This window comes from Ruegeria sp. CJ9 (genome assembly GCF_056536625.1).
Genome location: NZ_JBQFPY010000006.1, coordinates 1 through 56780 on the forward strand (window position 1 = coordinate 1; position 56780 = coordinate 56780).

At 54.4% G+C, this 56780-nt stretch carries 51 protein-coding genes, 1 tRNA gene and 2 pseudogenes; 25 read left to right on the forward strand and 29 right to left on the reverse strand.

Translation table 11 applies throughout. The features are described from left to right. Window positions 1-516 precede the first annotated feature (516 nt). Window positions 517-1197: a hypothetical protein gene (locus ACR0AJ_RS13180; RefSeq protein ID WP_480741057.1), complete on the forward strand. Its 681-nt coding sequence runs from the start codon at window positions 517-519 to the stop codon at window positions 1195-1197. A gap of 112 nt (window positions 1198-1309) precedes the next feature. Here the strand turns inward: ACR0AJ_RS13180 and ACR0AJ_RS13185 are convergent. From ACR0AJ_RS13185 to ACR0AJ_RS13210, 6 genes are all read right to left on the reverse strand, one after another. Beyond that, a tRNA-Met gene (locus ACR0AJ_RS13185) sits at window positions 1310-1386 on the reverse strand. 83 nt (window positions 1387-1469) lie between these two features. Next, on the reverse strand, window positions 1470-2444 hold the full coding sequence (locus ACR0AJ_RS13190; RefSeq protein ID WP_170377306.1) for an alpha/beta fold hydrolase: 975 nt from the start codon (window positions 2442-2444) through the stop codon (window positions 1470-1472). A 1-nt stretch (window position 2445) separates the two neighbouring features. After that, window positions 2446-3918 (reverse strand): flavin-containing monooxygenase, encoded by a 1473-nt coding sequence (locus tag ACR0AJ_RS13195; RefSeq protein ID WP_480647882.1) that lies wholly within the window; start codon window positions 3916-3918, stop codon window positions 2446-2448. 134 nt (window positions 3919-4052) lie between these two features. Beyond that, window positions 4053-4292: a hypothetical protein gene (locus ACR0AJ_RS13200; RefSeq protein WP_170359617.1), complete on the reverse strand. Its 240-nt coding sequence runs from the start codon at window positions 4290-4292 to the stop codon at window positions 4053-4055. A gap of 33 nt (window positions 4293-4325) precedes the next feature. Continuing rightward, window positions 4326-5480 (reverse strand): aromatic ring-hydroxylating oxygenase subunit alpha, encoded by a 1155-nt coding sequence (locus tag ACR0AJ_RS13205; protein WP_480741058.1) that lies wholly within the window; start codon window positions 5478-5480, stop codon window positions 4326-4328. A gap of 99 nt (window positions 5481-5579) precedes the next feature. Further along, the gene (locus tag ACR0AJ_RS13210) at window positions 5580-6485 is read right to left on the reverse strand and encodes a LysR substrate-binding domain-containing protein (RefSeq protein ID WP_170350230.1); all 906 of its coding nucleotides are present in this window, start codon (window positions 6483-6485) and stop codon (window positions 5580-5582) included. Between the two features lie 548 nt (window positions 6486-7033). Here ACR0AJ_RS13210 and ACR0AJ_RS13215 point away from each other — a divergent pair. The 3 genes from ACR0AJ_RS13215 to ACR0AJ_RS13225 all read left to right on the forward strand — a co-directional run bounded on the left by ACR0AJ_RS13215 (window position 7034) and on the right by ACR0AJ_RS13225 (window position 10990). After that, window positions 7034-7540, forward strand: a complete 507-nt coding sequence (locus ACR0AJ_RS13215) for a hypothetical protein (RefSeq protein WP_480663112.1) — start codon at window positions 7034-7036, stop codon at window positions 7538-7540. A 115-nt stretch (window positions 7541-7655) separates the two neighbouring features. Beyond that, the gene (locus tag ACR0AJ_RS13220) at window positions 7656-9287 is read left to right on the forward strand and encodes a bifunctional aspartate transaminase/aspartate 4-decarboxylase (RefSeq protein ID WP_480647885.1); all 1632 of its coding nucleotides are present in this window, start codon (window positions 7656-7658) and stop codon (window positions 9285-9287) included. A 29-nt stretch (window positions 9288-9316) separates the two neighbouring features. Further along, entirely contained in the window at window positions 9317-10990 is a 1674-nt protein-coding gene (locus tag ACR0AJ_RS13225; RefSeq protein ID WP_170350233.1) for an aspartate:alanine exchanger family transporter, read from the forward strand. Between the two features lies 1 nt (window position 10991). On the opposite strand, the gene aspT is transcribed toward ACR0AJ_RS13225, so the two are convergent. After that, window positions 10992-12692: an aspartate-alanine antiporter gene (gene aspT, locus ACR0AJ_RS13230; protein WP_170350234.1), complete on the reverse strand. Its 1701-nt coding sequence runs from the start codon at window positions 12690-12692 to the stop codon at window positions 10992-10994. Window positions 12693-13164: 472 nt separating this feature from the next. Between aspT and ACR0AJ_RS13235 the strand changes: the two genes are divergently transcribed. Continuing rightward, window positions 13165-14337, forward strand: a complete 1173-nt coding sequence (locus ACR0AJ_RS13235) for an SGNH/GDSL hydrolase family protein (RefSeq protein WP_170350235.1) — start codon at window positions 13165-13167, stop codon at window positions 14335-14337. 659 nt (window positions 14338-14996) lie between these two features. Here the strand turns inward: ACR0AJ_RS13235 and ACR0AJ_RS13240 are convergent. Continuing rightward, complete coding sequence (locus ACR0AJ_RS13240; protein ID WP_480647887.1) at window positions 14997-16007, reverse strand: LacI family DNA-binding transcriptional regulator; 1011 nt, start codon at window positions 16005-16007, stop codon at window positions 14997-14999. 211 nt (window positions 16008-16218) lie between these two features. On the opposite strand from ACR0AJ_RS13240, the gene ACR0AJ_RS13245 reads away from it, so the two are divergent. From ACR0AJ_RS13245 to ACR0AJ_RS13270, 6 genes and pseudogenes are all read left to right on the forward strand, one after another. Next, complete coding sequence (locus ACR0AJ_RS13245) at window positions 16219-17487, forward strand: ABC transporter substrate-binding protein (protein WP_480647889.1); 1269 nt, start codon at window positions 16219-16221, stop codon at window positions 17485-17487. Window positions 17488-17563: 76 nt separating this feature from the next. Continuing rightward, window positions 17564-18409 (forward strand): carbohydrate ABC transporter permease, encoded by an 846-nt coding sequence (locus tag ACR0AJ_RS13250; protein ID WP_170350238.1) that lies wholly within the window; start codon window positions 17564-17566, stop codon window positions 18407-18409. After that, complete coding sequence (locus ACR0AJ_RS13255) at window positions 18406-19242, forward strand: carbohydrate ABC transporter permease (RefSeq protein ID WP_117871523.1); 837 nt, start codon at window positions 18406-18408, stop codon at window positions 19240-19242. The genes ACR0AJ_RS13250 and ACR0AJ_RS13255 overlap by 4 nt, the downstream gene beginning before the upstream one ends. 23 nt (window positions 19243-19265) lie before the next feature. Continuing rightward, a complete protein-coding gene (locus tag ACR0AJ_RS13260; RefSeq protein ID WP_480741062.1) occupies window positions 19266-20306 on the forward strand; it encodes an ABC transporter ATP-binding protein in 1041 nt (346 codons plus the stop codon). A 12-nt stretch (window positions 20307-20318) separates the two neighbouring features. Further along, window positions 20319-21596 (forward strand): MGH1-like glycoside hydrolase domain-containing protein, encoded by a 1278-nt coding sequence (locus ACR0AJ_RS13265; RefSeq protein ID WP_170350240.1) that lies wholly within the window; start codon window positions 20319-20321, stop codon window positions 21594-21596. Next, window positions 21593-22278: pseudogene (locus ACR0AJ_RS13270) on the forward strand (D-lyxose/D-mannose family sugar isomerase). Before ACR0AJ_RS13265 ends, ACR0AJ_RS13270 begins: the two are co-directional and overlap by 4 nt. 391 nt (window positions 22279-22669) lie before the next feature. Here the strand turns inward: ACR0AJ_RS13270 and ACR0AJ_RS13275 are convergent. Next, window positions 22670-23569 carry a LysR family transcriptional regulator gene (locus tag ACR0AJ_RS13275; RefSeq protein WP_480663120.1) on the reverse strand — a complete coding sequence of 300 codons (900 nt, stop codon included), beginning with the start codon at window positions 23567-23569 and terminating at the stop codon, window positions 22670-22672. Window positions 23570-23665: 96 nt separating this feature from the next. On the opposite strand from ACR0AJ_RS13275, the gene ACR0AJ_RS13280 reads away from it, so the two are divergent. After that, a complete protein-coding gene (locus tag ACR0AJ_RS13280; RefSeq protein WP_170350242.1) occupies window positions 23666-24313 on the forward strand; it encodes a class I SAM-dependent methyltransferase in 648 nt (215 codons plus the stop codon). Between the two features lie 66 nt (window positions 24314-24379). Beyond that, window positions 24380-24853 carry a GNAT family N-acetyltransferase gene (locus ACR0AJ_RS13285; RefSeq protein WP_480648036.1) on the forward strand — a complete coding sequence of 158 codons (474 nt, stop codon included), beginning with the start codon at window positions 24380-24382 and terminating at the stop codon, window positions 24851-24853. On the opposite strand, the gene ACR0AJ_RS13290 is transcribed toward ACR0AJ_RS13285, so the two are convergent. Beyond that, window positions 24820-25953 (reverse strand): AraC family transcriptional regulator, encoded by a 1134-nt coding sequence (locus ACR0AJ_RS13290; protein ID WP_480741064.1) that lies wholly within the window; start codon window positions 25951-25953, stop codon window positions 24820-24822. The genes ACR0AJ_RS13285 and ACR0AJ_RS13290 overlap by 34 nt on opposite strands. 11 nt (window positions 25954-25964) lie before the next feature. On the opposite strand from ACR0AJ_RS13290, the gene ACR0AJ_RS13295 reads away from it, so the two are divergent. The 3 genes from ACR0AJ_RS13295 to ACR0AJ_RS13305 all read left to right on the forward strand — a co-directional run bounded on the left by ACR0AJ_RS13295 (window position 25965) and on the right by ACR0AJ_RS13305 (window position 27876). Then, window positions 25965-26792, forward strand: a complete 828-nt coding sequence (locus ACR0AJ_RS13295; RefSeq protein ID WP_480647899.1) for a Rossmann-fold NAD(P)-binding domain-containing protein — start codon at window positions 25965-25967, stop codon at window positions 26790-26792. Between the two features lie 28 nt (window positions 26793-26820). Then, a complete protein-coding gene (locus ACR0AJ_RS13300; protein WP_170350245.1) occupies window positions 26821-27225 on the forward strand; it encodes a DUF4345 domain-containing protein in 405 nt (134 codons plus the stop codon). 174 nt (window positions 27226-27399) lie between these two features. Then, window positions 27400-27876, forward strand: a complete 477-nt coding sequence (locus tag ACR0AJ_RS13305; RefSeq protein ID WP_480741066.1) for a (R)-mandelonitrile lyase — start codon at window positions 27400-27402, stop codon at window positions 27874-27876. A gap of 104 nt (window positions 27877-27980) precedes the next feature. Here the strand turns inward: ACR0AJ_RS13305 and ACR0AJ_RS13310 are convergent, their stop codons facing one another. From ACR0AJ_RS13310 to ACR0AJ_RS13320, 3 genes are all read right to left on the reverse strand, one after another. Then, on the reverse strand, window positions 27981-28193 hold the full coding sequence (locus ACR0AJ_RS13310) for a hypothetical protein (RefSeq protein WP_480741068.1): 213 nt from the start codon (window positions 28191-28193) through the stop codon (window positions 27981-27983). Between the two features lie 506 nt (window positions 28194-28699). Then, the gene (locus ACR0AJ_RS13315; RefSeq protein WP_170359650.1) at window positions 28700-29053 is read right to left on the reverse strand and encodes a putative quinol monooxygenase; all 354 of its coding nucleotides are present in this window, start codon (window positions 29051-29053) and stop codon (window positions 28700-28702) included. 96 nt (window positions 29054-29149) lie between these two features. Then, window positions 29150-29911 carry an IclR family transcriptional regulator gene (locus ACR0AJ_RS13320; protein ID WP_170411531.1) on the reverse strand — a complete coding sequence of 254 codons (762 nt, stop codon included), beginning with the start codon at window positions 29909-29911 and terminating at the stop codon, window positions 29150-29152. 70 nt (window positions 29912-29981) lie between these two features. On the opposite strand from ACR0AJ_RS13320, the gene ACR0AJ_RS13325 reads away from it, so the two are divergent. From ACR0AJ_RS13325 to ACR0AJ_RS13335, 3 genes are read left to right on the forward strand one after another with little or no spacing between them, the layout of a single operon-like run. After that, window positions 29982-31337, forward strand: coding sequence for a selenium-binding family protein (locus tag ACR0AJ_RS13325; protein WP_480741070.1), 1356 nt, complete (start codon window positions 29982-29984; stop codon window positions 31335-31337). 2 nt (window positions 31338-31339) lie between these two features. Then, window positions 31340-31699 carry a 2Fe-2S iron-sulfur cluster-binding protein gene (locus ACR0AJ_RS13330; protein ID WP_480640955.1) on the forward strand — a complete coding sequence of 120 codons (360 nt, stop codon included), beginning with the start codon at window positions 31340-31342 and terminating at the stop codon, window positions 31697-31699. Between the two features lie 3 nt (window positions 31700-31702). Beyond that, window positions 31703-32167, forward strand: coding sequence for a CoA-binding protein (locus ACR0AJ_RS13335; RefSeq protein WP_170350251.1), 465 nt, complete (start codon window positions 31703-31705; stop codon window positions 32165-32167). A gap of 417 nt (window positions 32168-32584) precedes the next feature. Here the strand turns inward: ACR0AJ_RS13335 and ACR0AJ_RS13340 are convergent, their stop codons facing one another. From ACR0AJ_RS13340 to ACR0AJ_RS13360, 5 genes are all read right to left on the reverse strand, one after another. Continuing rightward, window positions 32585-33451, reverse strand: coding sequence for an NAD(P)-dependent oxidoreductase (locus ACR0AJ_RS13340; protein WP_480741072.1), 867 nt, complete (start codon window positions 33449-33451; stop codon window positions 32585-32587). Between the two features lie 379 nt (window positions 33452-33830). Further along, window positions 33831-34868, reverse strand: a complete 1038-nt coding sequence (locus ACR0AJ_RS13345) for a TRAP transporter substrate-binding protein (protein ID WP_170350253.1) — start codon at window positions 34866-34868, stop codon at window positions 33831-33833. 67 nt (window positions 34869-34935) lie between these two features. After that, window positions 34936-36264: a TRAP transporter large permease gene (locus ACR0AJ_RS13350; protein WP_170350254.1), complete on the reverse strand. Its 1329-nt coding sequence runs from the start codon at window positions 36262-36264 to the stop codon at window positions 34936-34938. Next, window positions 36261-36833, reverse strand: a complete 573-nt coding sequence (locus ACR0AJ_RS13355; RefSeq protein ID WP_425082651.1) for a TRAP transporter small permease subunit — start codon at window positions 36831-36833, stop codon at window positions 36261-36263. The genes ACR0AJ_RS13350 and ACR0AJ_RS13355 overlap by 4 nt, the downstream gene beginning before the upstream one ends. A gap of 1272 nt (window positions 36834-38105) precedes the next feature. Continuing rightward, window positions 38106-39005 (reverse strand): LysR family transcriptional regulator, encoded by a 900-nt coding sequence (locus tag ACR0AJ_RS13360; RefSeq protein ID WP_480647909.1) that lies wholly within the window; start codon window positions 39003-39005, stop codon window positions 38106-38108. A 116-nt stretch (window positions 39006-39121) separates the two neighbouring features. Between ACR0AJ_RS13360 and ACR0AJ_RS13365 the strand changes: the two genes are divergently transcribed. The 4 genes and pseudogenes from ACR0AJ_RS13365 (at window position 39122) to ACR0AJ_RS13380 (ending at window position 41625) form a co-directional block, all read left to right on the forward strand. Continuing rightward, window positions 39122-39676 (forward strand): NAD(P)H-dependent oxidoreductase, encoded by a 555-nt coding sequence (locus tag ACR0AJ_RS13365; protein ID WP_170350256.1) that lies wholly within the window; start codon window positions 39122-39124, stop codon window positions 39674-39676. 34 nt (window positions 39677-39710) lie between these two features. Continuing rightward, on the forward strand, window positions 39711-40448 hold the full coding sequence (locus tag ACR0AJ_RS13370; RefSeq protein ID WP_170350257.1) for an SDR family NAD(P)-dependent oxidoreductase: 738 nt from the start codon (window positions 39711-39713) through the stop codon (window positions 40446-40448). A gap of 425 nt (window positions 40449-40873) precedes the next feature. After that, a pseudogene (locus tag ACR0AJ_RS13375) lies at window positions 40874-41077 on the forward strand (integrase); the annotation flags it as partial. Window positions 41078-41088: 11 nt separating this feature from the next. Further along, window positions 41089-41625 (forward strand): adenylate/guanylate cyclase domain-containing protein, encoded by a 537-nt coding sequence (locus ACR0AJ_RS13380; RefSeq protein ID WP_480647912.1) that lies wholly within the window; start codon window positions 41089-41091, stop codon window positions 41623-41625. A gap of 199 nt (window positions 41626-41824) precedes the next feature. Here ACR0AJ_RS13380 and ACR0AJ_RS13385 read toward each other — a convergent pair whose 3' ends face one another. The 3 genes from ACR0AJ_RS13385 to ACR0AJ_RS13395 all read right to left on the reverse strand — a co-directional run bounded on the left by ACR0AJ_RS13385 (window position 41825) and on the right by ACR0AJ_RS13395 (window position 43344). Further along, window positions 41825-42232, reverse strand: coding sequence for a universal stress protein (locus ACR0AJ_RS13385; RefSeq protein WP_480741075.1), 408 nt, complete (start codon window positions 42230-42232; stop codon window positions 41825-41827). A 60-nt stretch (window positions 42233-42292) separates the two neighbouring features. Further along, window positions 42293-42742, reverse strand: coding sequence for a phasin family protein (locus tag ACR0AJ_RS13390; RefSeq protein WP_480741077.1), 450 nt, complete (start codon window positions 42740-42742; stop codon window positions 42293-42295). Between the two features lie 131 nt (window positions 42743-42873). Next, on the reverse strand, window positions 42874-43344 hold the full coding sequence (locus ACR0AJ_RS13395; protein WP_480647917.1) for a c-type cytochrome: 471 nt from the start codon (window positions 43342-43344) through the stop codon (window positions 42874-42876). A gap of 263 nt (window positions 43345-43607) precedes the next feature. Here ACR0AJ_RS13395 and ACR0AJ_RS13400 point away from each other — a divergent pair, with 263 nt between their 5' ends. Further along, window positions 43608-44828: an APC family permease gene (locus ACR0AJ_RS13400; RefSeq protein WP_480647919.1), complete on the forward strand. Its 1221-nt coding sequence runs from the start codon at window positions 43608-43610 to the stop codon at window positions 44826-44828. 48 nt (window positions 44829-44876) lie between these two features. Next, window positions 44877-46493: an MFS transporter gene (locus tag ACR0AJ_RS13405; RefSeq protein ID WP_480741079.1), complete on the forward strand. Its 1617-nt coding sequence runs from the start codon at window positions 44877-44879 to the stop codon at window positions 46491-46493. Window positions 46494-46502: 9 nt separating this feature from the next. Here the strand turns inward: ACR0AJ_RS13405 and ACR0AJ_RS13410 are convergent, their stop codons facing one another. The 8 genes from ACR0AJ_RS13410 to ACR0AJ_RS13445 all read right to left on the reverse strand — a co-directional run bounded on the left by ACR0AJ_RS13410 (window position 46503) and on the right by ACR0AJ_RS13445 (window position 56499). Continuing rightward, window positions 46503-48077 (reverse strand): trypsin-like peptidase domain-containing protein, encoded by a 1575-nt coding sequence (locus tag ACR0AJ_RS13410; RefSeq protein WP_480741081.1) that lies wholly within the window; start codon window positions 48075-48077, stop codon window positions 46503-46505. A 150-nt stretch (window positions 48078-48227) separates the two neighbouring features. After that, entirely contained in the window at window positions 48228-48731 is a 504-nt protein-coding gene (locus ACR0AJ_RS13415) for an Hsp20/alpha crystallin family protein (protein WP_170359678.1), read from the reverse strand. A 196-nt stretch (window positions 48732-48927) separates the two neighbouring features. Next, window positions 48928-50046 (reverse strand): ABC transporter permease, encoded by a 1119-nt coding sequence (locus ACR0AJ_RS13420; RefSeq protein ID WP_480741082.1) that lies wholly within the window; start codon window positions 50044-50046, stop codon window positions 48928-48930. Then, complete coding sequence (gene rbbA / locus ACR0AJ_RS13425) at window positions 50047-52743, reverse strand: ribosome-associated ATPase/putative transporter RbbA (protein ID WP_480741083.1); 2697 nt, start codon at window positions 52741-52743, stop codon at window positions 50047-50049. After that, the gene (locus tag ACR0AJ_RS13430; protein WP_170359684.1) at window positions 52740-53735 is read right to left on the reverse strand and encodes an HlyD family secretion protein; all 996 of its coding nucleotides are present in this window, start codon (window positions 53733-53735) and stop codon (window positions 52740-52742) included. The genes rbbA and ACR0AJ_RS13430 overlap by 4 nt, the downstream gene beginning before the upstream one ends. Before the next feature lie 347 nt (window positions 53736-54082). Next, complete coding sequence (locus ACR0AJ_RS13435; RefSeq protein ID WP_480647929.1) at window positions 54083-54622, reverse strand: SnoaL-like domain-containing protein; 540 nt, start codon at window positions 54620-54622, stop codon at window positions 54083-54085. 296 nt (window positions 54623-54918) lie between these two features. Beyond that, the gene (locus tag ACR0AJ_RS13440; RefSeq protein WP_480647931.1) at window positions 54919-55704 is read right to left on the reverse strand and encodes a formate/nitrite transporter family protein; all 786 of its coding nucleotides are present in this window, start codon (window positions 55702-55704) and stop codon (window positions 54919-54921) included. Window positions 55705-56052: 348 nt separating this feature from the next. Continuing rightward, window positions 56053-56499, reverse strand: coding sequence for a universal stress protein (locus ACR0AJ_RS13445; protein WP_480741085.1), 447 nt, complete (start codon window positions 56497-56499; stop codon window positions 56053-56055). Window positions 56500-56780: the final 281 nt, after the last annotated feature.

Genomic DNA, 56780 nt, shown 5'->3' on the forward strand with positions numbered 1-56780 from the left:
ATGGTGCCTGTTGACAGCGACACAGCCCGTCGCATACCCCTTGTTTTGCTGGAGAGACCGGCTGAAGAAGTGCCTGTAACGGGAGCAGAACTTCCGCCCCCGGGCACCACTCTCAATTCACGAAAAATATTTCTTGGTAAATCAAATAGATGTGTAGTTATTGATTCCTCGATTCTTCTCGGGGAAGCAAAATTCGGCGTAATTGCTGCTCTTTCGTTGCTTATGCGAAGTCCAACGATTTCCAAACCTCGGCGGCAGATGAAGAGGAGAAGTCACCCTTCATCGTGCCGTTGCTTGGTTTCCGCAAGCAAGGCGAATTGCAGCTATTCAGCAAGGAGCATTTCCTTGACCTACCTTGACGGCTTGATGAATGCGACGCCTCGGATATCGCAAACCGTTTCAAGATCGTTGATGAAAGCCAGGCTGGTCAGATCGGCATATCCGAGAGTGGCAAGGTGGAGATCGACTTTGCACGCGCGTCCAAGGTGAGCTTGCTGCTGTCATCCAAGAGCCAGCATGGACTTTGCCCAGACTGGCCAACTGGATCGACGGGGTATAAAGCATCCTGACATTACCAAGCCGAGCGCGGTGGTGTTTTTTGGGAGCGCCCTGAACAAGCTGCTGGCCAGCGGCCATGACTTGGACACCTTGGCACGGAACAAATGCGATCTGCGCAATGTAGTAGCAGGTTTCATTTCCGATCTTCGATCCAATCGAGAAACCGACAACTACTCTGCCCTGTTTGCCGCTCACGCTGATCAGTTTGCCACCAGCGCAGAACTGTCCATGATCTTCGATGAGCAGAGTTACGCCTTCAACCAGCCCTATGCCGGGGCCACCAAGTTCAACAAGCATTACACCCCGTTGATTGGCGACTTGAAAGCCGAAGGCGAGGAGTTCGAGTGCGCCGTCTATCTGGACCGGTTGGATACGGTGAAATACTGGATTCGGAATATCGAGAACAAGAAAACCTCTTTCTGGCTCCAGCTACCACACGGAAAGTTCTATCCGGATTTTGTAGCGATGCTCGACGATGGGCGAATCTTGGTTGTCGAATACAAGGGCGCGCATCTTTTCGACTCGGAAGAAGCCAAGCGCCAGATTGGCGACGCATGGGCTGACGCCAGCGGTGGCCAATGCTTGTTCTGCATGCTGACTGACCGAGGATTCGATCTTATAGATAGGACAATCAGTTAGGTCCGCGTTAGAATCCCTTCCGCCGGGTTGCTGTCCCATTGCAGTCCCGGTGGATAACCTGCAGGGAGGATTTTGGCCACAGGACGTAATGTCTTTATCTTCAAGGGGATTTTGGTAGCGGAGGAGGGACTTGAACCCCCGACACGCGGATTATGATTCCGCTGCTCTAACCAACTGAGCTACTCCGCCATGAGTGAGTGGCGATTTAAGCGAGGGGCTGTGGCGGGTCAAGAGGGAAAACACGGTCAAAGCCGGATTCTTTTCTACGCCGTTCAAACCGTCTCGGGCGCCGCCTTGGTTTCGAAATACTTGGTTTCTGCGATCTGGCGGATGAATGCGGCGCATGTGTCCGGTGCCGTGATCAGGATCATATGACCTGCCCCGTCGATCCACTCGTTTGACAGGCCGAACTGGATCATTGGATCGCCGTGCGCGTGGGCTGCAAGTATAGCGTCCTGTGTGCCGTATAGAATGCCGCCGGGTACGGCTAACTCCTCATAGCGGGCGACCTGCGCCGCCATGCTGTCATCAATCCCCACGACGTCCTGCGATCCGGTGATGAAGGCCGACGGGCGCAGTCCAAGCGCACCGCCAGCACGATCCAGAAAGTCCGCAGGCGCAGGGTCGGGGGCGAAAACGACGTCCAGAGTGTGTGGTGCAGTTTTGGCGGCCACGGGTACAGCGATTGTGTTGCCGATCAGGCTGCGTAGCCATTCCGTGCGGATTTCCAGTGGTTTGAAAACCTGGGGTGTCGACGGCAAAACTTGCGTCAGAGGGGCTAGCAGAGCCAGGGCCTTGATCTTTTCTGGGTGGTCCAGCGCCATCGCCAACGACACCGCGCCGCCCAAGGAATGGCCTACAAGGACAGCGTCGGTGACGTCCTTGCTGTCCAGAAACTCTTGTATCATGCGCGCCTGTTCGGGCAGACGGCCCAGATCGGCACTGTCGCGGGTCGAATAGCCACAGCCGGGCCGGTCCACTGCGATGACGTGATAGTCATCGGCCAGCATGTCGACTAAGGCATAGGTGAAATGCTGCAACTGCCCAGCCAGCCCGTGGATCATGACAAGGGTCTGCTTCGACGGATCGCCCTTTTCCACATAATGGATGCTGCCGCCGTTCACGGGCGCGATGACCCCAAGCTGCGGAACTCGGATTTGGCCTTGGCGAGTCAGTTTGCGGGTCCACAGTTTCATGCCGACAAAAAATGCGACGATCAGCAGGGCGATGGTTAGAAGAGTGGTCATGTCAACGATCTCCGGCTGGGGGAGGGGCAGGGTGATATTGTTCCAGCCCGGATCGGGCCATGCGCTTTTCATACTCGGATACGGTGCCGGGCCAAAGCGTCGTGTTGCGGCCTTGGGCATCCTGATACCACGAGGTGCAGCCGCCCGCTTGCCAGACGCTGTCTGAGTGGCGGTCCTGCATTTCCTGCGTAAAGGCTTCTTGTTTCGCGGCGTCAGGTGTGATGGCCTGTAAGCCGTTGCGCTGCATCTGATCCAGCACCCGGCCTATATGGCGGACCTGTGCTTCGATCATCAGCACGACCGAGTTATGGCCCAATCCGGTATGTGGCCCCAACAGAATAAAGAAGTTCGGAAAACCTGCGATGGCAGTGCCCAGATTGGCCTGCATCCCATCGGTCCACGCTTGGCGCAGGGTCAGGCCATCGGTTCCGGTGATGTCCAGACGCTCGACCACGTCCGTCACATGAAAGCCTGTGCCCCAGATCAATACATCGGCTTGGGTCCGGCTGCCATCTGCGGCGATGATCTGATCTCCCTCGATTGTCGCCACCCCGTGCGGGATTACTGTCACGTTGTCCCGCGCAAGGGCCGTGTACCAGTCATTCGAACTGAGGATACGTTTGCATCCAATCCTGTAGCCAGGGGTCAGGCGTTCGCGTTGTTCGGGGTCAGTTATCGCTTTCTCCAGCCCGTTTCGCCACATCTTCATGGCAAAGTTGACCATCCGCTCTTCACCCCGAAACACACGGTGGCGATACTCAAAAATCCAGTAGATCAGTTTGCGGCGTATCCGGGGCAGGATGGGGATGCGCCTATAGAGGCTGCGAACCCACGGTGCAATTGGCCCGTCGGGGCGGGGCAGGACGTAGGGCGCGGTCCGTTGGAAGATGGTGATTTGGGCTGCCGTTTTCGCAATTTCAGGCACAAACTGAACGGCTGAGGCACCGGTGCCGACCACCGCGATGCGTTTACCCACAAGTTCCACGTCGTGATCCCATTCGGCAGAATGGAACTTAGGCCCGGGAAAGCTGTCAGCACCGGGTATGTCGGGCACATCCGGTAGATGCAGTGCTCCTATGGCCGAGACCAAAAAGCGCGCCGTCCAGTGCTGCCCGCCCTCGGTTTCCACCTGCCATTGGTCGCCGTCCCAGCGCGCGGATTTCAGTTGCTGGTGGAAATGGCACAGATCGTACAGGCCCTCATCCCAGCAGATCTTTTGCAGATACGCCTGAATCTCGGCCCCACCGGCATAGGCGCGGCTCCAGTCCGGGTTCAGGTGCGTGGCCATCGAATACAGATGCGAGGGAATATCGCATGCCACGCCGGGATAGGTGTTTTCGCGCCATGTACCGCCGATATCGCCCGCTTTTTCAAGGATGGCGATATCGCTGATTCCACGTTTGCGTGCCTCGATTGCCATGGTCAGCCCCGAGAACCCGGCACCAATGATCAGCATTTCCGCACTGTGCGCCATGCACCTGCCCCTCCCAAAGCAACCGTGACGGTTTCATTTGACTATAGGGGACCTAAGACGTCTGAACAGCTTCCCGTGGGGTCACATGGAGTTTGGATAGCCTGGTGCGCATTCGCCCTGACGTGACACCAATCTTAAAATTCGAGACGATGTGCCCGACCATGCGCGACAAGGCGTGCATTAAGTGTCTCGGCCTCGGGCGCACCGGATTCTAGCGCGAAGACAAAGGCGTGGGTTAGGTAAAAACACGCGGCATCAATGTCCTGTGCCGCCTCGCGCTCATCCGCAGCCATTGTGTAATAGTGGATCAGGGCAGCATGATCGTCCTGCTCATGGGCCTTTAACAGCAGGCGATCCAATTCGTCTTTTTCCATTGGACCTCCTGCCAAAAGGGGCCGGCCGAGAGGTTACTCCGCCCGTCCGTTTTCGATCTGCGTTGCGACCCAGTGATGGAAGTTATGGGTCGGCCCGTCCATTGCGGGTGAAAACCGTCCGCCATCGAACAGCACCCCATGGCGACCCTTTTGCATACCTTCGACAACAAAGACATCTTCTTCGAAAATGGCCCGCCACTGTTGTGCGTTTGTGGTGCGAAGCCCGTCCAGATGCGGCGTGTCCTCAACGCTTTTGGCATAGTACAGCCGGATATGTTCGACGGTGTTTTCGTGGTCGACCGGCTCAAGCAAGATTGCAAAGGCATGGTCGCGCTGCACCCCCAACAGGACGTTCGGGTATAAGGCTACATATTCCGCGCCTTCATCCCACTTGTCACTCAGGTCTTCAAAATCGGGAAAGGTGGTGCCGTCCTGATCCTTTAGCTGCCGGTAGACCAGCGTGCCCTGACCGGAGTAATGCCCGCGGACTTCGATGTTATAGTGATCTTCCAACCGGGAATAGCTGTTCAGGCCGGGATGCACCCAAGGCAGGTGATAGCTTTCGCAATAGTTCTCGACCGCCAGTTTCCAATTGGTTTTGACCTCCAGCTTGAACGAGGCCATCTCGCCGCCGTCATGCAGGGGTTGTTCGAATTCCTTCCACCGATCCAGCAGGGCACTATGGGCATCCTGAAACTCGGGTGCGTTGCCGTCTACGTTCACAAAGATCACATCGCGCCAGACATACGACCGGACACGCACCAGCCCCAGATCCTTGTGATCGACGTTTTCGTGCTTGTTCTGACCGGGGCCGCCCACATGCGGGGTAGCGCGCAGCTCACCTTTCAGGCTGTAGCACCAGCTGTGATAGGGGCAGCGGATCGCGCCTTCGATCTTGCGGGGCGTATCCACAAGGATCATGCCGCGGTGGCGGCAGGTGTTCTGGAAAACCCCGATCTCTCCGTCGCGATCACGGACGATCAGTAGTGGCATACCCAGAAAGTCGACGGGTTTTGCATCGCCTACCTCGGGGACATCCAGACCAAACCCGATCCCGGACCAATTGGCAAAGAGGACCGAACGCTTTTCTTCGGCAAAAACAACCGGGTCGATATAGTGTTCATTCGGCAGGCCATTTGCGATGGTCACATCGTTCAGAACGGATGACAGCGCGCTGTGCTTGTTCATCGGGCTCTCCTGTGGGTTGCTAGATGCGTTCTTTTCCGTATTGGCGGATGGTGTGACCCTTTCTCAATATCAGAAAACCTCACCACTGGGTGATCTGATCTAAACTGAACCGTCCTGAACCTCTTGAATGATCCATGATTTTAAGGCGCGGGCGCTGTCCGAGAGGTCTTCGTCCGGGCGGCCAACAATGTAGAATTGGTTGGGCGCAGTCAGATAGTGCGGGCCAATGGCGACCAGCTTTCCCGATTGCAGCATCGGCTGGATCAGCCGTTGCCAACCCAGCGTCAGCCCAGCCCCCTTGCGCGCCAGTTGCAGGGCAACCGAATAGCTGTTCACCCTGGAGTCAATCTGGATCGTGCCCACATATCCCAGTTGTTTGAACCATTCCGGCCAGGTGGTCCAAGTGCGGTCTTCCGAGGCCATGTGGATCAAGCGTTCGGCTGCCAGCGCGTCGAGGTCAGCACCAGCCAATCGGTCCGCGACCTCGGGGCTGGCGACGGGGATCAGGTGATCGCGGAACAGGGGGGTATGCGTCAAGTTCGGGTCGGGGTCGCGCCCGTAGCGAATAAAGAAGTCCACATCCGGTCGGTCCCGAAAAGGGCGATCCTGCGACAGCTGGTCCACGTTGACGTCTGGCATTTCGCGCCAAAATCGGATCACGGCGGGTGACAACCACAACGCCGCCACTGCCGTGGTCGATCCGACCGTGACTTTGCCGCCAGATTTGCGGTCACGGATCGTTGCCAGAACTTTCGAGATACGCCCGAATGACGACGACAGCGCCTCGTAAAGCGCGTTGCCGTCTTCGGTCAGATCGACGCCGCGATGCTTGCGCTGGAACAGCGTGGTTTCCAGATCGCCCTCCAACGCTTTGATCTGGTGGCTGACCGCGCCCGGCGTGACCGACAGTTCCTCGGCTGCATTCTTAAAGCTCAGATGCCGCGCGGCGGCCTCGAAGGCGGACAAGGTGGTCAGGGGCGGTAGGTTATAGTGGCGTCTGGACATAACGATTTGGGAAGTATTGCCTGATTTCAGATGAGCTCTCTTCATCCGAGTATTGGGCTTTTTATCGATGAAGGCCAGAACCACGTGCGTAGCAGTATTGTGTGCCGGTCAATTTGCTGGATAGGCGCGGTGAAATGTGGCCGTAAGCGGCGGGGGGAGCTGCTCTGCCTATAGGCGAGTCCGGTTGGTCAGGCGCTCACCCCCTGGTCCCGCTCGTACCCCCTCGTTAAATTCAAACTCGTAAACTGATCAGCAGGATTAGGTATTCATAGATGCGGAAATGGGCATAACTATTACAAGATCGTGTCAGTTCTATGTATCTTTCGGTCGAAACCGCGCAAATTGCCCCAATCTTAATGTGCATGTTTTCAACATACCTGCTGGTAATTACATCCTTTCCGCTAGTTATGTTTGTGTTAAATAGCTGGTCGTGACTTTTTTATTTCGCCAACAAAGGGATGTTTTCTGCAAAAAATGGCGTTAAATCGCATTCGGATTTCCTTTAGAATTTCCATGTCCTCATTAGACTTTGATGCTGGAGGACATCTATGAATTTGGAATCCCACGAAGCCGCAACAGAGATTGCACCGCGTGTCATCTCGATCGCAAAGCGCGAGCGCGAGATATTCCGGGCATCCAAAGCCGCCGAGGCCGCGTTTGAACAGGTCGCCTGCGCAGCCAAAGATGGCGCCGCAGTACATGGTGAGTTGCAGGACCGTGTCTTTTCCATTTTTCGCTGGTATTTCCTGTCAGCCTTTTGCACCCGTATGCTGACGGGCGCTGCGCATCGTCTTGAGCATCAGACCTTGCAGGTTTCGATGGATATTTTCAGTGCCGTCAAAATGGTGCTGACCGAAAGTGAGATTGAGCGGTCGATGGCTTTGGTCAGCGTCGAGCACACGTCGCCGACGATAGTTCGGGCGAATGACATTGGTAGCCGGGGGCATACTGTGGGCTGGGTTGCTGCAGGGCTGCATGAAATGGGGCGGGAATTCCCTGGCGAGATTCAGAATGCGCTGGCCGGTGCGCTGGCGGCGTCGACCCGGATCAACTGACCGCTGCGCAGTTATCCCAACGTCAGCGATTGGCTACACAGTTTACACACATGCGAATCCTTGCGTACGATCCGATAGAATTTTTCCGATTGTTTTAACGCAAGGGTTTGATGCCATGTCAGAAACACTGGACCTGCATAAGTTCGAAAACCTAAGTCCTTTTCAAATCAAAGACGAACTGATCAAGCTGGCGCAGAAAGAGTCACGCCAGATGGCGCTGCCTTATCTGAACGCAGGGCGTGGCAATCCAAACTGGATCGCCTCCAAAGCGCGCGAGGCGTTTTTCCTGCTGGGTCAGTTCGCCATGACCGAAGCACAGCGCCATCGCAACGAAGCGCTGGTCGGTCTGGCAGGGATGCCGCAGGGGCCGGGTTGCTATGATCGGCTCAACGCCTATTGCGCGGACTCGATCGCGAAGAACGGCCCTCCGGGCGCAGATACTCTGGCCGCTGTGGTGGATTTCGCGATTGAGAAATTCGGTTTTACCCCAGACGATTTCGTGCTGGAACTCACCGATGGCATCGTCGGTGATCATTATCCAATGCCGGACCGGTGCATGGCGCATAACGAAGCCATCGTCCATGAATACGTGATGTGGGCGATGTGCGCGGGGCACCGGCCCGATGCCAAGTTTGACATTTACGCGGTCGAAGGCGGCACTGCCGCGATGTGTTATATTTTCAAGGCGCTCAAAAACCAACGGTTGCTGAGTGCGGGCGATACCATTGCGCTGGGCACGCCGATTTTCACGCCCTACCTGGAAATGCCGGTGCTTGAAGATTACGGGCTGAATGTGGTGGACGTGTCCTCGGAAGAAGAGGACCATTTCCAGCTGACCGATGACGATCTTGAGCAATTGTCCGACCCAAAAGTAAAAGCGTTGTTCCTGGTCAACCCGGGCAACCCGTCCTCGGTCGCCATCAGCCCCGAGGTCATGGCTCGACTGGTCGAATTCGTCAAAACCCGGCGGCCTGACCTGATCATCCTGACTGATGACGTCTATGGCACCTTCGTTCCAAACTTTCAGTCCGTTATGGGTCATCTGCCCGAGAACACCATCGGGGTTTATTCTTACTCTAAATATTTTGGCTGCACGGGGTGGCGTCTGGGGGCCATTCTGGTGGCCGAAAACAACATCTTCGACAAGATGATTGCCGAGGCTCCGGAGGAAACCAAGACCGTCGTCAATGCGCGATACGAGACGCTGACCCCCGATCCGTCGTCGTTCAAGTTCATCGACCGGATCGTCGCCGACAGCCGCGATGTTGCACTGAACCACACGGCAGGCCTGTCCCTGCCGCAGCAGGTGATGATGACGCTGTTTTCGCTGGTCGAGTTGATGGACGAAGATAAGGGATATCAGAAGTTCTGCTGGGGTATCCTGAAACACCGTTTCGATGAACTGGTCGAGGGGATGGGTATCGACGTGCCCGACAACCCATTGTTCGACAAATATTACGGCATCATTGATTTCGAATTCTGGCTGCGAAAATATGTTGGCGAAGAGGTGGTGGTGTGGATCAAGGAAAACGTCCACCCGCTGGATATCTCGTTCAAGCTGGCGCAGGACCATGGGATCGTGCTGTTGAACGGATCGGGCTTTGATGCACCGAACTGGTCGGCACGTGTTTCTTTCGCCAATCTGGACGATAGCGCCTATCGCCAAATTGGGCGTGCCGTGCGGGCGGTGGCTGTGGGCTATGTACAGGCCTATCGGGCCTCGAAAGGATTGCCGCTACACGGCTGAGGCAGAGCCGCAGGGAAGGGGAGCTTATCATGGAGTTGATCGGGTCGATCCTGGGCCCTCATCCTGCGCTGGCCTTGTTCTGCAGCCTTGCCCTTGGCTATGCGCTAGGCAAGATCACCATCGGCTCGTTTACCGTTGGATCGGTGGCGGGCTGTCTTCTGGCCGGTGTTCTGGTCGGCCAGACCGGTGTGGTCGTTTCAGATGACCTGAAACAGGCGTTCTTTTTACTGTTTCTGTTCTCCATTGGGTACCGAACCGGGCCACAATTTTTTCGGTCTTTGAACTTTAGTGCGTTGCCGCAGATTGCCATCACAGTGTTGCTTTGTGTTGTGGCGCTGTTGGTCGCGGTGCTGTTAGCTCCGCTTATGGGGCTGTCCGTTGGAATTGCTGCGGGGCTTTTAGCGGGCGGTGTCACGGAAAGCGCGACCTTGGGTGTTGCCATTGACGCCTTTGCCAAAGCTGGCGCCGACGAGACCGCGCAAGCCATTTTCGACGGTGAGATTGCCACCGGTTTTGCTGTGGCTTACTTCGTCGGGGTCATTGCGACCATCATTTTCCACACGCAGCTGGCGCCCAGGCTCTATGGCAGGTCGCTGAAAGAGGCCTGCGCAGAATACGAGGCCGGGTTGAACAGCAACGACGCCCCGATGGTGTCCGAACACCGCGATTTCGAAGCCCGCGCTTATCGTATCAATCCCGAATTCGTCGGCCACAGGATTTCCGAGCTTGAGGCCCGCGTGCCCGAACATGTCCGCGCGTTTTTCGATCGTATCCGCCGGGGGAATAAGATCCTGCCCACCACACGCGATATGGTGCTGCAAGAGGGTGACATAGCCGCCATCGCCGGCGTGCGATCCTATCTGATCGAACACACCGCCTTATTGGGGGAAGAGGTTGAAGATCCTGAACTTCTGGACTTGCCGGTTCAAACCAACGACATCGTTGTGACCAACAACGAGGTGGTCAACAAGACCCTGGCTGAACTGTCCGCCCGTCCCGAAGCGCGCACCATCTACCTGCGCGGCATCATGCGCAGCGGCGAGCGTTTGCCAATCTTTCGCGGCGTGACCCTGCACAAGGGTGACGTGCTGACCGTTTCGGGCACTCGCAGTCATATCGAGGATGCCGCTGCACGCCTTGGTTATCTGGACCGTGAAACCAGCAAGACCGATATGGTTTTTGTGGCCTTTTTCATCCTGATGGGCGGGTTGATCGGTATCCCCGCGTTGAAGTACGGCGCGATAGAACTGGGGCTTGGGACGTCGGTCGGCGTGCTGCTTGGCGGTCTGGTGGCGGGGTGGTTGCGCTCGGTCCACCGCACATTCGGCTTTGTGCCTGAGGCAACGCTGTGGATTTTCGACTCGCTTGGTTTGTGCGTGTTTGTGGCCTGCGTGGGCATCACCTCGGGGCCGAGCTTTGTGACCGGGGTGATCGAAAGCGGGCCATCTTTGATCTTCGGGTCGGTGGCCATCGTGTTGTTGGCCCATGGGTCGGCGGTCATTGTTGGGTGCAAGGTCTTTGGCATAAACGAGGGCGTTCTGGCGGGCACCTGCTGCGGGGCAGGGACCTCGGCCCCCGGTCTGGCTGCCGTGCAGGAAGCGGCGCAGAGCCAGGTTCCAACCCTGGGCTATGGTCTTGGCTATGCCGTGGGCAACGTCTTGCTGGCCCTGTGGGGCTCGGTCATCGTGATCGTTTTGATGTAGCTTACGGCACGAATGCCACAACCAACGGACCCCAGAGTGTCAGGAATATGTTCGCCACCGCATAAGTCATCGTAAACGCGGGCGTCGGGGTTGCATTCCCGGCTTTTTCCAAAAGCGTTGCAAAACCGGGATTACCCGACCGCGACCCTGTCACCACTGCACAAGCCTCGACCGGGTTTTTGATACGCAAGACGAAATAATTGATCGGGAACTGCACGATCATCGGCATCAGTGTGACCACGACGCCCAACAACAGCAAGGTGATCCCGTATTGCTGAATGGCTTCAAGCGCAGGCTTACCCGCGTTCAGGCCAACAACCCCAACGAACACGGCCAGGCCAAAGCTTTGTAGGAAATTCGCAGCCCCACGATTGATCCCACCGATCTTGGGCCGCCGGATGCGCAGGTATCCGATGATTAGCCCGGTTACCAAGCAACCAAGACCGGACCCAAGCGCCACTTTCGTACCGGCAATGACAAAACTGATCTCACCGATCAGATAACCAACAGCCACGCCGATCCCCAGTGCAATGAAGTTGGTGACCGAGGCTGCGGGCGGCACATAGCCCGCCATTTTAGCAACCCGGTTCAGATCATCCTTGTGACCGACAATGCTGACTTCGTCACCCGCGTGGATTTCGGTGTTGTGCAGCACTGGCACTTCATGGCCCATGCGGATGATTTTTGAGATGTGGACGCCCCGCCGCTGATCCGCCGTCAACGCCTCGCGCAATTCCACTAGCGTCTTGCCGGTCAGTTTGCGGTTGGTGACCACGACATTGCGGCGCTCTTCCACAACGGTCAGTTCGGGCGGGTATTCTCCGATTTCACCGCTAGCTGTACCTTCGAATTGTGTCAGCGTTCCGACCAGGCCAGAAACCACGATCACGTCCCCTGCGCTGATCAAAGTACCCGGCGTCGGATCCACCGGGACGCCGTCCTGCAGCAGCTTTTCGACGACCAGATCACCGTCATAGCTGCCCTCGATGGATTTGACCGATTGGCCTGCAATCGCGGCGTCTGCATTCACCTGATAGGCGCGGGCATCAAAACGGTTCATCGGAAGGAACTCACCTTCCTCCAGCTTGCGACCGCCACCGCTGAGCTTCTGAGCCAGCTTGATTGCCTCTTGGCGCAGGTCGACACGCATGATGATCGGGATAACGCTGACCGCTAGGATCGGACCGATTGAGCCAAAGATATAAGTGACCGAATACCCCACCGCGATATTGGTTTTCAGCTTTTCTGCCTCATCCGCTGCCAGCCCCAGCAAGTCGATGGCATTGCCGGCGGTGCCGATGATCGCTGACTGCGTCAACCCTCCGGCGGCCAACCCGGCGGCCAGCCCTTTGTCCAACCCCGCCAATCGAGCCACGACGATGACGAAGAACAGCCCCCATAGCGTCATCATGAACGCGGCCAGCAGCTTGGTCAGGGCGGTTCGGTTCAGAGCCGCAAAAAACTGCGGGCCGCCATTGTAGCCGACCATGAAAATGAACAGCGAGAAAAAGACGTTCTGAACATCCGTACTCAGGTTGATACCGCCGATCTGACCCACGAAAACGGCCACCAGCAAGGTTCCGGCGATGCCACCCAGTTCGAACTTGCCGACCCGGAACTTGCCGACGCCGTATCCCAGGCCAAGACAGAGAAAAAGCGCCATGATCGGAAAGGCTCGGAGCTGTTCAGTGATCAATTCCATCTTAAATTCTCCAGGGTTCAAGTCTGGCTTTAACGGCGCCACGAATGGTGCTTCAGAACGCTGATAATGCTTGGAAATTTAGATTATCTGTTTTGCGTCGCGCTCAGGTAAGCATCGGTTTTGTGATCTGTCAAATTGCCTGGCGAAATTAGTTTCTGTAATTGGGTCGAACGTGATGCGCGGGAACATGGTTCACAGAAATATTTGCCTACGACAACAGCTAAGACTTTAGGTCGCAATGCTTGAGGGGATAACCTCCCTGAATGCTCCGCCCAAGAAAGGCTCAGTTTGAATGGAACTTGAAATTTATCGCCAAGTTTTGGTCCCACGTCCCATGTGCAGAAATTAAATTGTAAGAAATCGCACATGAGCTAATGTGATGTGGTCGGAAAACAGCATTCCTAGGCGGTACATTGGCTATAATTTTCAGACTAGTGTCAGCGATCACTGGAGATTTAGGGGCGTTTTGATAATGTCAGTGTTGAGAATTTTATTGATCAATTTTCTGGTTGCGGTGGGGCTCTATGGCATATGTGAAATTACCGTCTCTACATATGTGTACTTCTCAAGCGGGCAATCAATCTGGGTTGCGGAAGAGGCAGGCAAAACTGTCCAGTTTGATCCTGTAATGGGATATAAACTTACGGAAACCCCGTCGCGATACCTTAAGATCAGTTACGGTGTGCTAAGCTCTTTGGGCACGATAGAGGGAAACGCGCAGGGATTTCCTGACAGGGACGATTTTCCAACCGAAAAAAAGTCGCCGGATCAGCGCGTATTAGCTGTTCTAGGCGATTCATTCACTGCGGGAAATTATCTTTCGCACAATTGGCCTGACAGGGCCGAAGATTTGCTGAAAATGAAGGGCGAGGATGTCGCCTTATTGAACCTTTCAGGTGACGGTTGGGGGCTTGGAAACTGGGCCAGTATCATTGATGGCATTCTTCAACAGGATCCATATGAGCTCGATGGGTTGATTTTTGCGGTCTGGAAATGGGATCTCGGGCGCCGGTTCAGATATGCTGACTACCGAGATCAGAATCGCCGCGCTGCCATGCAGGTGTCAGGTTGGAGCCGGGACGACCACCCAAAAGACCTTGCAGAGGCAATGGAAACACTGGATGGTGCGGGTCCTGAGAATTCATGGATCGTTTCTTCCGAAGAGTTTGATGCAGTTCTTCGCGGAAAACAAATGTCTCACCCAGTCTGGCGCTTCGTGGTTTTCGATCGAGTCAAATCGTTGCTTACACCGGTCGTCCATCAGTTTCGCCGGGGGCGGAATGACGAGGACTGGGCGGAACGGACAGCTTGTGTGGGGGAAAGCGACCCAGACAGGATTGCACTTTTCGATTCCATTAAGAGCTATGCACAGGACCGTGACCTCCCGATCCTTGTTGTCTACATCTGGAGCCGTGAGGGGTTGATCAATGGCGCCGTCAACGCCGATCTGTGTCGGAGGGAAAACGCGCGTGCATTTGCCGAACATATTGGCGCAGAGTTCGTCGATGGGGGCGCGGCCTTTACGGGCGTTCCTCGTAGCCAGCTAAAGCAGCTCTGGCTTCCCCATGACGGTCACTGGGGGCAGGGCGGCTCTGACGTTTTTGCTGCCTTTATGACTAATATCTTGGTTCGTCCGTGGCCGTAACGGGCCCCGTGCTACGCTCATAGCACGAAACCGGACACTTCCCTTTAGTGGCGCAGCATAAGGTACTTGTCATGGGGCAACAACAGCCGTGCATGCCATATCTCGATTGTTAGAGATATGCTTCCACGGTAATTTTATGCAGCAGCTGTCTTACACCGCTCAAATGCAAACAGTTTTATTTGGCTCGACCCTCAAAGGTTTTCCTTTTTCGCCCGAAAAAGCACAATGAAATCAATGCGCGGTAACTCGATTGCTGCACCCAACATTCCTTTTTTGCAGCAAAGTTTTTCCTTCCAATGGCAAAGAAAAAGCCAGCGATACGCTGGCTTGCAAGAACATTTATGATCCAAGAGTAGATCGCGTCGGCGAAAAACTATGCGGTTTCTTCCGTTTATTGCCCAACTGACCCGCCACAGGAGTGCCTTGGGCGAACCGGATTTCCGCTTCGCCGTCGGTTGGGACGTTCGCGCATCCTAGCCGTGTGCGCGCAATTTGCCGGAGTCGTAGACCGGGCAGGCGGTAATGTCGGCCGTAGTTTCTGCTAAGGGCTCTCACTGCCAATTCGGACTTGGTGCAGAGAAGGTCCGTAGCGAGCCCAAAATGTCAAACATCGCATGGTACTGCAATGAACGCCTGCGACAGCAACTGAGATATACACTTTAGTGGTCAGGGGCTGTTCCCGATGTTCCTCGAATTGTCAGAGTCGCAGAATACTCGAAATGACGGACTGGCAGATCGGGTGTTCGCATTCGGTCCAGAAGGACCTCGGCCAACCGCTTGCCTAACTTCTTCGGGTCGATCGCCATGGTCGTGAGGCCGGGCGTCGAGACGGCCGCATCCTCGATGTCATCGAAGCCTACTACCGAAAAGTCATACCCTGGTTTCAATCCGGACTGGATCAAGCCGAAGCAAGCGCCAAGCGCCACAACGTCTCCGTTGCAAACAATACTCGTCACCTCGGGGTGTTGGTGACGGAGTGCGGCAATAGCGTCAACGCCAGCACTCTTATTCTCATCGCATGGCCAGACAATTGGCTGCACGTCATCCATCTGCTTTAAAGTGCCAAGGTAACCGGCAATGCGTTCTTCACGCACGGACGATTGCTCGGTGCCGCCAAAATAAGCGATGTGCTTGTGCCCTAAGTCTATCAAGTGCTGCGTGGCTTGTGCGAGGGCTTCGGTATTTAGAATGCCGACATGGTCGAAAGACTGCGACACCTTTCGCATGAATGTCACAGCGGGAACACCGTGAGCATTCAGAAGCTCTATAGATACTTCGCTTGTGTCGAGCGCCGGAACCCAGATCAAACCACGTCGGCCAAATCTGATGCAGGCTTCCAGAAGGCGGTCTTGACGTTGAAGATCGCCTTGCGCATCGAGGATCGACACCATGAACCCTTCGGATTCGAGCAAGTCGACGGCGCCACTCACAACCTCTGCGTTAAACGGGTTTGCCAATTTGTTTAGGATAAAGCCGATCTCGCGATTGTCCCCTGATCTCATTGTAGCCGCCGCTTGATTTGGGACGTAGCGCAGACGCTTGGCTGCGCTCAGGACTTTCTGACGTGTCTTCTCTGAAATTCGGCCGGTGTCACGCATAACTTGGCTAACGGTTGGAACCGATACGCCCGCTTCTTTGGCAACGCTGGATAGGGTGGGTTTTTTCTTCATGGGTCACAGTTTAGATATATCGTTTGCCTAAAGTCGCAAGTGGGTATGCAATTGGCAAGCAAATTATGGCGAAAGCTTGGCGGCAACAGGCTTGACTCAAGATACAACGATATATCATATTAACTGCATTCGCCCGCAGACTGACCCAAAGGTGTCGGCGAGGGAGAGAGGTTGTCGGGTTTCGGTCAGCCTCAGACATAGGGAGGAAATTATGTCGATTCATCTGAAACTGTCGGGTGCCGTGTCCGGTGTTGCGATGCTTGTTGGCGCAGCTGCCGTGCAAGCTGAAACTCTGTTCTGGTCGACCCAGGCCCGGCCCGCCGAAGAAGCGCAGGCTATGCGGACTGAGGTTCTTGGTGGCTTCGAGGGTGGGGTGGACTACCAACCGAACGAAGATGGCCCCTGGCTCACTCGCTTGCAAGCCGAGCTGCAAGCCGACTCAGGCAGCATTGACTTGCTGGGTTCCTTGCATGGCAACTTCTCGGCGATGAACCCTGATGACCTGATGGACCTTTCCGATCTTGGCGTCATGTCGGCGTCGGGCACTTTCAATGATCTGGCTAAGCTGGGAACCGACAGTCTGCAATATATGCCGTGGATGCAGGCGAGCTATATCATGGCCGCCAATACGGAAGCGCTGCAATACCTGCCTGAAGGTGCGGACATCAATGCACTGACCTATGACCAGTTGATCGCGTGGGCGGCGAACGTTGAAGAAGCGACGGGTCAGAAGAAGTTCGGCTTTCCAGCGGGACCCAAGGGTCTGAAACACCGCTTTTTCCAAGGTTATCTTTACCCGTCCTACACCAACGGTGTTGTGCGGACCTTTGCTTCGCCCGAGGCTGTGACGGCATGGGAAAAGTTCAAAGAACTTTGGAGCCATACGAACCCCGCATCAACCAACTTCTCATTCATGCAGGAGCAGCTGTTGAACGGCGATGCCTGGATTGTCTTTGATCATACTTCGCGCCTTGCGCAGGCTTTCAATGAGCGTCCCGACGATTTCGTCGCCTTCCCGGCGCCTGCTGGACCGACTGGTCGTGGCTTCATGCCTGTTTTGGCAGGTGTTGCCATCCCACGCACCGCGCCGGATGCCGAAGGTGCCAAAGCTTTGGTGACTTATCTGATGCAGCCCGAGACACAGATCGCAACCCTTAAAGCCACTAACTTCTTCCCTGTGGTTGATGTTGAGCTACCAGACGACCTACCTCCTTCGGTCAAAGCTGCCGGCGAAGCGGTTGCTAAGATGAGCAGCTCGGCGGATGCTAATCCCGGCCTTTTACCCGCTGGTCTGGGTAGCATGGGCGGCGACTTCAACCGTGTATACGTGGATGCATTCGAACGCATTGTTTTGGCTGGTCAACCCATTGAGCAGGTTCTGGAAGATCAAAAGAAACAGCTGGAAAAGATCATGGCCGAAACCGGCGCGCCTTGCTGGGCACCAGATGCGCCTTCGGAAGGTGCCTGCCCGGTCGAGTAAGACCTTCCATGACTGCCGGGCCGCGGAAGCTGTGGCCCGGCTCCCCAGCAAATCCCCAACTTAAAGGAGCGGTCCGATGGAAGCGCGGCTATTGCCTTACTTTCTGATCCTCCCGGTGACCCTGTTTCTCTGCCTGTTTTTCCTATACCCGTTTGCGCTAGTGGCGCAGCAGGCGTTTGGAACTGAGAACGGATTCTCACTGGATAACTTTCGCGAGGTTGTGAGCTACTGGAAGTTCCCGATTTCGATGAAGAACACTTTTCTTCTGGCCGCAGCCGTGGTGCCAATTCAGCTGGCGCTGTCACTTCTAATGGCCACGATGGTCACCAAGATGCAAAAGGGCCGTGATCTGGTTCTGTATATTTGGACAATTCCCTTGGGAATTTCTGACCTTGCTGCAGGTATCATCTGGTTGGCGATCTTCGAGCAGTCGGGCTTTCTGAACTCGATGATGGTAGGGCTTGGTGTCACTGACCAACCTGTAAGTTTGCTGAGTTATCAAACACCCTGGGTTGTGTTCCTGGCGATTATGCTTGCCGAGATTTGGCGTGCGACCGCGATTATGCTTGTGATCCTTGTGGCGGGCATCGGTCTGATCCCCAAGGAATACTACGAGGCTGCGGATGTGTTTGGCGCCTCGCGCTGGAAACAGTTCACCCGGATCACTTTGCCGCTTCTGCGCCCATCGCTGCAAACTGCCCTGGTCCTGCGTGTCATTCTGGCCTTTGAAGTCTTCGCTGTGGTCGCAGCCCTTGGGGGAACGATATTCCCGGTGCTTATGGGCGAAATCTACGCCTATCAGTTTGACTTGCAGAATGGCGGAGCAGCAGCAGCGCTGGCGATCATCGTTCTGATCATCTCGATCGTCTTCACTCTGATCATCATGCGCGCTCTGCGCGTCCCGAAAGGAGCCACGATATGACGGCAGTTGCAGACGTTGTGGCCCCTGACGCCCGCAAAGCGGGAAGGGGGCTCTATCGGGCTGGGGTTATCCTGCTGTGCGCTTGGGTGATTATTCCGCTCTACCTACTGTTCGTGAACACGATGTCTTCACCGGATACGGTGAACAGTTTTCCCAAGAGCTTCATTCCGGAGTTCAATATGGGATCCTTGGAGTTCTTTATGGGGTTCCAGGGGATGCTGAGGGCGCTTTGGAACTCGGTTGTGGTGGCTTTGATGACGATGGTGATGTCCATCGCCATAGGCGCCCCCGCGGGCTACGCGCTATCGCGGTTCGACTTCCGAGGGAAAGAACTGTTCCGACTGCTGATCCTGCTGACACGGGCCTTCCCGCTTCCGCTTTTGGCACTACCCTTGGCAGTTCTCTTCATCCGTACGGGCTTGGATGATACGGCTTTTGGTCTGGCGCTGGTTCATACAACGTTGGCGATCCCCTTCGCGGTGCTCATCACCTTTTCGCTCTTCTCGGGTATCCCGCTGGAGCTCGAAGAAGCAGCCTGGACATTGGGTTGCACACGGCTGACCGCATTCACCAAGGTGATCCTGCCTTTGGTGCTACCAGGGATCACAGCTTCGGCGATTTTCGCCTTTGTGATCTCGTGGAACGAAGTGTTCGCTGCCGCCGTTCTGACCATCGAGAACCGGACGCTTCCCGCGTTCCTGTTGCAGACCCTGGGCGAGGCCCCTTTGCACCTGAAATTTGCAGGCGGCTTTATCCTCGTGGTGCCTGCGCTGATCTTCATCTTCGCCGTGCGCAAATATCTCTTTGCGATGTGGGGCATCGCCAACCGCTGAGCGGTGGCTGAAAGGAAACTGTTATGGCTGAAATACAGATCAAGAACGTCGCCAAGAACTTTGGATCTTACCAGGCTCTTCACGACATCAACCTGACCATCGCAGACCAGGAATTTATGGTCCTTTTGGGCGCCTCGGGCTGTGGTAAATCTACGCTTTTACGCATTATCGCAGGGTTGGAAACGGCTACGACCGGTGAAATCTGGATCGGTGGCCGCCGGGTAGATCACCTGTCGCCCAAAGATCGCGGCATCTCGATGGTGTTCCAGAACTATGCGGTGTTCCCACACCTGACTGTGTTCGAGAACATTGGCTTTGGTCTTCGGATGCAAAAGCTGCCCGATGATGAAGTCAAACGCCGGGTCGAGAGAACTGCTGGGCTGATGCATATCGAACAGCTTCTAAAGCGCTATTCGGGAGAATTGTCCGGCGGCCAACGTCAACGGGTCGCTGTTGCCCGTGCGTTGGCAATGGAGCCGGACGTGATCCTGATGGATGAGCCGCTGTCGAACCTTGACGCGCTCCTACGCATGGAGATGCGTGCCGAGTTGAAAGGCGTTCTGGCCGAAAGCAAAACCACCGCCATCTATGTGACACACGATCAGGTCGAAGCTATGTCCATGGCTGACCGGATCAGCGTTATGCATCAGGGCAAAATTGTTCAGGCAGCCTCACCCATCGAAGTGTACAGGGATCCAGCGGCCGAGTTTGTGGCCAGTTTTATCGGCAACCCTCCGATGAATTTCCTCCCCGCTGAAGCTGCGGGCTCTGGTCGCTGGACAGTGTTGGGACAGAGCTTTGACGGGCCGGCAAATGGAAAAGATCTTAAATGGGCCATCCGTCCAGAAGATCTGCGCATTGCGGATCAGGGTTTTGGAGCGCGAGCCAAAGTAGTGGAGCCTCTGGGAGCACATTTGCTCGTGACTTGTGAAGTGGACGGACACCAGTTCCGCGCCGTCCTGGACAGTGAGCTCAGCGTGAAACCTGGTGACGTACTTACGCTGGCGCCGCAAGAAGGCCGGGGTCGCTGGTTTGACCCCGAAACCACTTTGGCTGTCGCGTAAAGGAGAAGATATATGAGCCAAGCGCTGATTGATCAGGCTCGTGAAGTAATGGAAGGAAATGACCGGGGTAGCTATACAGTTCCCACCCATGGCCTCTATCCCTTTCAGTGGAATTGGGACAGCGCATTGTCCGCGCTTGGCTTCTCACATTTTGACATGAATCGGGCATGGGTCGAGGTCGAGACTCTTATGGCTCATCAATGGGACGATGGTATGGTGCCCCATATCATCTTTCATGAACCCGATGACGGATATTTCCCAGGCCCTGAAGTCTGGAAAACCGGTCAAGTTATACCCACGACTGGCATCACCCAGCCAGCGGTCGCGGGCTTTGCTGTGCGGAAGCTCTACGATCGGTCCAACGACAAGGCTGTTGCGCGCGAACGGTTGGCTGAGCTCCTACCAAAGGTTCATGCGTGGCACCAATGGTTCTATCGCGACCGCGATCCCGACGGTACGGGGTTGGTCGCAATCATTCACCCTTGGGAGTCTGGCCGAGACAACTCGGTGGATTGGGATGAAGCGCTGGAAGCCATGCCGATCGAGGGCGTCGCGCCATTTACGCGGCGCGATACGACACACGCCAATCCTGATCACCGCCCGTCGGACGAGCAATACAAGTGTTACATCTGGCTGCTTGAACATTTCCGAGGGCTTGGTTGGGACAATGCGAAGCTCCACGATGCCTCACCCTTCCGGCTGGTTGATCCGGGCTTCAACGGTATCCTGATACGGTCCTGCGACGATGTAGCGGATTTGGCCGAAGTCCTGGGCGATACCTCAATGGCTTCGGAGGCACGAACAATGGCCGTGAAGGGTCGTGCGGCATTGGAAAGCCTTTGGAATCGGACACTTGGACAATACACGTGTTACAACCGCGCTGCTGGTCATCTGCAGAGCACGCCCACGGTAGCAGGGCTACTCGCAGCAATTGCCGATGTCCCTCATGGCCGCGCTGAGGAGTTGGTACGCAGGATCGCCTTGTTGGGCCAGCGATGCGGCTATCTGGTGCCCAGTCACGATCCGGCAGATGGCGCTTTTGACAGCCTGCGCTACTGGCGCGGGCCGACATGGTTAATCGTAAATTATTTGATTGCTGAAGGTCTAGGTCAGTCCGGGCAGGGGGAAATGGCACAACGCATCCTCGCCGACAGCCTAAAGCTTATTCAGAAAAGCGGCTTTGCAGAATATTATGACCCGATGAGTGGTGAACCTTGTGGCGGCGGCAGCTTTACGTGGACCGCAGCCATGGTAATCGAAATCCTCAAAACCAAAAGAGTGCCGGCATGAAGCGTTCGCGCATCAATGAAATCATGGCCCAAGCAGATGAGATGATCCGCACTCACGGGTTCACGTTGCCGCCCTTTGCCTTTTGGACACCCAAGGAGTTTAAGGCCCGTGAAAGTGATGCCCGTCACGTGATTGATGCAAGGTGCGGTTGGGACATCACCGATTATGGTGACGGTGATTTTGACAAGATGGGCCTGTTCCTCTTTACCCTACGCAACGGTTACAGAGTGATTTGGCCAAGGGCGGCGGCATGTGCTACGCCGAGAAGCTGTTGATTTCAAGGCAGGACCAGCTGTCGCCCATGCACACGCATGTTCTGAAAGCTGAGGATATCATCAACCGCGGTGGCGCAACTCTGATTGTTGAGCTTTTCGGCTCAGGCAACGCGGGTGGTTTTGCAGAGGATCGCGGCGGTGTGGTATGGCTGGACGGCTTCCGACATCATTATCAACCGGGCGAGAAGCCGCGCCTGGCACCGGGTGAAAACGTTACCCTGCGTCCTGGTGATTGGCACGCGTTCTGGGGCGAAGGCGGGGATGTGCTGATAGGCGAGGTCTCGACCGTCAATGACGACGAGACCGACAATATTTTTCGTGACCCAATTGGCCGATTTGCCGAGATTCAGGAGGATGTCGCTCCGACACATCTGTTGGTCAGCGACTATTCCAAATGGCTGGGTTGATCGATGAAAACAGTGGCGGATTCTCGGCAGACCTTTCGCAAACTTTGATCCCCATAGCCGCGTTTAGGCAGTCATCCTGCATTGAATAATTTGGCAATGTTGTGTGGACCTCATCCGGCCGTCCTCTACATTGTGCTTCCACTCCCAGAGTTAACCAAAGCGGACCTTCACCCAGCATCTCGCAGCGGCGGCTTCGTCCCGCATTTCTGCCGTTCAGCAGATTTCAGCGAACGTCCGCTGCGCGTTCAATGCAGACCTTCAGGCGAAATTCCTCGGAATGACCACCAACAATGACCGCTATCCGTTCCTAAGCCGTTATCTGACAGAAAGACTCAGATGACTGCCTTGAGCCCGAAGCAGGTTCCAGTTCACACACCAGACCAACTCACGTTCAATAATTTGTCCGCGAGCCGAGATGGTCTGCGAGCTGATCGAATACCAACCTGATCCTTCGCGCTGTTTGTAACTCAGAGTGTGTGGCCAACCAGATAGGAAACTTGAACGGCTCGCGTTCGGGCAGAACACGCTCCACACCGGGCGTAAGGGCCGCCACATCGTCTGACATAACACTAATGCCGAAGCCTTGGCGCACAAGCTCCCATGACACTATCCCGCTCTGCGATCCAATCCGGAAATTCTTGCGGGTTACTTCGATGCCAGCCGGATTGAGAAATCCAATCATCGTGTCAATGTCTCCAAAACCGACGAAATCCAACTTGGCAATTTCTTCTTCATTTCTTGGTCGTCCAACCTGTTCGAGGTACGAAGGGGCGGCGTAAAAATGTGCCGTCGCTTCTGCCACCAGTTTTGCAATCAGGTCCGGCTGTGTTGGGCGAACATGCCGAATTGCAATATCTGCTTCACGCCGCTGTATGTCTCGTATATCGTTTGCCGCAACGACGTCGATCTCAAGCCGCGGTGCCGCGAGCCTGATCTGCTTAAGAATAGGCGGAAGCTGATAGGCTGACATCACGTCGGACGCAGTGATCCTGACTTGCCCTTCAATGGCTTGTGACTGGCTTGTTGCAGTCAGAGAAATCCTATTCGCAACATTTGCCATTTCACTGACATGTACCAACAGCTCAGCACCAGCGGTTGTCAGATTAAGCGACTTGCCAACCCTTTCAAACAAGGTGACGCCGAGCGCCTGTTCCAGCGCGGCGACTTGCCGACCCACAGTTGGCTGGGTCTGCCCAAGCACGCGCGCCGCCGCGGAAAACGAACCTTCTTCTGCCGTTGCAAGAAAGGACCGTGCCTGGTTCCAATCGAAATTGATAGCGTTCCAATTCATGCATTAATGCATAACAGTTCTGCAATATCTGGCAATTCCATAAAATCGTGTTTTAATTTACTGGCTGCTGTGAAAAGTTTGAAAGAGAGATAAAAGATGGCTGCATTGTCCAAAGATGCCGAGTTCTGGAGCAAGATTTCGCGCAAATATGCGGCTGATCCTATCCGGAACATGGAAGGGTATCTGAACACGCTCGAACGTACAAAATCCTACCTGCAAGCCGAAGACAGTGTGTTGGAAATCGGGTGTGGGACGGGGTCAACCGCGTTGCTATTGGCACCGCATGTGGCTCAAGTCACTGCCTCCGATCTCGCACCGGGGATGATCGAAATCGCCAACGAGAAACTCGCCGAAGAAGAGCTGGAGAATGTCACGTTCAAAGTGGCCGAGGTTCTGCAGCACGATCCTGACGACGGTTCTTACGACGCTGTCCTCGCGCATAATCTACTGCACCTTGTACCCGACATGGGTCATGCACTCGAACACATTGCGACCCTTACAAAACCCGGTGGGGTATTCATTTCCAAGACCGTCTGCGCTCCAGAGAGTGGAGGGTTCAAATATGGCATAATCAGCCGAATAGCGATCCCGATTATGCAGGTGCTCGGGAAAGCTCCGTTCGTAAATTTTGTGTCCGTAGCTGAACTCCAGCACGCTATTGAACGTGCGGGCTTCGATATCGTTGAGACAGCGGATCAAGCCGGGTTATTGCCGAGCCGGTACATTGTCGCGAGAAAGCTGTGAAACAGTATTCGCGCCATAATTACTTTGCATGCAAGGGACAGCTCGGGCCATCAAGTGAGTACAATGATGAAAGATGGGATTTCATTTGCACGCCTTTCGGAAATCGATCCGAATGACATTGCGGTTCATATGTCCGACCCCCGGGTAGCAGAGCATATGCCGCTTTTGACGTTCAAATGGAATGTTGAGGTCGCAAGAGAATTTATCGCCAAAAAGGAAGGCTACTGGGCGCGGGACGGTCTTGGACATTGGGCGTTTTTGTCAGGCGGTCGGTATGTTGGTTGGGGGGGCTTTCAAAAAGAAGGTGACGAGTGGGATTTTGGGTTGGTTTTGCGGCCCGACGCCTTTGGACTTGGGAAACGGATTGCCAAAATGGCAATCGACTTTGCGATCGCTGACAAACGTATCCCCTTTGTCACGTTTCTGCTGCCACCAAGTAGAAATAATCTGGGTGCACTCCGGAAACTCGGTGCCAAACGCATCGGCGAGATCGAATACGAAGATGCTCAGTTTCTCAAGTTTCGCCTGGATACGGAGTGAATTCCGTTCTTCCTGATTTTTCCCGGTGGCACGCCAAATACCCGTTTGAAGGCTTTGTTGAACGCAGGCTCTGACAAGTATCCGATGTCAGCGGCAATCTGCGAGATTGGTTGATCGGTGGACACCAACCTTTCGCTGGCCAGGTGCATACGCCACGTTGCAAGATACTGGATTGCTGGAACGCCTACCAACCCAGTAAACCGCGCCGCGAACGCGGATCTGGACATACCAGCAACCTCCGCGAGAGACTCGACTGTCCAAGCCGCAGCAGGCGTACGGTGAATGGCGACTATCGTGCGCCCGATCTGCGGGTCTCGTGCCGCTTTCAACCAGCCGCGGTTTGCGTCTGGTGCGCTGTTCAGCCAACGACGAATGGCCTCGATGACAACGACATCTGCCAGGCGCGTAATCACGGTTTCGCCACCCGGTCTCAATTCCCGCGCCTCTTTTGCGATGAATTGCAAAGTCGCCTGTAGCCAGCTTCCGGCATCCTCTTCCCACGGGTCGATTTTGAGCACATCCGGAAGCAAGCCCATCAACATACCACTGGCGGCGTGATCGATCCGGACGAGGCCGTACATGATGCCCGTCTCCGCTCCACCACCACCGTATTCCAGTGTTTCATAGAGCTCGGTCACCTTGCGAATGGGCAACTCTTCCAGCGTCAAAAGCGGCGTGTCTTCCGAGCTGAAAAAACCGATGGGCGCACCGTTGGTCATCAAGACCAGGTCGCCTTTTTCGACCTCAAAGGGGTCATCTTGTCCGACCTTCATGAAGCAACGCCCGTGCGTAATGACCGCAAAGCTCAGTATGTCGGGAAAGCCTGGTATGGACACGCCCCAAGGAGCGGACATGCGCGACTGGCAGTAGAATGTGCCGGTGAGCTTCAGAAGATGAAGGATTTCCCCCAGCGGATCGCCAATCGGCTGCGCCAGCGCATCGGGGTCGGGGACATGAGGGTCAAACTGGTTCATGTCATGAGATTGGACGAAATTCACCTGTTCGTCTATTCGGTTTGGACGATTGGATAAGAATGCGGGATTTTGAAGAATAGAACATCTCTTATGATTGCTTAATTTCGGGCCATCAACTGAACTCAAGGAGATGACCAATGACACAGCAATCCATTCTCGTACTTGGCGCAACAGGTAAAACCGGATCGCGGATCGCGACACGTCTGGAAGAAAAAGAGCAGACAGTCCGGCGCGGATCGCGGAACAGTGAAACGCCATTTGACTGGGAACAACCGCAGACCTGGCCCGCAATCCTGGAAGGCGTTTCGGCTGCCTATATTTCTTACTTTCCTGACATCGCTTTTCCTGGCGCGGTTGAGCAAGTCGAAGCCTTCACAGCATTGGCTCGTGAAAAGGGATTACAGCGTCTTGTTCTGCTAACCGGGCGTGGCGAGTTTCATGCGGAACGAGCGGAAGCAGTCGTACGCAATTCCGGAGTTCCGTTCACTATCGTTCGTGCAGCATGGTTTGCACAAAACTTCTCTGAAGGGGCATTGCTTGGTCCGGTCATGGCAGGTGTCTTGCCGATGCCCGCCGGCGAAGTACGCGAACCGATCATCGACGTGGACGACATCGCCGATGTTGCCGTAGCTGCTTTGACAGAAGAAGGACACGACGGCGAACTGTACGAGGTCACGGGACCACGTCTCATGACGTTTGCCGACATGGCCGCAGAGCTTTCGCGCGCCATGGGCAGGACTGTGCAATACCTGCCAATTTCATTCGAAGACTTCCACGCGGAAATCGCGCACGCGAATGGCGAGATGATTGCTGATGTGATCACGGACATCGCGCGTGAAACGCTGGACGGGCGCAATGCGAACCTGGCGGACGGTGTCCAGCGTGCGCTTGGACGCGCGCCACGCGACTTCGCCGACTTCGCAAACAAAGCTGAAATGTCTGGCGCGTGGACCAAAGCCGCTTGAGCCAGGCCAAAGGAAATTGGAGACAAACATGAAACTTGAACTTAGAGGCAGGCTTATCTTGGGCATGTCCGGATTAACTGCATTCGCCATCGGTCTAGCCATCACTCTGGACCCACAGTCTTTCTACGCCAACTACGGCATCGTACTCTCGCCGCAGCCAAACCTGATGAGTGAGTTGCGTGCACCTGCTGCCAATCTCGCGGTACTTGGCCTGATCATTTTGTGCGGAGCCTTTTACCAAAAGTTGGTCCAGGCCTCAGCCTTGCTTGGGGCTACGGTTTTCTCAGCTTTCGCCGTGGGCAGGACAATCAGTTTCGTCCTCGATGGTTGGCCATCCGAAAACATTCTTGCCGCATTTGCGATAGAGGTTTTGCTTGCGGTGTTGTGTTTGTGGGTTGTCGGTGGAAAAGCGAAATCTGCAGCGCCAGCCTGAGACGGCTTTGTCTGCAACTTGGCCGTAGGTCCTGTTCAAACCGATGACCGGTTCCAGTCGCATTCTGGGCATTCGACAATGGCGCTCTGATGGCCGCGTCGACCCGGCGCGCCTCTGGGTTTGAAATCGGAACTCTGCTAAGTCGCCAAGAGCAGCACATCGAAGGAGCACATCATGGAGATTCACCGCGCCGGGGACCGGCCCTCTCAATTTCCCGGCAATGAGTATTTCACCGGTACGGTCCGCTTTGATCCCGTTGTAACGGGGAATGATCCCTCGCCGGTCAAGATCCTTACGGTGACTTTTGAGCCCGGCGCACGGACAGCTTGGCACACGCACCCTGCCGGTCAAACGCTGCATGTTTTGTCGGGCTTGGGCCTGGCTGGGTCTGAGGGGCAGCCAGTGCAGGTGTTGCGCCCTGGCGATACGGTGTGGTTCGCGCCAGGAGAGCGGCATTGGCACGGCGCGTCGCCTGACTGTGCGATGACCCATCTGGCTGTGCAGACCTCTGTTGAAGGCAAGACTGCGGATTGGATGGAGCATGTCTCAGACGAGGATTACAGCGCAGCCCGCGCAGAACGAAGCGTTGGAGCCCTACCGAGCAAGTCGCAGCAGAGTAACCCCTTCTACGCCCATTCAAAGAGGGGTTAACGGATTTTTTCATCTCGTGACAGGCGCGGCCCTCGTTTCGTCCCTGAGAGGCCCGCACAGCGCGTTTTCACTTTTCTGGATTTCTGGTTCCCTCAGCCACCCATTTACCCTGCAAAATCCCATCGCTGCAGAACGTCTCTCGCCCGTGCCATTTTCTGCGCGTTGGCCACAACCTCATGCGATCCGTCGCGCACCGCCTCATCGAACAGAAAAGGCTCCTCGTACCCACATGCATTGCAGGCAGCCTTCTCACCCGTAACCAGCGTATCCGGCGATCCGCATTCCGGGCATCGTGCCTGGACGTCATCGTTGAACATATCACGACCTTTCCTTCCTTTACCGATTGCCAGAACCGGGTCCCCCCGCCAGCATCGCTGATTGGCGCATCCGCTTGAACTCGTCTGGGGTGACGGTTCCGCTGCTGACATCGATACCTTTTGGGATCCGCGCTCTCTTGTGTCCGATCGCGCGAACGCTGCCTCTTGTGATCTCCAGACAGGTCGACTCGTAGCATGTCAGCCCGCTTGTGTTGATTTGGATGGCAGTCTGACCGTTCGCGTCAGTGACCAATGGAGCCTGTGTAGGTGGGCTGCACGCTGAAACCAGCAACGCGAACCCAAAATAAATCCATCTGTTCATACGAAATTCCCTTTTTCTCTGAAATAGGCTGGCAGCTGATCAGTCAAATCTGTCGGGTGTCAGCTTCGAGCGCATCGAAGACGTTCTCGAAATATCATCGCATGATCGCATCGTGTCCAAAGCGGACCAGCACCAAAACCCGTAATGTTCTCGCACGGACGAAAATTTCAAACGTTGGTCAATTTTACCATAGTAGCAGGCTTGCTTTTTGCGCCTCGAAACCTTTTGGCGTCGGAAAAAGCGAGCGCATCCTGGCAACAAGTTCGATCTCACCATCCAGCATTTTTCGGACAGTGTTTAACCAGTTATTGAAGGTTTCAGATTCCCAATGATCTTGGACCGCGGCTTCGTTCCTGAACACTTCGTAGAAATAGAAACGATTTGGGTTTGTTTCATCCACCAAAATATGAAACTGGAAAACTTCGGGTTCTTCACTGACAACATTTTGCGCTTGGAAGATGCTGGCGTCCAAAAAGGGCTGCCGATACTCAGGTTTTACGTTGATCACGAAGAACCCACCAAACATTGCATCGTCCATATTTGTCTCCTTCATTGACCTAAAAGCGGCGAAGGTCGCAAAACACACCCGTCCTGCTGGATGGCGTTAACCTACAGCACTGCGATACCCATGAACCTAAGCGGGTATCCTTTCTTTATCTGCTTCACCCCATCCTAGCGCGCGTGCAAGTTCGTGTGACATTGTGGTAAGTGTATGGCCAATCTTTTCTCGCTTCGAAGGTGTAAACACCCGAAGAGACGCGGTAGCGCCGATTGAAAGCGTCGCACCAACACCTGTCTTAGTCAGCGTTGTTGCGACAGAACTGATCCCGCGCTCGAGCTCTTCAACACATACGGCATACCCTTTGGCTCGAATGACATCGAGTTCCGCGGCCAGATCCTTAGGGTCTGTGATCGTGCGATCTGTGTACCGCTTAAGCTGCCCATCCAATCGGTCTTGAGACAGCAGCTCAGGCGACACGGCGGCGATTGCCTTGGCGCAAGAGCACGCGTGCATTGGTCGTTTGCCCATACCTGGATGAAGAAAAGACACGCCCGTCTGCGGTGTCTCCACATGAATAATCTCAACCCAATGGCCCCGTAGCCGAGACAAGAAGAACGCAGCGCCATAGTCATTCGCGGCGCCAGAGAGGACAGGCGCAATCACCTGTAAAAGAGCGGGATCAGAGTGATCGCTCAACGTGATACGCTTTAGCCTAATCCCAATCGCGAACTCACCGCGGGTTGGTGATTCAAGGAGGCCGGACAAAACAAGGTCTTGAACCAGTCTGTAGGCCGTCGGTTTAGGTATATCGGACTGGGCACAGATATCCGCTACGGACGCACGTCCTTTTTGACCCACGATTTCCAAAATCAGCGCTAATCGTTCGAGATGCATTTTTCTCACTTTATGATAACTAAGTTTTCGATATACGATACAATTTAGGGAATCAAGGGAGGAGCACACGATGGATGGACAATGCTGTGGACCGGGCTTCAAGAGTCCGCAAGAAGCCATCAAAGCCCCCCGAGAAAAGCTACTCTACACGATCGCCATCTACACCGGGACAGGGATCCAGAAACCTGATTACCTTGCTACTGTGGATGTCGACCCTGACAGCGCGACCTATTCTCAGGTAATCAATAGGCTGGAAATGCCGGGGATTGGGGACGAGCTTCACCACATGGGGTGGAACGCCTGTTCGTCCTGTCACGACGACGGCTCGATGTCCCGCAAATACCTGATCCTGCCAGGCGTACGCTCTAACAACCTTCACATCGTTGATACAGCCACTGACCCGCGTGCACCGCGGTTGCATAAGGTCATCGACGGGGCCGAGATCAAGGCCAAGGCAGATTTATCGGGCCCGCATACGGTGCATTGTTTGGGATCGGAAATCATCATTTCCTTCCTTGGAAATGCCAAGGGTGAAGCTCCTGGAGGCTATCTGCATCTCGACAAAGAGTTCAACATCGTCGGTCGCTGGGAAACCTCGATGGGCGATATCAAGTTTGGCTACGATTTCTGGTACCAACCGCGCCACAACGTGATGGTCAGTTCCGAATGGGCTGCGCCCAATACCTTCATGCCGGGCTTCGATCTGGAAGAAGTGGGCCATCTGAAATATGGGCGGGAGCTGCATTTTTGGGATTTCGAAAAGCGCGAACCGGTCGAAAGCTTCTATTTGGGTGAAGACGGGCTGTTGCCACTGGAAGTCAAGTTCCACCATGACCCCGACAGCACGCATGGGTTCTGTGGCGCAGCTCTTTCGACCAATGTGATCCATTGGTGGCAAGACGATGCTAAAAAGTGGCGGTGGGAAAAGATCATCGACGTGGAAAACGAGATGCACCCCGAATGGCCGATCCCGTTGCCGGGGGTTATGTCGGCGATCCTGATCTCGATGGACGACAAATACTTGTACCTGAACAATTGGCTGCATGGAGATATGCGCCAGTATGACATCACCGACCCGCATAATCCCAAGCTGACCGGCCAAGTGTTTATGGGGGGCCTTTTGGGTAAAGCTCCGATCGTTAACGGGGTCGAGGTCGCGGGTGGTCCGCAAATGTTCCAGCTCTCTCTCGACGGACGAAGGCTTTATGTCACGACCTCGCTGTTTTCGACTTGGGATAACCAGTTCTATCCCGAGATCCGCGAAAAGGGCGGGGTTATGGTGATGATCGATTGCGACCCTGAAAACGGTGGTATGAAGATCAACGAGGATTTCATTGTGGACTTTGGCAAAGAACCGAATGGTCCGTCGCGCTGTCACGAGAGCCGGTATCCGGGCGGTGATTGCACAAGCGACATCTGGCTATGACTATGTATACCGTGACGATCGCGAACAGAGATGGCGCGCAATACTGTGTGGATGCGCGGCGTCCACTTCTGGAAACGCTGAGAGAACAGGGCGTCGACTTGCCTTTTGGGTGCAAGTATGGCGGCTGCATTACCTGCGCGGCAAAACTAAAGACTGGCGCGATCGATCAACGCCGACAGGTTGCGCTGAATAACCGGCAAATCGCGAACGGCTATGTGATCCTTTGCGTGGCACGTCCAACATCCGACATCACGCTTGAGATAGGGGTCGAGAGCCATGACGAGCTGTACCGCAATCCGTTTCTCGACCCACTCAAACCCCACGAACTCAAGGCTGATATTGCGACGCCGAAGGAAGGTTAACCGATGCCCGAAGCAGATATTGATCGCATCTACGATTACGACCCCAAGTACCTAGCCGACATCCTGCAGTCGGTCAAAACCATTGCAATGGTGGGGGCTAGCGCGGACAAAACAAAATTCAGTTATGGCGTTCTGCGACAGCTCAGTGAAATCGGCTATGATATTGTACCGGTGAATCCTAACCCGAATGTTTCGGAAATTAGAGGACTCAAGGTCTACCACTCGCTAGAAGAGATCGACAAACATGTTGATATGGTTGACGTCTTCCGCCCAAAGGAAGAGTTATATGGCTTTGCCGAGAAGGCTATCGCAATCGGGGCAAAAGTTCTTTGGGGTCAAATCGGTGTGTACGACGACCAAGCAGCGCAACTCGCCGAAGCGGCGGGCCTTAAAGTCGTGATGAACCGATGCCCCAAGATTGAACTCTTTCGCCCTTTTTGGAAGCCGCGCCTGGACCTAAAGATATGATGGAAATTCGATTGGTAGCGGCCTCCTCAGCATCCAATCAGGGTGCCAATTGAGATATTGTGCTTACGGAAGAGAAGACAAGTAATCTTGTCACTCTACACAACCGCCTAGTCTAAAACCAAAAATGTCCGATTAGTTTGGAGAACCAAAGGCCGCTTTGTCCGCAGTGCGGTTTACCCAGACGTGCTTTGGTTTCAATTGTCGCTTCTGGCCGACGATCCGGCCGTTGTTCCAGGCCGGGCAAAGAGCGCGAATGGCAGGTAAGTCTGGGTTTCCATAACTGATCCTCCGCTCCGCTATACACGCCCACAACGACAACCCGACGATGACGAGGGACGATAACAGGATGCTGCACCGCCTCCAAGATCGGCTTGGAGCCCAAAGCAGAAATCGCGGTTTGCTCTATCGTTGTGATAATTAATGCTTTTGCGCAAGGACGTCTATTATCGCAGTGAGAGCCTTGTCTTCAAGCCCTTGATCTATACCCAATTGCGCCATCTCAACAAACAGTCGGGGCAATTCATCCCGGGCGCCAAGAGCCTCAAAACTAGCGAGAACATCTTCCAAAGCTGCGGCGTAAGTACTCATCGAGGCTGGTGGGTTGTCATAGGTGGCTTGAGGCGCTGTCGCGGCAAAGTAGTCGTAATAAGGTTTCATCATTCCCATAGATATGGGCACAAGATCTGAGAAGGTTTGCATGGGGATACCTGCCTTCTTCGCTGCCAGCGCTCCGTAAATCATTCCCCACATGAAACCTTGGCGAACTGTAAAAAGTCCCGCAAAGAGTGCAGCCAGCATTCCAGCTTGGTCACCCACATGGACAGAGCTTCCGCCCAAATTTCTAATGATTGGACCGTGGATCTTCCACTGTTCTTCGGTTCCAACGACCGACAGTACGGTATCCTTATCTCCGATCATATGCGGATAAGCATTGATGATGCCAACCATCCACGAGGCGCCAGCGTTTTCCACGAGTTGCGCTACGTCTTCAGCATCCTCTGCGCCTCCAGTTGAGAGTTCGATTATGGTCTTGTTGGGCAGCGAATTAGCCGCATTGGACAAGATTTCTATTGTCTGCGGGTGCGATTTTACGCAGGTAATCGTTACAGGACTGGCAGATATCGCCTCAGAAACAGTGGCCGCCACAGTTGCTCCTTCGGAACCAAGAGCGGTCGCTTTCTCAGGTGTCCTATTCCAAACAGTTACAGATCGGCCTGCTTTCATTTGAGCTCGGGCAAGCGCTGTACCCATGGACCCAAGACCTATTACTGAAATGTCCGTCATGCTGAACTCCTCCCTAATAACCAATTGCAAACAACGGCGCGGTTTTGTCTCGCCGAAATGCCAACGGGGCGACCAATCAGATCACCGTACTTGGAAAACGGCTCGCTATACTAAGGTTTTCTGAACAGGTCTTTTGGGAAACGGGTGCTTCACAGTCGCATCACCATTGACCGATGGTCAGGCACTAACTACCGCACTCTCGCCGAGTGGTGAAAACTCGGCGCGGCATTTTAGGCAATTCTACTGGCCTGACTGACACTGATTGCAACTTGCCTGGCAACGCCTTCAGTTAGAAAATGCTCCGATATTTAATCTGGCTGCCACAATACTAAAAAAAGGAATTTGAAGTGGCCCCTGTCAGAGGCCACTTCTTAGCGTATCACTCAAAGTTGTACGGCGCACCGGCTTGGTTGATCACACTGTTGTATTCTCGGAAAATTCCAACGATTTTCTCATGCACTTCGCCTTCCTGGGCAATTTCTTCCCAGAACTCTTTGGCTGCATTCTCGACCTCGGCCCATTCGGACGCTGGCACTGATCGCAATTCCAGCTTATCGCCATTTGCGCGCAGTGCCGCTTCTCCGCCCCAATACCATTGATTGCGATAGGTGTGACCTGCTTCGATACCCGCCATCACGATGGATTTGAGGTGATCCGGTAGCTCTGCCCAACGCTCCTGGTTTGCAAACCAAGATCCGATCCACGCACCCGAGATGTTGTTGGTCAGGAAATAGTCCGTCACATCAGCCCAACCAACCGTGTAATCCTCGGTAATGCCGGACCACGCCATGCCGTCAAGCTCTCCGGTCTGTACGGCGACTTCCGCGTCTTCGTAGGGAATGTTCACCGGCACGACGCCAAACTTGGCGAGGAACCGACCAGCGGTTGGGAAAGTGTATAGTTTTAGCCCATCCAGATCAGCAACCGATGTAATTTCCTTCTTTGTGTTGAAGTTGCACGGGTCTTGCCCAGCTGCAGACAACCACTGAACGCCAACTTTGGCATACTCGTCGCGCCAAATGTCCGCCAACCCGTATTGATTGAACAAAACCGGCACGTCGAGAATGTGCTTTGTCGCGAAGGGGAAGTACCCGCCAAAGACGCGAAGCGGTGTCGGTGACGCCATCGAGTCATCGTCCGAATGAACCCCGTCGATTGTTCCGCGCTGAAGCGCTTGGAACAGCTCGCCCGTGGGTACAATCTGATCTGCGAAGAACAGCTCGATTTCCAGCTCGCCGTTGGCATTGGCGTTGATGTAGTCAATTGCAGGCTTGGTCACATGCTCGCCCAACGCGCCTCCGGCATAGGTCTGGAACCGCCATTTGATGGGGGCCTGCGCCTTTACTATAGCCGGTGCAGCAAGCGTCGCGGGCGCGGCCAAAGCGGCGGTCCGCAAAAATCTACGTCTTGTAGTCATGGTCTTCCTCTCCTGTGCTTTTCATTGAACTTGATCCGGTTAACCCGGTTTCTCGTTCTTTACGTGCTCAGTTTCCGTAGACGATGCCCGGAAGCCACAATGCGATGTCTGGGAAGGCCATCACCAATCCCAAAGCCAATGCCATCACTGCCACAAACGGTATGATGGACCTGTAAATATCTCCAATCGTCACCTCTGGCGGGGCCATGGCCCGCATCAAAAACAGGTTGTACCCAAAAGGCGGAGTCATATAGGCGATCTGACATGTGATCGTGTAGAGGACACCGTACCATATCAGATCAAACCCCAGCGCACCGACCAGCGGCACGTATAACGGAGCGACGATGACCAGCATGGCGGTGTCATCCAGAAACGTACCCATCACCAGAAAGCTGAGCTGCATCAGGATCAGGATGATCCACGGGTTCAGACCAAGCTGCACCGTAAACAGGTTTTCGATCGCCTTGACCGCGCCCAGCCCGTCAAAAACCGCGCCGAAGGCAAGGGCCGCAAGGATGATCCACATGAACATGCAGGTAATTCCAAGCGTCTGTTTGATCGAGGTCTCAAAAACCTGCCACGTCATGCGGCGTTTCAGAACCGCCGCCATCAAGGCCGCGATTGCCCCCAAGGCCGAGCTTTCGACCAATGAGGTCCAGCCATTCACGAAGGGCACCATCATCACCGCAAAGATGCCTATGGGCAGCAGACCAGCCCCCAGCAGGCGGAGTTTTTCGCTCCAGGTGACCTGCGCGCGTTCTTCGGCGCTCATCACTGGGCCGAGCGATGGGTTCAGGCGACAGCGGATGGCGATGTAGATGATGAACAGCGTGGCCATCATCAAACCGGGAATAACGCCTGCCAGCCAAAGCTGCCCGACCGGTTGACGGGCAATCATGGCGTAAAGGACCAACACAACGGAAGGCGGCACGAGAATTCCCAAGGATGAACCGGCCTGTATGACCCCCGTCACCATACGCTTGTCATAGTTCCGGCGCAGCAATTCGGGCAAAGCAATTGTCGCTCCAATCGCCATACCTGCAACGGACAATCCGTTCATGGCTGAGATCAGAACCATCAGACCGATTGTGCCTATAGCCAGCCCGCCGGAAAGACCGCCCATCCAGACATGGAACATACGATACAGGTCATCCGCGATCCGAGATTCCGACAAAACGTATCCCATGAAAATGAACATCGGCAGCGTAAGCAGGGGGTACCAGCGCATGACCTTGATCGCTGCCGCAAACCCCAGATCATAGCCCCCCCTGTCGCCCCACAGGAAAAAGGCGGCAATCACTGCTACGAACCCGATAGCCCCGAATACACGCTGCCCGGTTAACAGCATCAGCATCATGGTCGAGAACATGAGCGCGGCTATCAATTCATAGCTCACCCGCGGTGTCCCCCTTCAAGGTCTTCGGGGGCCATATGCACCGGCTCATCATCTTTCGGACCCATATCATGTCCTCGCAACCGCAAGATGTCTTTGAACAGTTCCGAGATTGACTGCAACAGCATCAGCAGAATGCCAACCACCATGATCGTTTTGATGGGCCAGATATAGGGGCGCCACGCGGACGAGGACCTCTCGCCGCCATATTGGAACGAATACATCAAACTGTCCCAACCTCCCCACAATAAAAAGGCCAGATACACGATCAGAAAAAGCACCGTCAGCACGTCAACCTGGCTTTTTCGGCGGTCTGTCCATTCTCCATACAGCAGGTCCATCCGGACATTCGCACCCATCTGCATCGCATAAGGACCGCCAAGAATGTAGTAAGCGACCATGGCAAACTGTGCCATTTCAAGGGTCCAGAGCGAGGGGACAAAGAAGGTCTTGGACACAGAGGAATACAGCAGGATCGCCATCATAAGAAAAATGCCATACATGATGACCCGCCCAATCGTCCTGTTGGCACGGTCCACAAATCTGACATAGGCCTTCATCACACCTGTCACGAAGCCGCCTTTACATAATGTGATTTGTCATGTGAGCCAGCGTAGAGCGAAAACTTCTCCGAGCGACTAAGAACTAACATCCCGCATTCGCGCGGAAAACCGCTATAAAATTCACGCATGTTGAGCTCTACCCCAATACTCTCCCTCTTCATCAGAGCGACATGTCGGATAGCTGTCAAGTTGGTACCAGGCATAATTGGCTGATTAAGGTGATGGTTCTAGAGCTTCATGGCAAACCTATTGTTGCAAGTCGCCCTTACTTGCTACTTTCTCATTTCGATGGATGCACTTTTTTGTGTGAGAACAAACCTTTCAGAGCGACAAAAACAGAGAATTTGGCGCGAAGGAGCGTAATTTAACATTTCATTCAAATACGACCTTTATTTGAGATCGAAACCGAACCTGGGGAGGCCAACAATCTTCCCGATGAGATGCCTAAGGTCCTTAGTGATTTTGTGACGTCCTGGGGGCGCCTGCAATTGAAGTTGTATCTTCTTGCCGAGTAACAGTTATAGCTATCGCCAATTCGCTGCGCGGCCCATCCTTACCTAAATGAATGTTCATCAGATAATACCAGTGGCAGCAGTGCCCGCAGTTCGAGAGTTCGACAAGCCTCCTTTCTCGCTAGTGCAGCGAATGGCGGCAAAGCGAGCTGCGACCGCAGCATCTCGGTTGGCGGCTGGAGGTCGGCTCTGGGCCGAACGCTGAGGCAGGGTATTCTGCTGATCAATCACGCCCAAGTAACACACACTGCGCCGGTTTCCAGGTTGCGAAGAGGCACATTGGCTTACTGTTTTACGTCGACTTGAAGCGCTTGAACCGTCGAAACACTCTAAAAGCGCAGAAATCATAAGGTGTTGAATTCAATGGCAGGCGAGTCTCATTAATTCAGTCCCATTATTTACGTACTCCGACAATTCTTGTCGGATCACCTTAATGGTGAGACTGCGGTTCCAACAAAATCAGCTACTTAGAGTTTTCAATTTTTGAGACTCCAGAATCCGAGATTTTCTAACCAAACAAATAAAAAGCAGTCCTTCATTTAACGCGCGGAGAACGACTGCACTGAGCCCATCCTGTGAATTTGATTTTCTCGCTGCGTACGCTCGCAGCACAGACTTTGCCGCGTGCGCATCATCTTGTGCACAGCAACGCGTCTGAAGAACCGGTCGTTCCTGCGCAGCGCGGCGACAATGGATGCGCCAACTCACAGGTCGCGGACTTAGTGCTAATTCAGACGACATTGGAGTGAGCTCAATAGCGCCCTTTTGATTAAGCACCAACGCGGTTCTTTTTCAGGTGTTGAATAAAGAGGCGCAGTGGTGTCATCGAACGGTATTCCCGCGGGAAAAAGATATTGATGCCGGGGATGGAAACCCTGTTTTGGACTAAGACTTCTTCGACTAAACCGGATGCCAGTGATTCCAGATACGTGTCGCGAAACGTATAAGCTATTCCCAGCCCGCGGGCCGCCATTTCAACCGTGACCGGCGAAGAGTTTGCAATCAGGCTACCGCCCACTTCGACGGCGTACTCACCTTCAGGGCCGGTGAATGTCCAGGGGGCGAATTGGCCGGAGCTTTGGAAGCGGTAGCGCAGACAATTATGTTCCAACAAATCCCTTGGGTTTTCTGGGGTGCCATTCTCCGCAAGATACTTCGGGCTTGCCACCACAGCTGTTTGCAATGGACTTGTTAAGCAGATGGCAATCATATCCTGCGCAATCATGCCACCCATACGAAAACCAGCATGGAAGCCCTCGCCAAGCACATCCGACAAAGCATCGGTTAGCAGCAGCTCAACCTCGATCTCGGGGTATAGCTCCTGGAATGAGACCAGCGCTTCGCGAACGACCAGATGATAGGCGATCTCGGAAATCGCGAGCTTCAACGTACCGCGGGCTGAATGGCCTGCTGTAAGTGCGCTTTCAAGCCCGTCGGCAAGTTGATCAAATGCCGGGCCTGAGCTTCTCGCCAGAGCACGCCCGGCTTCTGTCAGATTGATTGACCGTGTCGTCCGGATGAACAGTGCAGTTCCAAGTCTGTCTTCTAGGTTCTTTAGCTGATGACTTACTGTGGACCGTTTGAGCCCCAGCTTTTGTGCAGCAGCACTCAGGCTGCCGTGTTGAGCAATCGCATTGAACACTTCGAGAGTGGAAAGAGGCAGGCGCATTGGTGCATCTCCTACACCATAGAGATGGTTAACAGGCATATTGTTGTCTGTGATGGAGTATATAGATTTGGCCAACAAGTAAACGCAACTCCCCGGACGGCAGAGACAAATCACCAATGAACATTCTCGTTTTGACCGCTCATCCAAACCTCAAAGCCTCATTGGTCAACCGAGTGTGGTTTGACGCCCTGTCAGATGTGGCAGGCATCACAACCCGTGACCTGATGGCCGTCGGCGGGCGGGAGATGAAATTTGATCCGGAGGTCGAACAGGCCCTGCTTCGGAATGCTGACCGTGTCGTGTTGCAGTTTCCGTTCTACTGGTACTCCTCCCCGCCCGTACTCAAGGCGTGGCTTGATCAGGTGTTGCTTGCCGGGTTTGCCTATGGCCCCGGTGGCAACCAACTAAACGGAAAAGAGCTCGTGCTTGCCGTTTCCACTGGTGGACCGGTCGAAAGCTATCGGACTGGTGCATTCAACAACTTTTCCATGTCCGAGTTTCTAACCCCCTTTCAACAGACGGCACTTATGACTGGCATGACCTATCTGCCGCCATTCGTGCTTCACAGTGCTATGAGCCGGGACCAAATCAGGCTCGAAGCAAGCGTCCCGGCGTTGATTGCGCATCTGACGGGACAACAGACCGAAGCCAGCGCCAAGTTGGTTGGATAGGCACATACCCCTCGCAAAAAATCAGGAGAAGCAAATGGAAAACCTCGAAAACAAAGTGATCCTTATCACCGGTGGTGGTACGGGAATTGGGAAAGCCACGGCATCTGCCTTTATTGCCAATGGGGCGAAGGTGGTTATTACCGGTCGCAGACAATCCGTTCTTGAAGAAGCAACTCAGAAACTTGGGCCGCAAGCCTACGCTATTGTTGGGGATGTCAGCAAAGATGGCGAACCGGCCCGAATTATCGAGGAGACCATCCGCAAATTTGGCCGGCTGGATGTTTTGGTCAACAATGCTGGAACCGGAAAGATGGGTCCACTGTCTGAAACCAGTGACCAGGATATCGAAAGCATTTACCGAACCAACGTGTTTGGACCGCTGGCTTTTGCCCGCGAGGCAACCCCCCATCTTGCCAACAGTAAGGGGGCAATCATCAATATTTCTTCGGTAGTCGCGCGCGGCATGATGCCTGGCGCTGCGGTTTACGCATCGTCAAAGGCAGCTGTGGACCACGCAACCAGACTCATTGCTGCGGAACTCGGTCCAATGGGCATCCGGGTCAATGCGGTCGCACCCGGACTTACAGACACGGAAATAACGGCAGACGTAAAGTCAAATGAACAAATGCTAGGAATGATTATCGCTCAAACACCGATGGGTCGCATCGGTGAACCTGCAGACATCGCAAACGCGGTTCTTTTGCTTGCCGATAAGCGTGCCGGGTGGATCACAGGCCAGTCTGTACAAGCAGGTGGAGGGTTCCTGTTGTAAGGCGACGAGCGTGATTTTGAACATCAAGCTTCAATAAATATCCGCAGAGGGTCAAAAGCGACCCGGCAACATCTTCAACATGATGCTGTCGGGTCTTCAATGATTACAGCATGAGATTTCTTGCCGAACCAAACGATTTGCTGAGTTACACCGTCGGGATCAATATTGCGCTGCTGAAGCAACGAAAACCGCAAAGACTGACCCACTTGAATTAGCCTTTGTAGGAAAATGTACGAACTCTGCGTTTAGCGCCTCTTCAAGCGTTAAGCAGCATCTGGAAGACTGGGGCTCAGACCAGCTCAATGCACCCGCAGTGTTTCCCGAAGAACAAGCAATCGGACAACGGCCATTCAAACCAACTGTAAAGTTCAGGTGTCAGCGCAGTGCTGATGTCTGGGCCTGGCGGGAGGATTGGAGGGCCCAACATGCCAAGAATTCAACTTCCCGCTGTCACCCCTAAACGAAGAGCCTGGAACAAGGGCCGGTTCATTGGCCAGAAACGACCGCTGTTGCCGAAACAGGTCTGGGCGATCCGAGCGCGGCTCGAATTGGCGGGCAACCTGCGCGATCTTACATTGTTCAACGTGGCGATTGATAGCAAGCTTCGCGGATGCGACTTGGTGAAACTGGGTTTACCACCATGTGCGAGAGCGACGCCCCCGGCGATGTCGTTGATTTCTTGCGCGGGTATCATGACAGGTTGGGCAAGGCAGTTTTCGAGAACGAAGGCACACTGGACAAATATCTGGGCGACGGGCTGATGGCGACCTTCGGGACACCAGAACCCGGTGAGAACGACGCCAATAACGCACTTCAATGCGCCTTTGACATGCTTGAGGCATTGAGCATCTGGAACCGTGACAGGAGTGCCGAAGGGCTTCCTCCGGTACGCATTTGGATTGGCATCCACTTCGGTCCCGTTATCTCGGGTGACATCGGAAACCGACGCCGTCTTGAATACAGTGTCATCGGCGATACCGTGAACGTCGCAAGCAGGCTTGAGAAGCTGTCCCGGAAACTAAATGCTTCTTTGGCGGTTAGCGATTTGTTGATCGAGGCAATAAGTCCGACAGACAAGGTCGGGCAATCTTTAATCAAAAGATTGGTTCCCGCCGGAGTGCAAGATTTGAGAGGAAGACGAGGAAAGATCGGCGTTTGGATCTACCCGCTGAAATAGTAAGTGTTTGCGCATGGCTTTGCCATTCCACCGAATTCAACTTTCGCAATCCATTCAGTCGGACCCGCTCATTGAGCCGGTCAACGCCATCCATTTCCATATGGTCATGCAGCGTGTGACGATCGTAAAACAACTCGGGTCTGGAAAATCGACTCATCCACAACGCTTAATCGACGTGCGGCCGTTACCAGAAACCGGTTCAGCGGATCACGTGGACAGAACAATTGGCGTGGTGAACGACCCGGTTTGCAGTTGACCCAATAAAAATGTTCTCGATCCCCGGCTTGTGTGAGGCCAGCACTATGCAATCGATGTCATTTTCATTTGCGAAGTCAACGATCGCGCGGCCAGCACTCCCCGAGACAAGGCGCGGTTTCGCACCCGATAGGTCGGCAGCATTCCGATGTAAGCTTTCCTGAAGTTCTTTTCGCGTATTTGCCAGAACTTCCTTGGGTATCTGAGATGCCACATATGCAGGGATCGGTTCCTGCACATGAAGCACTGTGAATTCCGCATCGGCATTCGCCAGCAAACGAGCAGCTTCAAATGAGGCCTGTGTATCGTGATCTTTGTCCAGTGCGACTGGTACCAGAATGTTTTTATACATATGAGCTACCTTCCATTGCTCCAGCTGCGATCGTTCCGACCTCTGCAGTGATACGGCTCTCTATACCGGATCGGATTTCGGAGATTTACCCGCCTTCTTAGCTGTGCTTGCAACATCATCCATTGTCTTTTCCACAGCTTCGACTTCTGTTTCCGCTGCATATGCTGCACATCGGGCAACTTTTTCGAACCATTCCTGAGCGTCAGCCACAAGGCGTTCGGCTGAGTGCTTCTGCCACTCTGCTATGGATTGCAGCGCTTTAGCCGGATCAGTCGGGTCTGCAGCAGACGCCGAGCGCGCAGCCTCCAGCGCGGTTCGCACAGCCTCGTGACGCCTCTCAAACCAATGCTGAGCAAAGGCCTCTGCCTCTTTCAGCGATTTTTCCTGCATGTCCCAGAATTGCTCAAGCTGAGCGCCCAGAAACGGATTGGCTGAAGTAGATAGCTGCATCTGCTTGAAGATATCGACAAGTGGGTTGGAGTAACTTGATTTTGGCTTCTCTTCAGGCATCGGAGATTCCTCCTCATCTCTAAATGCTGAATATTAACTGAGATCGAGGAAACTTGCCTTAATGTAAATCAACCAGCGCCGGCAAACGTGGTAGAGGTGTCCTGCAATCCTAGGGTGAACTTTGTGCCAACCTATTCGGTCTGTATAGCCTCAAGATACGCAATCACATTCGCCAGTGGCACGCCGACTATCATCGGTTGGCCGTCAGGCATGGAAATCGCTACTTTTTTATCCGAATCCAATGCTGGACCAAAAATGGGCATTTCCCCGCCATGTGCCAGCAGTGGCGCGCGACCGTCAATTTGACGCGCCACCGCCTCAGTCGGAAAAACGCCGCCATTTTGCACCGCAAGCCTGGTCAGATCGGGCGTCCTTATCGCCAACATCTCCGCCATTGGGCCATCTCCGGTGGCCTCGAAACCATGACATTGCCAACAATAGGTTCTGTAGAGATCGTGCCCATTTTGAAGGTCAATATCCTGCGCCAGTGCAGCACTTGCAGCAAATATTGACAAAAGAAGTCCGCGACAAACTAGCATCTGTTCCTCCTCCGAGATCAGCATTTCGAGTTGAAAATACGCGATATCGAATGAATGCTTCATTGATCTCGCTCATATTCAACCTTTGAGTATCAACTGGGAAAAACCATCACGAAACGACGGTCGCAGCATTCGGATCTGCCTCTCTGATCAGTCTTAGCGCCTGATGATATAGATCAATGCCAAATAAAGAATTACATATCAAAGTATGAATGTTTCAGAAGAAGCTCGGCATGAACGGTGATGAGCCCTTGGTTTATCATCGGGGTGCTTGTTTGCGGCACAGCTTCGGTAACCCGGCAATTGCTCATCAAGGAGTGAGGTGAATGCATACAGTTGATCCACCGTCCCCTAAACTCCGACGTTCTCTCACCACCCCGTTGCTTACATTATATGGGCTCGGTGTTACCGTCGGTGCGGGAATTTATGTGCTCGTCGGCGCAACCGCCGAGGCCGCGGGCCCTTATGCTGCAGTTTCGTTTCTTGTTGCAGCGCTCGTCGTTTCGCTGACGGCTTTGTCGTACGCCGAACTCGCGACACGCTATCCCGTAAGCGCGGGAGAAGCGGCATACGTTGAAGCGGGATTTCAAAGGGGCTGGATGGCGGTTCTAATCGGTCTTGCCGTTGCTGCGTCTGGGATTATTTCAGCCTCCGCTGTTGCGATTGGGGCGGCCTCATACCTTCACACCCTGACGGGGCTTGGCACCGCATTGCTTACGATCTGCGTTGTGTCGGTCATGGGGCTGATTGCACTCTGGGGCATTACACAATCGGTTTTTGTGGCAGCCGTGATCACGGTCATCGAGATCGCGGGGCTTCTTTTTGTGATTGGCTGGGGCATGTCTGTGCAGGAACCGCAAGGCCATGAAATTAGTGAGATGATTCCGGGGCTCGAGCTCAGTACCTGGCGCGGTATTATGGCGGCATCTCTGCTGGCTTTTTTTGCCTTTGTCGGCTTTGAGGACATGGCAAACGTCGCAGAAGAGGTAAAAGACCCAACCCACACAATTCCAAAGGCTATCCTTTTGACGCTCGTTCTGGCGACGGGTTTGTATCTAGCGACCTCGATCACGGTCCTGCTCGTTGTTCCTATCGATACCTTGTCGACCTCGGCCGCCCCACTCACGCTGGTTTTCTTCGACGCACCCGAAGTAATAAAACAAGGGTTCGCCGCAGTCGCAGTCGTTGCAACAGTCAATGGCGTCTTGATCCAGATGATTATGGCGTCGCGGGTGATCTATGGTCTTGCCGACCGGGATCATCTTCCGAAAATACTGGCGACTGTCCCGCAGGTTACCCAAACACCGGTCGTCGCAACCCTGTTGGTAGTTGCGATAATTCTTCTGCTGACGCAAACTTTGCCAATCGGCATACTAGCGGAACGCACATCCCAGATCGTTTTGGGAGTGTTTGTTTTGGTCAACATCTCGCTGATATTGCTGAAGTCCCGGCCAGGGTCAACTCGGGAACATTTCCGCGTACCTCTTGTTGTACCAATCCTTGGGGTGCTGACCAGCGCTCTGCTTTTTGGTGCCGGATTTCTCTGAGAGGAAAACCGACAGCACAGGGTCACCAGAACGGGGTCCGACTGACGCATGAACACTGACCAATCAACATTTGGAAGGCGGATTTCAGGCTGGTGGCACCGGACTTTCGTCGATCTGATCGCGCAATTGCAATGGTCTTACCTGCCACCATTGATGGTTTACTTTGCGGCCGGGGTTTCGGGGCTAACATCCGTCGTCGGTGCGTTTTTTCTTAAGGACTATCTGAATCTATCCGCCGCTTTTGTTGCGGGATTGGCATTCTGGGCCGGGTTGCCATGGATTCTAAAAATGCCGCTGGGTCATCTGGTTGACCTGTTCTGGCGCTGGAAATCCCTACTGATTGCCGTTGGCGCATCCTTTATCACGGCGTCATTGCTCATCATGTACAGGCTTGTGGCTGCGCCTGACCAAATGGCCGGCATTATGCCACTTGAGGATTGGTACGTCGTTGCCTTGATGTTGGCTCCTTCAGGTTATGCCATTCAGGATGTCGTTGCTGACGCCATGACAGTCGAAGCAGTGCCGCAATCGGACCGAGACGGACGCGCGTTTATTCAGGACGAAGTTCGTGCCCGGCACACCACCATGCAGACCCTCGGCAGGATTGCGATCATATCCGGGTTTGCAGGGGTCGCCGCAGTTAACATCTGGATTTTTTCGGGGGCGGAAAATCTGGAGCAAGCCGATCGTTTGGTTCTCTACGGTCGGGTCTATCTCATTGCCCTGGCTATCCCACTGTTGTCCGTCAGTGGAGTGGTTCTTCACGCTCTGATACAGCGTCGCCTCGTTCGTCGAGGACACCTTCTGCACAGACCAGATCAAACCACCGAAGTCAGGTGGCCGATACTTCTGGGCGGACTTGCGTTTGTTGTTCTCAGCATAGTGTTGGGAACCGCAAATTTTGCCTTCGCGCAAGAGACCGTTTTTGCGGTGTCGCTCACGGTCATTCTCTACCTCATGTCGCGTTTGCTGAGAGAGCTGGAGTCGAAACAGGCCAAAGTTCTGATCGGGACAGCAACTATCATTTTCGTTTTTCGAGCAGTTCCCTTGCCAGGACCGGGCCTGACCTGGTTCGAGATCGACGAGCTTGGGTTTGACGAACAGTTCCTGGCCATTCTAGCGCTTCTGACCTCACTACTTGCTCTGCTTGGTCTGATTATCCTCAGGCCGTTTATGGCAAGTCGTTCGATTGCGCAGGTTGTAGTGTTACTCACGATTGCCGCCGGAGTGCTGTCCCTGCCAAACCTTGCCTTGTACTACGGGGTGCATGAATGGACGGCCGCGCGCACAGGTGGGGTCGTGGATGCAAGGTTTATCGCCATTCTTGACACAGCCGTTGAGTCACCGCTGGGTCAAATCGCGATGGTCCCAATGTTGGCTTGGATCGCGCGCAACGCCCCAACACATCTGAAGGCTACCTTTTTTGCGGTCATGGCTTCGTTCACCAACATGGCATTGTCAGCAAGCAGTCTCGGTACAAAATACCTGAATCAGATCTTTACCGTTACCCGCGCGGTTACCGATCCCAGAACGGGTACCGTTGCCTCCGTCGCTGACTATAGCCACTTGGGGAACTTGCTGATTACCGTGGGCTTGATCTCTGTCATCATCCCACTGGCTGTGGTTTTTCTGGTGCAAAACTCGCCTTATCAGACGCGCGATTGAATATGCGGATCAATCGCTTTCATCGAGAAGTATCTTGAGGTGTGACACCGGAACGCCAATATTCGAGCCGCCAAATTCGGGTAAGATCGCGGCATTGATAGCAACCACCTCGCCGTTTCGGTTAAGGGCAGGTCCGCCGCTTCCGCCGGTTGTGGTTTCAGCATCATAAACGACTGCACCGGGACTGGTCTGGGCGACGATCCCCCGGCTGGCCAGAGGCCTGATCTTGTTCTGCTCTGAAAGGTGTTTTGCAATAGTCCAGAAATCGACGGCTCCGTCTCTCTCAAGCGTTTTCAGAAAATCCGGCCCAGCCTGCACAATCAAGGCCTTAAGGCCAGTCGGAAATCCAAGCAAGAAAACTTCTTCACCTGCTCGCGTCGGGTGAGGTGCCAGTGAAAGTCCAAGCCCTTGAACACGGTTCGCATCAACGGACAGAAGCGCCAGATCGGCCGTTTTGCTTGCCCTAAGCAACACCGCTTCCATTGGCTTGGATTGTTCTGGAAGATAAGCCAGCAGGCTAAGTATCTCGGCTTCAAGCCCTGCTGCCTTCAGGGCCTGCGCGCGATCCCCGGTCGTCCAGGGCAAGGCGACATGACGGTTGGTCACCAAAAGAGAGGTGTCCTGCAATAGAAACCCGGTTCCGGTGAACTGAAATTCTGCCGGCGCGCCTTCCGCATCTGGCTCAATCCATGGTTTTCCGAATGGAGTTTTTTGTTTCTCCCCGTTCGGGCCAAGCACATGCCGCAGCAATTTGCCGCTTTCGGTCTGTCGCAATCCGTAAGCACCCTGGATAAAGGCAATAGATCGCGTCGAGGCTGTGATAACTCGCCTTGACGCACCAGCGCGTTCTTCCAAAGTGCCAAGGCGCTGCTCGGTGGAAATCACCTGGTTGTCAAATGCTTCTCTGAGCGCGACCAGATCATCCGCCGTCAGTGCATCTTCTCGCGTCTGCGTAAGCATGACAGCAACCGCCTCGATCTTGAGAGACTCCTGTTTAAGGCTGTCCGCCAGCTTCCGGTCGTTCTGAAAAAGCAAATAGCCAAAGGCAAAGATCAGAAGAAGCACACCGATAACGGTAACCCTGAACAAAACCGTGGTTTGTGATGTCAGCCGACGCCCGCCTTCGCGCAGCGCACCGGACATTTTTCTGGCAAAGGGTCGTCGGCTGGAGCGCGCATACACATATGCGTCACTTATTATGTCTTCGACCGTGTGATGTGCAGGGAATGAGTGGTCACACACCCTGTAGCGTGACATGGGCCCCTCTGCACCGAACTCAATCATGTCGCCATGCCCAAGAACTGCCGAAGCAGTTTTTTGACCATTGACCCAGATATCCCGGCCAGGCAAAGCGTTTAGTGCGTAACCGCCTTGCGACCACTGAATGGTTGCCACGTCTTCGTCATGCGGGGGCAAATCCTCTTTCCGCCTGAACTTCAGGATACGATCAGGACCCACCGAAGCAACCAAAGCGTTGCCGACAAGCCAGGTAACGGTTCCGCGGGACGGCCCCGTCAAGCTCTCCAGAAATGCACGGACATCGCCCGTTTCACTTTCCACATCGCTTTTGTCCGGCGTCCGCATTGTCCATCTCAGTTCTCTAACCCTATTGGCACGTTATCATGCGCAGCGGTGAAACCGCTATGGTGGGCAATAATGTGCTCGTTTTAAGAACATCAAGGGTCCGCGCATGCTGCCCGGACCATGATGGTTGCGCGTGCGCCTCCATTGCTCCTATTTCGATGAGACCTTGATCTTCCGGCTGGGATCCTGAGGTTCGGTTTTCGGCATCGTGACGTGCAGGACACCTTTGTCGAACGCAGCGGAAATCTCCTCGATATCGACTGCATCAGGCAGCGTCATTGTCCGAGTGAAACTGCCATAGCTTCTCTCGCTAACGCGCAGATCGCCTGTGTCATCATGCGTAACATTCTTCTGGCCCCGCAGCGTCAATCTACGGTCTTTGATTTCGACTTCGACGTCGTCTTCTTCGAGACCCGGCAATTCAGCCGTGAGAACGATCGCTGTATCCGTTTCGTGGATGTCAATCGCTGGCGAAATCGCACCCGTCATGTCCAACGACGGGAAGCCCGTGCGTTGCGCGGCTGTTTCCAACGGAAGGAATGGCGCTGCGCCCCCGAAAAAACGCGACATCATGGATTCCATTTCGCGTCGAAAATTATCAGAGAGCGGATGTGTTCCAGCAAACAGTTGCGGGGTATTTTTGTCTTCAAGCATTTTCTGATCCTCCTCCTTTGGTGCGATTGGGGGGAGGCGGTATTATTGCAAAAAACGCGTCTAATTACCTTGATCTTGCGCAAGCAAGCGTCCTCGGTATCGCGCCAAAAGGACAACCCGGCCGTATCAGTATTCCGAATGAAACAAGGCGCATTACCGGTCATACGTCCAGGCCAAGGGGTAAACTGATCTGACTCTATTGCGCCACCGAGCGTCTGAAAAGCATCAGGCTTGACGCCAGAAGGATTGCGCCGAGTAACGCCATCCATAAGAACTCTGGCCAGACCGTCTCAAACCTCGCCCCCTTGAAGATGATGGATTGGCTGGCGGACATGTAATGGCGGGACGGAAGGATCGATGTTCCGACCTGAAGCCAGTCGGGCTGCCCCTCGATCGGTGTCTCTCCTCCTGATAGCATCAGCATCGGAAGGACAGTCAGCATTACCAAAAGCGCGAACTGTGCCATTGAGCGCGCAATCGTTGCAAGAAAGACCCCAAGTGCGGTTGCTGTGAAGAGAAAGAGGGCGGTGCCAACTAAAAACAACACCTTCGACCCCGCGATACTGATCCCTAGGAAACCTTGCATAACAAAGGTCAGCGATAAGGCGGCCGCGACAAGAACCACCGCTGCGTTTGCCCAAATCTTGGCCATCGCAATGTCAAACGGGGTAAGCGGCATCGCAAGCAGGTGTTCAATTGTGCCATGTTCACGCTCGCGGATCATCGCGGCACCGGTGAGGATTGTGGTCAGCCACATGATCTGGCCGATGAGCGCCACGATGCCGGCAAAACGAACAGTATCACGGTTGGGATTGAACGCACTGCGCATGATGATATCGACGGGCAATGACTTAGCCAGGTCCGCACCAATGGCAAAGCGACGGATCTCGGCGCTTAGGATATTGACGATATAGTTTGCGCCAATCCCGGCCTGTTCCATCGCCGTCGCATCAATCAAAACCTGAATTTCCGGCGTGCGCCCGGCGCGAACATCTTTCTCGAACCCTGGTGGCACCGCGACCACAAACAGGAAATGCCCGGCATCCATCTTTTCGGCTCCGGTACCCGGTGCGATCTGGACAACGGGTTGAAACTCCGGAGGGAAGAATGCCGTGGCAAGAGACCGTGAAAGGGGCGAGCCATCCTCATCGGCAAATGCAATGGAGGCATTGTTGACCGAGTTCGAAACCCCCGTCGCCTCCATCACGGGTGCCAGCGTGAATGACCAGACCAGCAGCGCCATCATCACCCAATCACGCCGAAGGCTCATCATTTCTTTCAAGCCAAGCCAGAAGATGCAGGACAACCGTTGCATTTATTTCTCCTGCGCTCGAAGTAAAAGGGCAGCGATCAACGTCAGCACCGGTCCGAAACAGGCCAGGGCCAGAAGATCAGGGGCAAGCGCATCCCAGCCCAGCCCTTTGGTGAATGCACCGACATTCAGATGCAGGAAGTAGGATGACGGCCAGAGCGATCCGATTGTTTGCGCGCCGCCTTCAAGCGTTGAAACCGGCTGCAGCAGGCCCGAGAACTGAATCGTAGGTACGACCGAGGCGATGGCGGTGGCGAAGGTAGCGGCCACCTGGCTTGAGGTCATGGTCGCAATGAGCAGCCCATAAGATGTGGTCGCCCAGACATACAGCAACGCGCCGATTGCCAGGGGAGCCGGGTTGCCTTTGAGCGGTACATCAAAAACAAGGACCGTCATTCCGGCCAAGAGCAGGAAATTGGCGAACGCGATTGCGATATAAGGGATTTGCTTGCCAACCAGAAACTCAAGCCGCGTCGTTGGCGTCGCATAGAAATTGGTGATTGTTCCCAACTCTTTTTCACGTGCGACGCTGACCGCCATCAGAACTGCCGGTAACATTATCAAAAGGATCGCAGGCATGGCCGGGGCCATTGCGGCAATACTCTCGAAACTCTGATTGTACCTGAAGCGTGGCTCGATACGGGCGATCTCGACCGGATGCACACCGTTTTGGTGGGCCATTGCCGCCAAAAAGGTATTGTGGAGCCCCGCCACATAGCCTTCTACAGTCTCGCCTTTGAACGGAATTGCGCCGTCCACAATTGCGAGCACGTCCGTTGCTTCGCCAGAGCGGATCTTGCGCCCGAAATCAGGTGGGAGTTCGACAACCAGCGAGGCATCTCCTCGGGCCAGCCGTTCATGGCCCTCATCGATACTCGTCAGTGGCTGCGTTGGGTTGAAGTAGCGCGATCCTGAAATCTCTGCAATGTAGGCGCGGCTTTCTGGCCCCTGTGACAAATCCAGTACCGCGAAATCCAGTTCTTCGATGTCCAGCGTAATCCCATAGCAAAAGACCAGCATCAGGATCACCGAGCCCAGGAACGCAAACGCCAAACGCACGCGGTCGCGCAAAATCTCGATGGTTTCACGCTTCGTGTATGCCAGTGTGCGCCTGATACCCCCGCCAGCGCTGTCATCAAGGGCATGAACTGATGCCTCAGGAGCTTTCACCGGTGCCGGAGGGTCAGCTGCCTTCAATACCGTGACAAATGCTTCTTCCAGACTGTCTACCTGTGCCCCGGCGATCAACTCATCCGGTGTTCCCTCAGCCAGAACACGGCCCGCGTGCATGAACGACACCCGATCACAGCGCTCTGCTTCGGCCATGAAATGGGTCGAGACGAAAATCGTCACTTCTTCATCTCTCGAAAGCTCAATCAGCAACGCCCAAAACGAGTCGCGCGCCTCAGGGTCCACCCCCGAAGTTGGTTCATCCAGGATCAGTACGCGAGGTCGGTGGATCACAGCGACGGCCAGTGAAAGGCGTTGCTTGATGCCAAGTGGCAACGCCGTGGCCAGCATGTCCATATGTGCAATCAGGCCAAAGCGTTCCGCCAGTTCATCGATACGCCTATCGCGGTCCGTGATCGCAAAGATGCGGGCATGTAGCTGGAGATTTTGCCGAACGGTCAACTCGCCATAAAGCGAGAATGCCTGACTCATATAGCCAATCTCGCGACGCATCCTCAGGTCGCGTGCATCAACCGGTCTTCCGAACAACAGCGCCTCACCGTCACTTGCGGGCAGAAGACCTGTCAGCATTTTCATGGTGGTCGACTTGCCGCAGCCGTTCGACCCGAGGAAGCCGAAAATCTCACCACGGTTGATCGAGAATTCGACGTTATTGACTGCCGTGAAATCGCCAAAGCGCCGCGTCAATCCGCGTGCCGTGATCACTGGGTCTGCCTCACTGTGATGTGTGGGCGCTTTCCTTGGTGCGATCAGGGGATCTCCGTGCGCCTGCAACCGCCGGTAGGACGTTTCAAGATCGCTGGCTTCCCCCTTCAATTCTGCCGGAGAACCATGGAAAAGCACGCGCCCGGCATCCATCGCGACGATAAAGTCGAATTGTTCGGCTTCTTCCATATAGGCTGTCGAAACCAGTATGGAGAGGTCGGGAGTAGCCTCTCGGACCGCGTCGATCAGCGCCCAGAATTGACGCCGCGACAGTGGGTCGATGCCGGTGGTCGGCTCATCCAGAACCAAAAGCTTAGGATCATGGATCAGTGCACAACACAGCCCAAGCTTCTGCTTCATGCCGCCCGAGAGTTTTCCCATCAGACGATCAGAGAATGGCGCAAGCCCGGTTGCCGACAGCAATGCTGCGATCCGGATGTCACGCTCCTGTTGCCCCTGTCCGAAGAGACGCGAAAAGAACTCAAGGTTCTCGCGCACCGACAATTCTGCATAGAGGTTCCGGCCCAACCCCTGCGGCATAAATGCGATCGCTGGGCAGATTTTGTGACGATGGGCACGGTCGTCGATCGATCCACCGAGAACCTTGATCGTGCCGGATTGAAGCTTCTTCGCGCCGGTGATCAAACCCAAAAGCGTTGATTTGCCAACCCCGTCAGGCCCGATCAGCCCAATAAGCTGACCAACCGGCAGATCAAGCGACAGGTTATCGAGTGCAATGCGCTGGCGGTACTTATGCGTGACACCACTGACGCAGAAATCAGATGGGCCCGTCTGGGAATTCATTCGAACAATTCGGGTGGAATCCGCCTTTCCAGATATTCCGGCCATACACTGTCAGAAGAAAGCCTGATCACAGCGATACCGCGAAGGCCGGTTTTCACATGTTCGATCCGTTCTGTGATCAGATCCTCAGGAATGCGAACCCGAACGCGAAAGACCAACTGTTCACGCTCGCTCAATGTCTCTACCTGCTTTGGAGTGAACTGGGCTTCGGGAGATACAAAAGTGACGGTTGCAGGAACGGCAAAATCCGGCAAGGCATCAAGTACGATGCGCGCCTCAGCCCCGATGGGCAGCAACCCCGCTTCGCGTGCGGGCAGGTACACGTCCATATAGACGTTCTCTAAGCTGAGAAGCGTAAGGATCGGCTCACCCGCGCCAACAACTTCACCGGGCTCAGCCAGTCTGTAAAGAATGCGCCCCGGCATAGGGGCAACAAGCGAAGCATCCTCGATCTGGGCGACGATCCGGCGCACTTCGGCTTCGGCAGCCGCGATCTGGCTGTCCGAGGTTGCAACCCGGGCCTTGGCGGCACCCAGAACGGCGTCGGCAACCTGAAATGCGGTTTCGCGATCTTCAAAGACTGTCATCGAAATGTTTTGACCGGCCAACAGTGCCTTTGCCCGTTCCAGTTCCTGCGCCGCGCGACGCTGTTGGCTTTCTCGTTGGACAACAACAGCCTCGGCTTCGGCCTTGGCTTGACGCGCCAATGCTACTTCGGCTTTGGCGCGATCAAGCGCTGCAGACAGTTCATCGGTGTCCATCTCGACCAACAGTTCACCCACAACAACCAAGTTGCCTTCTGCCGCCAAAACCTGTGCAACCCGCCCTGCGAAGGTGGGGGCAATTTCCACTTGTTCGGCCTCTATCCGTCCATTGCCCTGTACAAATCCAACTGGCAATTCACTGCTGTCTTCTGAAACGAATATGTACAACGCCGCACCTGCGAGAAGGAGCATTACGACGATCAGTATTGCGCGCACATTCTTTTTCATGATCTGGCGTACCGCGGTTAAAGCTACTAGGTGACGTTATCTCAAACCCCGCAAAACGCTTTGTTTTGGATCAAACAGAGCCCTTTAGAGGGTTGTTCAGGCCAAACTCGGGTAGAAAACCGGCGCAGCAGTCTGATTGTTAACCCGCATCAATGGCTCAATGCGGATTTCACGGCGTGACTTTAGATTTCGGTTGCGCCGAACTGACGGAATTGTTGCGCATGGGCAAGCATCACGCGGTCGAAACAAATGCCCAATTGTCCATCCATCGTGTCAAAGCACTTACAAGTCACACTTCCAGCGTGCGGATAAAATCAACACTGCGTCAGTATTGCGGGTTGCCGCTGCTACTTCGGCAACATGAAGAACTCTTCCAGTACAATCTTTCCGTCTGCTACTGAATAAACTGCAATCTCACTCAAGGTGATACGTTGCCCAGTTTCCTTCTGCTTTACGACAGCCTTATATCGCACACTGAAGCGGTTTGGGGGATGAACATAAGGGCCATCAACGTCAAATTCGATGATTTCATGAGCTGCCAGCCAATCCTCTCTTTTCCCTTTGATAGCATCACGGCCTTTGGTGATGCGAAACTGTCGAACCGGAGGCACAACCGCTTCTATGGATTGAGCGTTCTCGGCATACATTTCATCAACATTTGCAAGGCCCCTGCGATCACGCATCGCCTGAACAAATGTTCTTCCAATATCGACTAATTCTTCCATGATAGCCCTCATTTTAGGCATCAACTGTATCACATCTTGCCTTTTCCAATCTTGACGAGGATCAATGAATTTAGATGTTGGCGAAGAATCCAGTTCGGGAACGAGAGGGCAACTAGTGCAGTGGCAAAGAACGGCCCAATTCCCGGCACCGTCATCAGCCAATGCGCCATCTCCTTGCCTCGTGGTCGGTGAGTCACCTCCGCATCCAACTCTCATATCTGACTGATCAACCGACTCGCATCCCGATCAGCGGACTTAGGCAAGCCTGTGCCGCTTCCTCTTGTGTTGCACCATCATGCGACAACCGATATCGACCACGAAGACAACCATGCTCCTGGCATCTAGACTATTGAGTGCAGGAAAAGCTTGTTGTGGGCTGCACAATTAGACAACGCCTTCAAAACCAACTGAAACCGATCGTTTTGTTCTGGCGGGCGCAGTGATCGAAGAAGTGGGTCTTACCCTTTAGTAGCGCCAAGGTAAGCAAACCAGTAGGCCAAGGCGACTCCTCCCGCCCCGCCGACAATATTGCCCAGAGTAACCCACAATAGATTGGTCGCCGCTGAGAAAACCGGCACAGTTGCCCCCGCCGCCCAACCCTGCGGGAAGAAAAACATGTTCGCAATCGAATGCTCGAGTCCCAGCAACACAAAAGCAGTGACGGGCCACAAAACGGCCAGAACCTTGCCGGCGACGCTGCGGGCGGCAAAGGACAGCCAAACAGCAAGGCATACCAACCCGTTGCACAGTGCGCCACGGGCGAAGGCCTCCATCGGTTCCAACCCCGCTTTGGCATCGGCTATCACCACGGCGGTATTGCCCATCGGCCCCTCGAGCAGGCCGGTCAGAGAGAAGGCCAATGCAAGCCCGAGGGCGCCCACGAAGTTTCCGGCGTAGACGATGCCCCAGCTTCGAAACAGCAGTCGCAGTGGTATCTTGCGGTCGACCGCTGCGATCACCATCAAAACATTGCCGGTGAATAATTCTGCACCACCTGCGATCACCAGGATAAGGCCCAGGGAAAACACCGCGCCACCCAGAACGCGGATCGGCCCCGCAGCGCTGTCTGCGCCAGTAACCGCCATCGTATAGGCCGCTGCGCCAAACCCTATGAATGCCCCGGCCAGCATCGCAAGAACGAACATGGGTGCCATTGGCAACTTTGCCTTTGTGACCCCAGCAGTCTCAACTAATGTTGCAATTTCAGAGGGTTTATGAGCGTCGAACAGGGACGAGGTGTTCATGTCGGGCTCCAGAGTTAGAACGGATCTACGTTGGCAGGTAGTTTACAGCCTGTCTTCTGACCTTGAAACAATGCGTAAAAAAACGGGAAGTTCATCTGTTCCACCACAGTTCGGGTCGTTTCGCCTAACACAGTTTAATTGCCGGTCATCGCCACAGGCCCCAATGACCTCTGTTTCAGCCTCCGTTTTCGTGCCACCGTCATGAAGCAGTGGATATCTGACTCCATTTTCACAGTAGGGAGTTCAGCGTCACGGGGTAGCCATCGAAACTTAATTCTGCCACGAGATTTCAATGCTGAGCTTATTGATCGTCATCGTTTTTGTGCCGATTGGGACCAAGTTTGAAATTTAGGCAACGGTCAAAACCGCACAAGTGGCATTCCGACTGATGCCTTGAGAGGTGCTCCCTTGAATCAGGCTACCAATGCTTCCCAATCCGCGGCGGCCCGTCACAATCAGGTCAGCTTTGCATTGCTCGGCGCATGCGATGATCTCGTCGACCGGATCACCGCGTTGGGTATGTGTTTGCGAAACTGTCTGATTGTATTCTTTGGCAATCTCTTTGCCCGCGGAAATGATCTTGTCTGCTGCCTGCTGAACCTCTTCGTCTGAAGGCATTGTCGTGACGGCGTGATAGCCAGCAATAGCGCCCATTGCGAAAGCCACGGTTTGCGGCTGAGGTGTATGGACAAGGTGAATTTGGGAGCCATATTTGCTTGAGATATCACAGGCTACGTGTAGAGCTGCTTCTGACGCCTCTGATCCATCCAAGCCAACCACAATTATTTTGAACATGTCGCACACCCTCCTTTGTGAGGGGTCAGTATGGGTGAACTTGCAGCAACTAGCATTGACTCAAATCAACACTTTTCGCTGCAAATTCGAGCGTTGTCGTCCGTTCGTTTCCAGAAGATTCACGGTAACCGAACAAATTTAATGACCGTTGGAGCTGCAAGCTAGTCGCGCCAAAGGGGCGACAGCGTATTTTTACTGCAAAAAGCCTCCCGCAGGCATTGCTTTGTTCAAAGGGTGTCAATTTGGGCCCAATGATAAAGATCAAGAGTAATGGTGAGAAA

Excerpts from the sequence above, each read along its gene's own strand:
- ACR0AJ_RS13180 (WP_480741057.1), top strand. The coding sequence starts at position 517 with ATGGACTTTGCCCAGACTGGCCAACTGGATCGACGGGGTATAAAGCAT.
- ACR0AJ_RS13190 (WP_170377306.1), bottom strand. The coding sequence starts at position 2,444 with ATGACCACTCTTCTAACCATCGCCCTGCTGATCGTCGCATTTTTTGTC.
- ACR0AJ_RS13195 (WP_480647882.1), bottom strand. The coding sequence starts at position 3,918 with ATGGCGCACAGTGCGGAAATGCTGATCATTGGTGCCGGGTTCTCGGGG.
- ACR0AJ_RS13200 (WP_170359617.1), bottom strand. The coding sequence starts at position 4,292 with ATGGAAAAAGACGAATTGGATCGCCTGCTGTTAAAGGCCCATGAGCAG.
- ACR0AJ_RS13205 (WP_480741058.1), bottom strand. The coding sequence starts at position 5,480 with ATGAACAAGCACAGCGCGCTGTCATCCGTTCTGAACGATGTGACCATC.
- ACR0AJ_RS13210 (WP_170350230.1), bottom strand. The coding sequence starts at position 6,485 with ATGTCCAGACGCCACTATAACCTACCGCCCCTGACCACCTTGTCCGCC.
- ACR0AJ_RS13215 (WP_480663112.1), top strand. The coding sequence starts at position 7,034 with ATGAATTTGGAATCCCACGAAGCCGCAACAGAGATTGCACCGCGTGTC.
- ACR0AJ_RS13220 (WP_480647885.1), top strand. The coding sequence starts at position 7,656 with ATGTCAGAAACACTGGACCTGCATAAGTTCGAAAACCTAAGTCCTTTT.
- ACR0AJ_RS13225 (WP_170350233.1), top strand. The coding sequence starts at position 9,317 with ATGGAGTTGATCGGGTCGATCCTGGGCCCTCATCCTGCGCTGGCCTTG.
- aspT (WP_170350234.1), bottom strand. The coding sequence starts at position 12,692 with ATGGAATTGATCACTGAACAGCTCCGAGCCTTTCCGATCATGGCGCTT.
- ACR0AJ_RS13235 (WP_170350235.1), top strand. The coding sequence starts at position 13,165 with ATGTCAGTGTTGAGAATTTTATTGATCAATTTTCTGGTTGCGGTGGGG.
- ACR0AJ_RS13240 (WP_480647887.1), bottom strand. The coding sequence starts at position 16,007 with ATGAAGAAAAAACCCACCCTATCCAGCGTTGCCAAAGAAGCGGGCGTA.
- ACR0AJ_RS13245 (WP_480647889.1), top strand. The coding sequence starts at position 16,219 with ATGTCGATTCATCTGAAACTGTCGGGTGCCGTGTCCGGTGTTGCGATG.
- ACR0AJ_RS13250 (WP_170350238.1), top strand. The coding sequence starts at position 17,564 with ATGGAAGCGCGGCTATTGCCTTACTTTCTGATCCTCCCGGTGACCCTG.
- ACR0AJ_RS13255 (WP_117871523.1), top strand. The coding sequence starts at position 18,406 with ATGACGGCAGTTGCAGACGTTGTGGCCCCTGACGCCCGCAAAGCGGGA.
- ACR0AJ_RS13260 (WP_480741062.1), top strand. The coding sequence starts at position 19,266 with ATGGCTGAAATACAGATCAAGAACGTCGCCAAGAACTTTGGATCTTAC.
- ACR0AJ_RS13265 (WP_170350240.1), top strand. The coding sequence starts at position 20,319 with ATGAGCCAAGCGCTGATTGATCAGGCTCGTGAAGTAATGGAAGGAAAT.
- ACR0AJ_RS13275 (WP_480663120.1), bottom strand. The coding sequence starts at position 23,569 with ATGAATTGGAACGCTATCAATTTCGATTGGAACCAGGCACGGTCCTTT.
- ACR0AJ_RS13280 (WP_170350242.1), top strand. The coding sequence starts at position 23,666 with ATGGCTGCATTGTCCAAAGATGCCGAGTTCTGGAGCAAGATTTCGCGC.
- ACR0AJ_RS13285 (WP_480648036.1), top strand. The coding sequence starts at position 24,380 with ATGAAAGATGGGATTTCATTTGCACGCCTTTCGGAAATCGATCCGAAT.
- ACR0AJ_RS13295 (WP_480647899.1), top strand. The coding sequence starts at position 25,965 with ATGACACAGCAATCCATTCTCGTACTTGGCGCAACAGGTAAAACCGGA.
- ACR0AJ_RS13300 (WP_170350245.1), top strand. The coding sequence starts at position 26,821 with ATGAAACTTGAACTTAGAGGCAGGCTTATCTTGGGCATGTCCGGATTA.
- ACR0AJ_RS13305 (WP_480741066.1), top strand. The coding sequence starts at position 27,400 with ATGGAGATTCACCGCGCCGGGGACCGGCCCTCTCAATTTCCCGGCAAT.
- ACR0AJ_RS13310 (WP_480741068.1), bottom strand. The coding sequence starts at position 28,193 with ATGTTCAACGATGACGTCCAGGCACGATGCCCGGAATGCGGATCGCCG.
- ACR0AJ_RS13315 (WP_170359650.1), bottom strand. The coding sequence starts at position 29,053 with ATGGACGATGCAATGTTTGGTGGGTTCTTCGTGATCAACGTAAAACCT.
- ACR0AJ_RS13320 (WP_170411531.1), bottom strand. The coding sequence starts at position 29,911 with ATGCATCTCGAACGATTAGCGCTGATTTTGGAAATCGTGGGTCAAAAA.
- ACR0AJ_RS13325 (WP_480741070.1), top strand. The coding sequence starts at position 29,982 with ATGGATGGACAATGCTGTGGACCGGGCTTCAAGAGTCCGCAAGAAGCC.
- ACR0AJ_RS13330 (WP_480640955.1), top strand. The coding sequence starts at position 31,340 with ATGTATACCGTGACGATCGCGAACAGAGATGGCGCGCAATACTGTGTG.
- ACR0AJ_RS13335 (WP_170350251.1), top strand. The coding sequence starts at position 31,703 with ATGCCCGAAGCAGATATTGATCGCATCTACGATTACGACCCCAAGTAC.
- ACR0AJ_RS13340 (WP_480741072.1), bottom strand. The coding sequence starts at position 33,451 with ATGACGGACATTTCAGTAATAGGTCTTGGGTCCATGGGTACAGCGCTT.
- ACR0AJ_RS13345 (WP_170350253.1), bottom strand. The coding sequence starts at position 34,868 with ATGACTACAAGACGTAGATTTTTGCGGACCGCCGCTTTGGCCGCGCCC.
- ACR0AJ_RS13360 (WP_480647909.1), bottom strand. The coding sequence starts at position 39,005 with ATGCGCCTGCCTCTTTCCACTCTCGAAGTGTTCAATGCGATTGCTCAA.
- ACR0AJ_RS13365 (WP_170350256.1), top strand. The coding sequence starts at position 39,122 with ATGAACATTCTCGTTTTGACCGCTCATCCAAACCTCAAAGCCTCATTG.
- ACR0AJ_RS13370 (WP_170350257.1), top strand. The coding sequence starts at position 39,711 with ATGGAAAACCTCGAAAACAAAGTGATCCTTATCACCGGTGGTGGTACG.
- ACR0AJ_RS13380 (WP_480647912.1), top strand. The coding sequence starts at position 41,089 with ATGTGCGAGAGCGACGCCCCCGGCGATGTCGTTGATTTCTTGCGCGGG.
- ACR0AJ_RS13385 (WP_480741075.1), bottom strand. The coding sequence starts at position 42,232 with ATGTATAAAAACATTCTGGTACCAGTCGCACTGGACAAAGATCACGAT.
- ACR0AJ_RS13390 (WP_480741077.1), bottom strand. The coding sequence starts at position 42,742 with ATGCCTGAAGAGAAGCCAAAATCAAGTTACTCCAACCCACTTGTCGAT.
- ACR0AJ_RS13395 (WP_480647917.1), bottom strand. The coding sequence starts at position 43,344 with ATGAAGCATTCATTCGATATCGCGTATTTTCAACTCGAAATGCTGATC.
- ACR0AJ_RS13400 (WP_480647919.1), top strand. The coding sequence starts at position 43,608 with ATGCATACAGTTGATCCACCGTCCCCTAAACTCCGACGTTCTCTCACC.
- ACR0AJ_RS13405 (WP_480741079.1), top strand. The coding sequence starts at position 44,877 with ATGAACACTGACCAATCAACATTTGGAAGGCGGATTTCAGGCTGGTGG.
- ACR0AJ_RS13410 (WP_480741081.1), bottom strand. The coding sequence starts at position 48,077 with ATGCGGACGCCGGACAAAAGCGATGTGGAAAGTGAAACGGGCGATGTC.
- ACR0AJ_RS13415 (WP_170359678.1), bottom strand. The coding sequence starts at position 48,731 with ATGCTTGAAGACAAAAATACCCCGCAACTGTTTGCTGGAACACATCCG.
- ACR0AJ_RS13420 (WP_480741082.1), bottom strand. The coding sequence starts at position 50,046 with ATGCAACGGTTGTCCTGCATCTTCTGGCTTGGCTTGAAAGAAATGATG.
- rbbA (WP_480741083.1), bottom strand. The coding sequence starts at position 52,743 with ATGAATTCCCAGACGGGCCCATCTGATTTCTGCGTCAGTGGTGTCACG.
- ACR0AJ_RS13430 (WP_170359684.1), bottom strand. The coding sequence starts at position 53,735 with ATGAAAAAGAATGTGCGCGCAATACTGATCGTCGTAATGCTCCTTCTC.
- ACR0AJ_RS13440 (WP_480647931.1), bottom strand. The coding sequence starts at position 55,704 with ATGAACACCTCGTCCCTGTTCGACGCTCATAAACCCTCTGAAATTGCA.
- ACR0AJ_RS13445 (WP_480741085.1), bottom strand. The coding sequence starts at position 56,499 with ATGTTCAAAATAATTGTGGTTGGCTTGGATGGATCAGAGGCGTCAGAA.